At 40.9% G+C, this 57,671-nt stretch carries 48 protein-coding genes and 1 pseudogene; 16 read left to right on the top strand and 33 right to left on the bottom strand.

Annotation, left to right across the window (positions count from 1 at the left end; all coding sequences use genetic code 11):
- Positions 1 to 63: 63 nt before the first annotated feature.
- Positions 64 to 1,854 (bottom strand): assimilatory sulfite reductase (NADPH) flavoprotein subunit, encoded by a 1,791-nt coding sequence (locus H5125_RS10690; RefSeq protein WP_182744235.1) that lies wholly within the window; start codon positions 1,852 to 1,854, stop codon positions 64 to 66.
- Positions 1,855 to 2,320: 466 nt separating this feature from the next.
- Between H5125_RS10690 and H5125_RS10685 the strand changes: the two genes are divergently transcribed.
- From H5125_RS10685 to H5125_RS10655, 7 genes are all read left to right on the top strand, one after another.
- The gene (locus H5125_RS10685; protein WP_182744234.1) at positions 2,321 to 3,850 is read left to right on the top strand and encodes a Re/Si-specific NAD(P)(+) transhydrogenase subunit alpha; all 1,530 of its coding nucleotides are present in this window, start codon (positions 2,321 to 2,323) and stop codon (positions 3,848 to 3,850) included.
- A gap of 11 nt (positions 3,851 to 3,861) precedes the next feature.
- Positions 3,862 to 5,346, top strand: a complete 1,485-nt coding sequence (gene pntB / locus H5125_RS10680) for a Re/Si-specific NAD(P)(+) transhydrogenase subunit beta (protein WP_101086078.1) — start codon at positions 3,862 to 3,864, stop codon at positions 5,344 to 5,346.
- 103 nt (positions 5,347 to 5,449) lie between these two features.
- Positions 5,450 to 6,466 (top strand): sensor domain-containing diguanylate cyclase, encoded by a 1,017-nt coding sequence (locus H5125_RS10675; protein WP_220487331.1) that lies wholly within the window; start codon positions 5,450 to 5,452, stop codon positions 6,464 to 6,466.
- 346 nt (positions 6,467 to 6,812) lie between these two features.
- Positions 6,813 to 8,972 carry a TonB-dependent receptor gene (locus H5125_RS10670; RefSeq protein WP_182744233.1) on the top strand — a complete coding sequence of 720 codons (2,160 nt, stop codon included), beginning with the start codon at positions 6,813 to 6,815 and terminating at the stop codon, positions 8,970 to 8,972.
- 57 nt (positions 8,973 to 9,029) lie between these two features.
- Positions 9,030 to 11,087, top strand: coding sequence for a hydantoinase/oxoprolinase family protein (locus tag H5125_RS10665; protein ID WP_101086316.1), 2,058 nt, complete (start codon positions 9,030 to 9,032; stop codon positions 11,085 to 11,087).
- A gap of 17 nt (positions 11,088 to 11,104) precedes the next feature.
- Complete coding sequence (locus tag H5125_RS10660) at positions 11,105 to 12,817, top strand: hydantoinase B/oxoprolinase family protein (protein ID WP_182744232.1); 1,713 nt, start codon at positions 11,105 to 11,107, stop codon at positions 12,815 to 12,817.
- A gap of 40 nt (positions 12,818 to 12,857) precedes the next feature.
- On the top strand, positions 12,858 to 14,009 hold the full coding sequence (locus H5125_RS10655) for an MFS transporter (protein ID WP_182744231.1): 1,152 nt from the start codon (positions 12,858 to 12,860) through the stop codon (positions 14,007 to 14,009).
- Between the two features lie 30 nt (positions 14,010 to 14,039).
- On the opposite strand, the gene H5125_RS10650 is transcribed toward H5125_RS10655, so the two are convergent.
- On the bottom strand, positions 14,040 to 14,567 hold the full coding sequence (locus H5125_RS10650) for a peptidylprolyl isomerase (protein WP_182744230.1): 528 nt from the start codon (positions 14,565 to 14,567) through the stop codon (positions 14,040 to 14,042).
- Between the two features lie 147 nt (positions 14,568 to 14,714).
- Here H5125_RS10650 and H5125_RS10645 point away from each other — a divergent pair, with 147 nt between their 5' ends.
- Together H5125_RS10645 and H5125_RS10640 are read left to right on the top strand one after the other, a co-directional pair.
- Positions 14,715 to 15,212 carry an Lrp/AsnC family transcriptional regulator gene (locus H5125_RS10645; protein ID WP_182744229.1) on the top strand — a complete coding sequence of 166 codons (498 nt, stop codon included), beginning with the start codon at positions 14,715 to 14,717 and terminating at the stop codon, positions 15,210 to 15,212.
- A 243-nt stretch (positions 15,213 to 15,455) separates the two neighbouring features.
- Positions 15,456 to 16,154: a DUF3581 domain-containing protein gene (locus H5125_RS10640; RefSeq protein ID WP_182744228.1), complete on the top strand. Its 699-nt coding sequence runs from the start codon at positions 15,456 to 15,458 to the stop codon at positions 16,152 to 16,154.
- Between the two features lie 236 nt (positions 16,155 to 16,390).
- Here the strand turns inward: H5125_RS10640 and H5125_RS10635 are convergent, their stop codons facing one another.
- From H5125_RS10635 to hldE, 3 genes are all read right to left on the bottom strand, one after another.
- Positions 16,391 to 16,858, bottom strand: coding sequence for a TetR/AcrR family transcriptional regulator (locus H5125_RS10635; RefSeq protein ID WP_162022321.1), 468 nt, complete (start codon positions 16,856 to 16,858; stop codon positions 16,391 to 16,393).
- A gap of 227 nt (positions 16,859 to 17,085) precedes the next feature.
- Positions 17,086 to 18,072, bottom strand: a complete 987-nt coding sequence (locus H5125_RS10630) for a hypothetical protein (protein ID WP_259395435.1) — start codon at positions 18,070 to 18,072, stop codon at positions 17,086 to 17,088.
- A 3-nt stretch (positions 18,073 to 18,075) separates the two neighbouring features.
- A complete protein-coding gene (hldE, locus tag H5125_RS10625) occupies positions 18,076 to 19,506 on the bottom strand; it encodes a bifunctional D-glycero-beta-D-manno-heptose-7-phosphate kinase/D-glycero-beta-D-manno-heptose 1-phosphate adenylyltransferase HldE (protein WP_101086086.1) in 1,431 nt (476 codons plus the stop codon).
- Positions 19,507 to 19,611: 105 nt separating this feature from the next.
- Here hldE and lpxL point away from each other — a divergent pair, with 105 nt between their 5' ends.
- On the top strand, positions 19,612 to 20,538 hold the full coding sequence (lpxL, locus tag H5125_RS10620) for an LpxL/LpxP family Kdo(2)-lipid IV(A) lauroyl/palmitoleoyl acyltransferase (protein ID WP_182744227.1): 927 nt from the start codon (positions 19,612 to 19,614) through the stop codon (positions 20,536 to 20,538).
- Between the two features lie 161 nt (positions 20,539 to 20,699).
- On the opposite strand, the gene H5125_RS10615 is transcribed toward lpxL, so the two are convergent.
- Positions 20,700 to 21,074: a hypothetical protein gene (locus H5125_RS10615; protein ID WP_101086088.1), complete on the bottom strand. Its 375-nt coding sequence runs from the start codon at positions 21,072 to 21,074 to the stop codon at positions 20,700 to 20,702.
- 146 nt (positions 21,075 to 21,220) lie between these two features.
- On the bottom strand, positions 21,221 to 21,892 hold the full coding sequence (locus H5125_RS10610; RefSeq protein WP_174839626.1) for a nitroreductase family protein: 672 nt from the start codon (positions 21,890 to 21,892) through the stop codon (positions 21,221 to 21,223).
- Positions 21,893 to 22,115: 223 nt separating this feature from the next.
- On the opposite strand from H5125_RS10610, the gene H5125_RS10605 reads away from it, so the two are divergent.
- Positions 22,116 to 22,796: a hypothetical protein gene (locus tag H5125_RS10605; protein WP_101086090.1), complete on the top strand. Its 681-nt coding sequence runs from the start codon at positions 22,116 to 22,118 to the stop codon at positions 22,794 to 22,796.
- A gap of 233 nt (positions 22,797 to 23,029) precedes the next feature.
- On the top strand, positions 23,030 to 23,203 hold the full coding sequence (locus H5125_RS10600; RefSeq protein ID WP_101086091.1) for a helix-turn-helix domain-containing protein: 174 nt from the start codon (positions 23,030 to 23,032) through the stop codon (positions 23,201 to 23,203).
- A 177-nt stretch (positions 23,204 to 23,380) separates the two neighbouring features.
- Here the strand turns inward: H5125_RS10600 and nqrF are convergent, their stop codons facing one another.
- From nqrF to H5125_RS10555, 9 genes are all read right to left on the bottom strand, one after another.
- Complete coding sequence (nqrF, locus tag H5125_RS10595; protein ID WP_101086092.1) at positions 23,381 to 24,598, bottom strand: NADH:ubiquinone reductase (Na(+)-transporting) subunit F; 1,218 nt, start codon at positions 24,596 to 24,598, stop codon at positions 23,381 to 23,383.
- 24 nt (positions 24,599 to 24,622) lie between these two features.
- Positions 24,623 to 25,231 carry an NADH:ubiquinone reductase (Na(+)-transporting) subunit E gene (nqrE, locus tag H5125_RS10590; RefSeq protein ID WP_101086093.1) on the bottom strand — a complete coding sequence of 203 codons (609 nt, stop codon included), beginning with the start codon at positions 25,229 to 25,231 and terminating at the stop codon, positions 24,623 to 24,625.
- A gap of 9 nt (positions 25,232 to 25,240) precedes the next feature.
- Positions 25,241 to 25,861 carry an NADH:ubiquinone reductase (Na(+)-transporting) subunit D gene (locus tag H5125_RS10585; protein WP_101086094.1) on the bottom strand — a complete coding sequence of 207 codons (621 nt, stop codon included), beginning with the start codon at positions 25,859 to 25,861 and terminating at the stop codon, positions 25,241 to 25,243.
- A complete protein-coding gene (locus tag H5125_RS10580; protein ID WP_182744226.1) occupies positions 25,862 to 26,629 on the bottom strand; it encodes a Na(+)-translocating NADH-quinone reductase subunit C in 768 nt (255 codons plus the stop codon).
- Positions 26,619 to 27,833, bottom strand: coding sequence for an NADH:ubiquinone reductase (Na(+)-transporting) subunit B (locus H5125_RS10575; RefSeq protein ID WP_101086096.1), 1,215 nt, complete (start codon positions 27,831 to 27,833; stop codon positions 26,619 to 26,621). The genes H5125_RS10580 and H5125_RS10575 overlap by 11 nt, the downstream gene beginning before the upstream one ends.
- The gene (locus H5125_RS10570) at positions 27,833 to 29,212 is read right to left on the bottom strand and encodes a Na(+)-translocating NADH-quinone reductase subunit A (RefSeq protein WP_101086097.1); all 1,380 of its coding nucleotides are present in this window, start codon (positions 29,210 to 29,212) and stop codon (positions 27,833 to 27,835) included. The genes H5125_RS10575 and H5125_RS10570 overlap by 1 nt, the downstream gene beginning before the upstream one ends.
- Before the next feature lie 378 nt (positions 29,213 to 29,590).
- Positions 29,591 to 31,288 (bottom strand): heme ABC transporter ATP-binding protein/permease CydC, encoded by a 1,698-nt coding sequence (cydC, locus tag H5125_RS10565; protein WP_182744250.1) that lies wholly within the window; start codon positions 31,286 to 31,288, stop codon positions 29,591 to 29,593.
- A 35-nt stretch (positions 31,289 to 31,323) separates the two neighbouring features.
- Entirely contained in the window at positions 31,324 to 33,126 is a 1,803-nt protein-coding gene (gene cydD, locus H5125_RS10560; RefSeq protein ID WP_182744225.1) for a heme ABC transporter permease/ATP-binding protein CydD, read from the bottom strand.
- 333 nt (positions 33,127 to 33,459) lie between these two features.
- Positions 33,460 to 34,518 (bottom strand): DUF3626 domain-containing protein, encoded by a 1,059-nt coding sequence (locus tag H5125_RS10555; protein WP_101086099.1) that lies wholly within the window; start codon positions 34,516 to 34,518, stop codon positions 33,460 to 33,462.
- Positions 34,519 to 34,854: 336 nt separating this feature from the next.
- Between H5125_RS10555 and H5125_RS10550 the strand changes: the two genes are divergently transcribed.
- A complete protein-coding gene (locus H5125_RS10550; protein WP_182744224.1) occupies positions 34,855 to 36,288 on the top strand; it encodes a DEAD/DEAH box helicase in 1,434 nt (477 codons plus the stop codon).
- A 149-nt stretch (positions 36,289 to 36,437) separates the two neighbouring features.
- On the opposite strand, the gene dbpA is transcribed toward H5125_RS10550, so the two are convergent.
- Together dbpA and H5125_RS10540 are read right to left on the bottom strand one after the other, a co-directional pair.
- Positions 36,438 to 37,841 (bottom strand): ATP-dependent RNA helicase DbpA, encoded by a 1,404-nt coding sequence (gene dbpA / locus H5125_RS10545; RefSeq protein WP_182744223.1) that lies wholly within the window; start codon positions 37,839 to 37,841, stop codon positions 36,438 to 36,440.
- A 325-nt stretch (positions 37,842 to 38,166) separates the two neighbouring features.
- Positions 38,167 to 39,033 (bottom strand): pirin family protein, encoded by an 867-nt coding sequence (locus H5125_RS10540; RefSeq protein ID WP_182744222.1) that lies wholly within the window; start codon positions 39,031 to 39,033, stop codon positions 38,167 to 38,169.
- Positions 39,034 to 39,255: 222 nt separating this feature from the next.
- Here H5125_RS10540 and H5125_RS10535 point away from each other — a divergent pair, with 222 nt between their 5' ends.
- Positions 39,256 to 40,155 (top strand): hypothetical protein, encoded by a 900-nt coding sequence (locus tag H5125_RS10535; RefSeq protein WP_182744221.1) that lies wholly within the window; start codon positions 39,256 to 39,258, stop codon positions 40,153 to 40,155.
- Between the two features lie 196 nt (positions 40,156 to 40,351).
- On the opposite strand, the gene H5125_RS10530 is transcribed toward H5125_RS10535, so the two are convergent.
- From H5125_RS10530 to H5125_RS10505, 6 genes are all read right to left on the bottom strand, one after another.
- A complete protein-coding gene (locus tag H5125_RS10530; RefSeq protein WP_182744220.1) occupies positions 40,352 to 41,149 on the bottom strand; it encodes a hypothetical protein in 798 nt (265 codons plus the stop codon).
- 530 nt (positions 41,150 to 41,679) lie between these two features.
- Positions 41,680 to 41,931, bottom strand: a complete 252-nt coding sequence (locus tag H5125_RS10525) for a superinfection immunity protein (RefSeq protein ID WP_101086105.1) — start codon at positions 41,929 to 41,931, stop codon at positions 41,680 to 41,682.
- 820 nt (positions 41,932 to 42,751) lie between these two features.
- Positions 42,752 to 44,302, bottom strand: a complete 1,551-nt coding sequence (locus H5125_RS10520) for a PAS domain-containing methyl-accepting chemotaxis protein (RefSeq protein WP_182744219.1) — start codon at positions 44,300 to 44,302, stop codon at positions 42,752 to 42,754.
- Between the two features lie 457 nt (positions 44,303 to 44,759).
- Entirely contained in the window at positions 44,760 to 45,257 is a 498-nt protein-coding gene (locus H5125_RS10515) for a hypothetical protein (protein WP_182744218.1), read from the bottom strand.
- A 24-nt stretch (positions 45,258 to 45,281) separates the two neighbouring features.
- Complete coding sequence (locus tag H5125_RS10510; protein ID WP_101086109.1) at positions 45,282 to 45,530, bottom strand: hypothetical protein; 249 nt, start codon at positions 45,528 to 45,530, stop codon at positions 45,282 to 45,284.
- A gap of 574 nt (positions 45,531 to 46,104) precedes the next feature.
- Positions 46,105 to 46,653, bottom strand: coding sequence for a hypothetical protein (locus H5125_RS10505; RefSeq protein ID WP_174839625.1), 549 nt, complete (start codon positions 46,651 to 46,653; stop codon positions 46,105 to 46,107).
- Between the two features lie 740 nt (positions 46,654 to 47,393).
- Between H5125_RS10505 and H5125_RS10500 the strand changes: the two genes are divergently transcribed.
- A complete protein-coding gene (locus H5125_RS10500) occupies positions 47,394 to 47,771 on the top strand; it encodes a hypothetical protein (RefSeq protein ID WP_101086110.1) in 378 nt (125 codons plus the stop codon).
- 163 nt (positions 47,772 to 47,934) lie between these two features.
- On the opposite strand, the gene H5125_RS10495 is transcribed toward H5125_RS10500, so the two are convergent.
- A complete protein-coding gene (locus H5125_RS10495) occupies positions 47,935 to 48,585 on the bottom strand; it encodes a class I SAM-dependent methyltransferase (protein ID WP_242445107.1) in 651 nt (216 codons plus the stop codon).
- Between the two features lie 413 nt (positions 48,586 to 48,998).
- On the opposite strand from H5125_RS10495, the gene H5125_RS10490 reads away from it, so the two are divergent.
- Positions 48,999 to 49,250: a hypothetical protein gene (locus H5125_RS10490; RefSeq protein WP_182744217.1), complete on the top strand. Its 252-nt coding sequence runs from the start codon at positions 48,999 to 49,001 to the stop codon at positions 49,248 to 49,250.
- A 93-nt stretch (positions 49,251 to 49,343) separates the two neighbouring features.
- Here the strand turns inward: H5125_RS10490 and H5125_RS10485 are convergent, their stop codons facing one another.
- The 8 genes and pseudogenes from H5125_RS10485 to H5125_RS10450 form a co-directional block, all read right to left on the bottom strand.
- The gene (locus tag H5125_RS10485; RefSeq protein ID WP_182744216.1) at positions 49,344 to 50,108 is read right to left on the bottom strand and encodes a lysozyme inhibitor LprI family protein; all 765 of its coding nucleotides are present in this window, start codon (positions 50,106 to 50,108) and stop codon (positions 49,344 to 49,346) included.
- Between the two features lie 186 nt (positions 50,109 to 50,294).
- Complete coding sequence (locus H5125_RS10480; RefSeq protein WP_182744215.1) at positions 50,295 to 50,711, bottom strand: hypothetical protein; 417 nt, start codon at positions 50,709 to 50,711, stop codon at positions 50,295 to 50,297.
- 199 nt (positions 50,712 to 50,910) lie between these two features.
- Positions 50,911 to 52,260: a M24 family metallopeptidase gene (locus H5125_RS10475; RefSeq protein ID WP_409085817.1), complete on the bottom strand. Its 1,350-nt coding sequence runs from the start codon at positions 52,258 to 52,260 to the stop codon at positions 50,911 to 50,913.
- A 232-nt stretch (positions 52,261 to 52,492) separates the two neighbouring features.
- Entirely contained in the window at positions 52,493 to 52,756 is a 264-nt protein-coding gene (locus H5125_RS10470; protein WP_182744214.1) for a hypothetical protein, read from the bottom strand.
- Between the two features lie 127 nt (positions 52,757 to 52,883).
- Positions 52,884 to 53,165, bottom strand: a pseudogene (locus H5125_RS22460) (DUF2306 domain-containing protein); the annotation flags it as partial.
- Between the two features lie 287 nt (positions 53,166 to 53,452).
- The gene (locus tag H5125_RS22360) at positions 53,453 to 54,205 is read right to left on the bottom strand and encodes a type II CAAX prenyl endopeptidase Rce1 family protein (RefSeq protein ID WP_182744212.1); all 753 of its coding nucleotides are present in this window, start codon (positions 54,203 to 54,205) and stop codon (positions 53,453 to 53,455) included.
- Positions 54,206 to 54,627: 422 nt separating this feature from the next.
- On the bottom strand, positions 54,628 to 55,638 hold the full coding sequence (locus tag H5125_RS10455; RefSeq protein WP_182744211.1) for a substrate-binding domain-containing protein: 1,011 nt from the start codon (positions 55,636 to 55,638) through the stop codon (positions 54,628 to 54,630).
- A 698-nt stretch (positions 55,639 to 56,336) separates the two neighbouring features.
- Complete coding sequence (locus H5125_RS10450; RefSeq protein WP_182744210.1) at positions 56,337 to 57,314, bottom strand: transposase; 978 nt, start codon at positions 57,312 to 57,314, stop codon at positions 56,337 to 56,339.
- Positions 57,315 to 57,671: the final 357 nt, after the last annotated feature.

Here is a 57,671-nt window from a genome sequence, read left to right as displayed (position 1 = left end):
AATTCTGTTCAATTCATTAGTGCGATTGGGTTGCTAGATTTGGCCTAACAACCGAGGTCGAATTTAGTACACGTCTTTTTGGTAGCGTTTTTCACTACGTAGTGTTTCAAAGTAAGCTTCTGCGTCATCAGCGCTTAAGCCACCTTGTTCAACCGCAATATTCACTAATGCTTGGTGTACATCTTTTGCCATGCGTTCTGCATCACCACAAATATACACATGTGCGCCATTTTGTAGCCACTGCCACAACGCTTCGGCTTGCTCTGCAATGCGATGCTGAACATACACTTTATGAGCTTGATCGCGCGAGAAAGCTACATCTAAACGCGATAAATCGCCATTTTTAAGATATTGCTGCCACTCAACTTGGTATAAGAAATCTTGTTCAAAATGCGGGTTACCAAAGAATAACCAGCTGTCACCTGACACTCCGTCAACAACACGTTCCTGCATAAAGGCGCGGAAAGGCGCAACACCTGTACCAGGACCCACCATAATGACCGGTGTGTTTGGATTTTCGGGTAAACGGAAATGGTTATTAGACTCAACATACACATTAACTTGTTGGCCTTCTTCAGCCGAGGCTAAGAAATGCGATGCCCCACCAAAACGTGCTTGGCCTTGACGTTCATCTTCAACTAACGCCACCGTCAAGTGTACTTCAGCTTCCACTTCGGCCTGGCTAGAGGCTATTGAATATAAGCGTGGCGTCAATGGACGTAACATATCAACCAATTGCACCGCGCTAACCTTGGCTGGATATGCTGCGACTAAATCAGCTAACTGATGCTTAAGAATAAACTGTCTGGTTTGTTCTTTGTCTTCACAAATGGCTGCAAGTTCAGCACTTCCACTTAACTCAGCCCATGTTTTCACTAGGCCTGGGTATAACTGAGTTAATTCTTTCTTGTCAGTTAACGCCGCTTTTAATGATAGTGACTGTTTCGACACGGTGACGTTGTCGTCTGCAGCTAAACCGAGCGCGGCGATAACTTCATCAACAAGCACTTCATTATTACTAAACCACACACCTAACGCATCACCGACCTGATAAGTTAATCCTGACTCGCCTAAATCAATTTCAACATGGCGGACATCACGATCAGAACCTCGACCAGTAATTTTTTGGCTTACCAGTACTTCTGCTGTATAGGGGTTTTGCTTGGTATATTCGCTTTCACCCGCAACAGATGCCGTACCAATAGAGACCACACTGGCGCTTGAGGCTTGAATGTACGGCTTAACAGCCTCTACAACACTGTCCTGCCATTGTTGTGAAATATCTTCATAGTCAACATCACATTCTACCAACGGTAATAATGATGTTGCCCCTAATGCACTTAAACGCGCATCAAAGTCTTTACCTGTTTGGCAGAAGAACTCATAACTTGAATCACCTAGTGCTAGCACAGAATAATGTAGCTTATCTAATTTAGGTGCACGCTTTGAGGCTAAAAACTTGTGTAGTTCAATCGCATCATCAGGCGCTTCGCCTTCACCATGAGTACTAACAAGCAATAACAAGATGGTTTCTTGTTTTAGCTGGCGGACATTATATTCGCCCATAGAAGCTAAATTTACTGCGTAACCTTGCGCCTGCGCTTTAGCGGCTAGCTCTTTGGCTACGCCACGGCCATTGCCCGTTTGGCTACCGTATAAAATCGTAACTGTTGGTGCGGCACTTGTCTCTGCTGTCGTCTCGACACCGCTTTGACCTTGGTTAGCACTCGCAGCGAGATAACCACTGACCCATGCAAGTTGAACTGAAGATAATTCTGATGTGAGTTGCTTTAACTTATCGACTTGTCCTTGAGACAATGGTGATGCTAAAGCTGAAAGTTCTTTTAACAACATAAGACGGCCTTATAACAGTGTAATGTGGACTAGCTTACTCCTACGGACAAAAACCAAAAAAGAATAAAAGATGATTTTTTATTCCATTTAGGAATATGCAAAGATGTTTTTTTAAGCTACAAAAGTGTGGCGCAGTTAAAAGTTTTTAAATTACCTTAATTTAAAACCCTTTAATTAGCCTAAAGGCACTTGTACCGAACATGCCTCATGTCGCAAGCTAGGAGCGCCAATTAACTGATGAATAATTATCAGGTTGATTGTTCTCTGAGTAAAACGACATGCAAATATAATGTAACTGTGTCAACGTAATGCCATTGGCTAAATAGTTTACCCGACTTCAATGGTCATATGCTGCTCTTTTTCTATCTTCAAAGTGCAGCATGTGAGGCAGAAATACTCAAACGGAATGGTCTATTGATGGGGAACAACAATAGACGGTCTTTTTATTAACCATCAGGAAACAGTCATGCAGATTGGAATACCGAGAGAAAGTATCGAAGGTGAAACTCGAGTCGCCGCGACTCCAGCCACTGTGGTACAGCTAATAAAACTCGGCTTTAGTGTGGCAATTGAAGCACAGGCAGGTGTGAAGTCGAGCTTTGATAATGCTGCATTTGAAGCCGCTGGGGCGGATGTGGTCGACAATGTGTACGACGCTGACTTTATTTTTAAAGTGAATGCACCGTCCGATGACGAAATTGCCAAAATGAAACCAGGCACAACGTTGGTGAGTTTTATTTGGCCAGCCCAAAACCCTGAGCTTGTTGAAAAGCTATCAAGTCACAATATTACCGTGATGGCGATGGACATGGTGCCACGCATCTCACGCGCCCAATCACTCGATGCCTTATCATCGATGGCCAACATTGGTGGTTATCGCGCAGTGATCGAAGCCGCCCACGAATTTGGTCGTTTCTTTACCGGGCAAATTACTGCAGCAGGTAAAGTGCCACCAGCCAAAGTGTTGGTTATTGGCGCAGGTGTAGCCGGACTTGCTGCTATTGGCACTGCGGGCTCGCTAGGGGCCATAGTGCGCGCATTTGATACTCGCCTTGAAGTGGCTGAGCAAATTGAGTCAATGGGCGGTAGTTTCTTAAAGCTTGAATTTGAAAACAATGAAGGCGGCTCGTCTGACGGCTATGCTAAAACCATGTCAGAAGAGTTTATTGCTGCTGAAATGGCACTGTTTGCCGAACAAGCCAAAGACGTCGACATCATCATTACCACCGCATTAATTCCTGGTCGTCCTGCGCCAAAGCTGATCACCAAAGACATGGTCGATACCATGAAACCGGGCTCAGTGATTGTCGATTTAGCGGCAGCAACTGGCGGTAACTGTGAATACACCGTCACTGGCGAACGTTTTATTACCGATAACGGCGTAAAAGTATTGGGTTATACCGACTTACCCGGTCGTTTACCGGCGCAATCGTCACAACTTTATGGCACCAACTTAGTCAACTTGATGAAGTTAATGTGTAAAGCCAAAGACGGCAATGCAGTGCTCGATTTTGATGATGTGGTCATGCGCAACATGACCGTGACTCGTGGCGGCGAAATTACTTTCCCACCACCGGCAATTTCAGTGTCTGCGGCACCGCAAAAACCAGCAGCGAGTATCGAGCCTAAAGCTGCCAAAGTTGACAAAGTACCGTCAAAACTTAAATACATTTTAGCTGTGTTAGGTCTAGCCGGTTTTGCTGCAGTGGCGTCAGTTGCGCCCGCTGAGTTCTTGTCGCATTTCACCGTGTTCATCCTATCGTGTGTGGTGGGGTATTACGTGGTGTGGAATGTGTCGCACTCATTGCATACGCCGTTAATGTCGGTCACTAATGCTATTTCAGGCATTATTGTGGTCGGGGCGTTATTGCAAATAGGCCAGGGTTCAGCATTAGTCACGGCGCTTGCGTTTGTCGCGGTGCTTATTGCCAGTATTAACATCTTTGGCGGGTTTACCGTCACTCAGCGCATGCTGAAGATGTTCCGTAAAGATTAAGGAGTCATATCGTGTCTCAAGGACTGGTTACAGCATCTTATATCATTGCCGCGGTGTTTTTTATTCTCAGTTTAGCTGGGTTATCAAAACAAGAAACTGCTAAAAATGGTAATTTATTTGGCATTATTGGTATGGCGATTGCGCTTATTGCAACCATACTCAATCCTGCTACAAGCGGCGTAGAATGGATTATTCTCGCCATGGTCATTGGTGGATCGATTGGTATTCGCTTAGCATTAAAAGTCGAAATGACTGAAATGCCAGAGCTCGTCGCGATTTTGCACAGCTTTGTGGGTCTAGCTGCGGTATTAGTGGGCTTTAATAGCTTTATTGATATCCAACCACACGAAGTGTCTGAAATTGTCGTGGTCATGGGGCAAGACCTCAACACCACACTAGAAACCGCAAAAGCTGCATTTGCTGAAGCAAGCAAAGCCCAACAAACTGAGCATCTAACCGGTGCCATGCTTAACATTCACTTAGTGGAAGTATTTTTAGGCATCTTTATTGGTGCAGTCACCTTCACAGGCTCTATTGTGGCGTTTGCTAAGCTACGTGGTTTGGTTTCATCAAAAGCACTTATGCTACCTCATCGTCATAAATTAAATTTATTGGCCGTTGTGGTGTCGTTTATTCTAATGGTGATATTCGTTCAGGCGGGTGGTGCAGTGACACCAATCATCTTGATGACCTTAATCGCGTTTGCATTTGGTTGGCATTTAGTGGCATCAATTGGCGGCGCAGACATGCCAGTTGTGGTTTCAATGCTGAACTCATATTCAGGCTGGGCAGCGGCAGCGGCAGGTTTCATGTTATCTAATGACCTTCTAATTGTTGTTGGTGCGCTTGTGGGCTCATCGGGTGCGATTCTGTCTTACATTATGTGTAAAGCCATGAACCGCTCGTTCATTTCTGTTATTGCCGGTGGTTTTGGTAACGATGCTGCAGTATCAACTGGCGATGACACTGTGGGCGAATACCGCGAAACAACCGCAGAAGATGTCGCTGATATGCTAAAAGCATCTGACTCAGTCATCATCACCCCAGGTTATGGTATGGCGGTGGCTCAAGCGCAATATCCAGTAGCTGAAATCACTAAAAAGCTGCGCGCTTTGGGGATAAAAGTTCGCTTTGGTATTCACCCTGTTGCAGGGCGTTTACCTGGCCACATGAACGTACTATTGGCAGAAGCTAAAGTGCCTTACGATATCGTGTTAGAAATGGACGAAATCAACGAAGACTTTAGCAGTACTGATACCGTGCTCGTCATTGGCGCTAACGATACGGTTAACCCAGCGGCGATGGAAGATCCAACTAGCCCTATTGCTGGCATGCCAGTGTTAGAAGTGTGGAAAGCGCAAAACGTGATTGGCTTTAAACGTTCAATGAACACAGGTTATGCCGGTGTACAAAATCCATTGTTCTTTAAAGACAATACCCAAATGTTGTTTGGCGATGCGAAGGACAGTGTAGAAGCAATCCTTAAAGCCTTATAAATCAACTTGTGGCAAACAAAACACCAGCAATCAATGCTGGTGTTTTTTTGTTTAATAACCCGCTAAACTGGGTCCATTGGACTTAAAGGATTATCAGCTATCCATGGCACAGCAGGACATCATTACTCAATTACAGCTTGAACTAGAGCAGCATAAGCAAAAAATCAAGCGACTAGAATACGAGAATAATCGGCTTACATTGCTCAATAAACGAGTAAACGAGCAACTCAACGCTACGCTTGATGGCACTGGTTTATGTCTATGGGAGCAACATATTCCCAGCGGAAACCTGACTATTTTTAATCAACAGTGGGGCCATCTGCTCGGTTTTACCCGTGAAGAGTTACCGGCCCATATCAGCAGCTGGAAAAATAATCTCCACCCGGAAGATAAAGACTGGGTGATACAAGCCTTTGAAAGTCATGTAGCCGGTAATGCTGAAATTTATCAAGCCGTGCATCGCATGGTGCACAAAGATGGCACTGTTGCATGGGTGTCTGACCGTGGGCGTATTATTGAATATGGTATTAACGGTGAACCGCTTCGTATTATGGGCACTCATATTGATGTCACCCAAGAAAAGCGCTACGAACAAGACTTAGCCAAGCTCGCCCATCGGGATCCACTCACCAATTTACTCAATCGAAGTGCACTGATTACCGCGTTTGAACAAGGAAAAAGTTCTCACAACACACATCATGGCGCGTTATGTTTTATCGATTTAGACGGCTTTAAAATTATTAATGATCATTTAGGCCATCGATATGGCGATAGTTTATTAATCCATATTGCCAACGATATTGCGCAAATATGCGATCAACTGTTTAGCACTGTAGACTCAACACAAAACCCACTTCATCATGTGGCACGTTTTGGTGGTGATGAGTTTGTCATTTTAGTTCATTGCAATGATGTGGAACGATTAACAGCATTGGCTAAAACCTTGCTGTCACACTATCAACATCCTATCGAATTGGAGGGTGAAAGCATTAAAGTAGGCCTCAGTATTGGCATCAGCTTATTTGATGAATTAGACGAGTTCACTAATGTTTGTGAGCAAGCCGATAAAGCCATGTACAGCATTAAAAAACACGGTAAACATAATTTCTTATTTTGGTAAAATTTGCCTTGCCCCCTCAGATAAGACGATATTAATAATCGACAAATCATTCCCGCCGACAGAATTTGACATAATCAAATTGATGTTAATTTACTGTTCGACCTTACTGTTGTCAGCTTGAATTTTAATTAGCGTTATCAAAGTCAAAATCCAACTCAACAGTTTGTATTCACGATAAATTCAATAAAACACCCTGAATGTTCAAAACATATAATTCGTTTTCAATACAAAATTAAGCAATTATTTTTGTTTCAACTACTTAATCATCGTAATTTTTTTGTTAAAAACACGTTAGGTTATAGTTAACGAAAATTAGAAAGCGATAATAATATTACAGGGGAAAAGTATGAGCAGAAGTAAGCTTTTTTTTCAGACGACACTCGCACTCGCCATTGCAAATTCATTGGTTGTCACAAACCATGCTTATGCGCAGGAGGCAGAGAATGCCGAAATGGAAAAGATCGTTGTGACTTCTCGCGGGCGAGTGGAAACACTGCAACAAATCCCAGACTCAGTCACTGTCATAAATGCTTCTGAAGTTGCCCAAGCAAGAATAGAAACAATCAAAGACTTTGCCGCCCTGACACCTAATCTTGATGTATCTAAAAACTTTCGATCTGGTTTAAATTTCATCACCGTTCGTGGCCTAATAACTCCTCAAGTAGGCGAAGCTCCAATTGCCTATGTGGTTGATGGAGTCACCGTACCCAATTTAGAATTTATAAACCAGGGATTGCATAACATTGAACGCATTGAAGTACTAAGAGGCCCTCAAGGGGCACTCTATGGAAAAAATGCTATCGGTGGAGCGGTTAATATCATCACTAAAGCCCCAACCGATGAAACTGAAGGTTCAGTACAGGCATCATATGCCGAAGGGAATGAAGTTAAGCTAAATTCAGCCTTGAGTGGCGCTGTCATTGAAGACAAACTTTATTACCGTATATCTGCAAACTATCGCGACAGTGATGGGCAAATAGATAATGCTCACTTCAACGAAGATGTCGACTTTGTTGACAGCGCATATGGCTTCCAAGGAATGCTTCACTATTTGATGACTGACGATACAGATATCACTTTTCGAGGTAACTACTCCAACAGTAGACAGGGTAGTAATTATATGGCGAGGATTTCCGCCGACGAGTTAGAAAATTTTAGTATTGAAAACGATAGCAATGCAATCGGTGAAGATATTTCAGAAATGTGGTTTTTATCCTCTAAACTGGAAAGTCAATTTGACCTAGGTAAATTGGTGGTAGTGCTTTCTGCAAATGATTCAGATATTGAGTTTTTTGCTGATGGTGATTTTACTCACTCCGACGCAAGCGAGGAAAACTTTTATTTCCCAATAACACAAATCAACCCGATAAAAGAAAGTTCAGAGAATCTCGAAGTGAGATTTGTCTCAGAGAGCAACGATGGATTTAGTTGGGCCTTAGGCAGTTTTGCAGAAACAAAAGACAGGTATGTTTCATATGACCAGGTTATTGATGTCACACCAACAGAACTTGTGACCTACAATGATGTAAAAGCACTAATGGCTTCAGATCCTTCTCTGGTATTAGAAGGTGAAAAAACAGTCCTAGACAGTTACGCCTATGCCTTTTTTGGGCAAGGTAATTATGATATTACCGATGATTTAGAGTTAACATTTGCATTAAGGTATGACTCAGAAACACGCGAAGCATATGATGAACGCGATAAAGCGGCATCAAAAGCCGAACAAACCTATAGCCAACTCCAACCTAAAGCCTCACTTGCTTGGCAATATACGCCCGATGTTTTACTTTACACCACCTATTCAAAAGGCTTCAGAAGTGGTGGTTTTAATGAATACTCACCTACCGTCAATCGTCAATATGATAAAGAAGTGTCCGACACAATTGAAATTGGCTCTAAAACAACTTGGCTTGATGACACCATTTGGTTAAATCTAGCGGCCTTTAGAATTGTTCAGCAAGATGCTCAGTTTACGCGTTTAAACCCGTCTACTTTCACCCTAGAAAACTTAAATATCGATGAAGTGATCATTAATGGATTAGAACTAGAGTTATCTGCCAATGTGACTGAAGACATTAAAGTGTCTTTTGGGGCTGGTTATATTGATAACGAAATAACTGAAAATAAAGGAACTGACATCTTATCAGGGCGTGATTTACAAGAAACTGAAGGTGGTACAATGCCTTACGTCTCTAAGTTTAACTTTAATGGCTCTATTACTCATTACACTGAATTACATAAAGACTGGTTACTAAGCTCACGCTTAGCATTTAACACTGTCGGGCCAAGAAGCTTTGATATCTACAATGATGATACCGGAGAAACAGACTCTCACACCTACCTCAACGCTAATTTCACCGTCAATAATGAGTCGTGGTCAGTTTCATTGTTTGCCAACAATATCTTAGATGAGCAATCTCCAGAAACAGTATTCCTATACAACCCATTAATTCGCATGCAAAACAGCCCTCGACAAGTTGGGGTTCAAGCTAAGTATTCATTCTAGGTTTTAGGGTCGCCCATGTATATGGCGACCCTTTCTGATTTATTTAAAGAGATTATTATGACGATTAGAGTTGCGACTGATGTCGGTGGTACGTTTACTGATCTTGTTTACATTGAACAAGGCACAGTAAAAGCGGTTAAAAGTGATACTACCCCACCTAATTTTGAGCAAGGGGTGATCAATACTGTTGATAAAGCAAATATATCGTTAGCCGATGTCGACTTTTTTGCACACGGTTCAACCGTGGTTATCAACGCGATTACCGAGCGTAAAGGCGTGAAAACAGCGTTAATTACCACTCAAGGATTTCGTGATGTGTTAGAAATAGCCCGGGGTAACACCCCTGATATTTTTAACAATTGCTATCAAAAACCAACGCCTTTTGTTGAGCGCCATTTACGCAGAGAACTCCCCGGACGCTTAGACCATTTAGGCCGAGAAATAACGCCGCTTGATCTCTCATTATTACCAGAGATCTTAACGTACTTTAAATCCCTAGATATTCAGGCTATTGCGGTGTGTTTTTTACATTCTTATTTGAATAATGAGCATGAAAAAGCAGCCGTAATAGCGATCCAAAAATACTGGCCTGAAGTGGATGTTATTGCCTCTTATGAAATTTCATCGGAGTGGAGAGAATATGAGCGAACGAACACCACAGTATTATCAGCATATGTGCTCCCACCCGCTCAGCAATACTTAAATAAACTGAATGAAAAACTCGCCGAAAAGGGATTAAAAAATGCACCTTACATCATGCAGTCAAATGGCGGTATTGCAACCTTAAAGGCCGCCTGTAAAAATCCTATTACACTTGTAGAGTCAGGCCCTGTAGGCGGGATTTTAGGCGCTGTAGCATACGGTAAAGTTATCGGTGACGAAAACCTGCTAGCTTTAGATATTGGAGGTACAACAGCAAAATGCTCACTCATTAACCAAGGTGAGACGCGGATCACCACCGAATATATGCTCGAGAAAACACAGAGCACAGCAGGTTATCCCATAAAAACCCCCGTAATTGATATCGTTGAAATAGGTAATGGTGGGGGCAGTATTGCCTGGATAGATGCTGCAGGTAGTTTACATGTAGGGCCAAAAAGTGCCGGTTCAACGCCTGGACCTGTGGCTTATGGTCGTAATGGTACAGAACCTACGACAACAGATGCCAATCTTTATACGGGACGAATTAATCCCGACAACTTTGCGGGTGGAGAAATCAAACCTGCTCAACAAGCTGTGCATAACGCCTTCAAAAAGCTCGGTGATACGCTTGGTGTCACCGCCATGGAAATTGCACATGGTGTATTGAAAATTGCAAATTCAAACATGGTTAATGCTCTTAAGCTTATTTCGGTAAACAGAGGTTTTGATCCACGCGACTTTTCACTGATGGCATTCGGCGGCGGCGGGGCTTTACACGCCACTGCGCTAGCAAAAGAACTTAATGTTCGAAAGGTCATTATTCCGCCCTTTGCTGGGGTGTTTTCAGCATGGGGAATGCTGATGCTTGATTTACGTCGAGATTATATTCACACCCATAAAATCAGTATTACCCATGATAGCAAAACAGACATTGGTAAAGCTTTTGATGGCGTGATAACCAATGCATTAGCAGACTACAAAGAAGATGGTTTTAGTGAAGATAAAGTGATGTTAGAGCTTTATGTTGATGCTCGTTATCATGGCCAAGAACATACCGTAAAAATACCTGTTCCAGGGTTAACGCTCGAAAATAAAGAATTTATTGATACTTTATCCCAACGTTTCCATCAAGCTCACGAGCAAGAATATACCTTCAATCTTGAAGATTCAGCGATAGAAATTGTCAACATTCATTTGGTTGCATTTGGTCTATTAGATAAAGCTGAAATTACCCCAGTAGCAAAAAGCGAAAGTGCAGATGCCTCTACTGCGATTATTGGCCAACGCGATGTCGATTTCGATGAATTGGGAACCCACAACACCCCTCTTTATAATCGTGAATTATTGACTCACGGTATGAAATTCTCAGGGCCAGCCATTATTGAAGAACCAACGACTACGACAGTCATTCTGCCCGACAACAAAGTAGAAATAGATGCTTTTGGTGGCATACATATCCACTTAACGTATTAAGTTAAAGGACTTTAAACATGACAATAATTCAAGCCAACAAGGAACCTCAGCAGCCTAAATCTGTTGATATTTTTACTATAGAAATCATTAAAAATGCCTTAATCGCGATTGGCGAAGAAATGTTTTTAGCGTTGAAGCGCAGTAGTAAAAGCCCCATTATTTATGAATCATTAGATTATGGAATTGGGGTAACAGATGCCCAAGGGCGATTAATATCACAAGGTAACGGTATTCCGGGTTTTATAGGAACACTCGACGCTGCAGTGCAGCGCATCATTGAAAAGTTTGATGCCAATAATATTTATGCCGATGATGTATTCATCTTAAATGACCCTTACTCAGGCGGAGGCACTCATTTATCCGATGTGTGTATGATCCGTCCTATATTTTATCAGCATACATTGGTTGCATGGACGGCAAATAAAGCTCATTGGACTGAAGTTGGCGGCAAAGACCCTGGAAGCTACAGTGCTGATGCAAGCTCTATTTACCAAGAAGGCCTTCAGTTCCCGGGTATCAAAGTGTATGAAAAAGGCATTGCCAATCAATCGCTGTTAGATTTGATTGAAGCAAATGTGCGTTTACCGGAAATGACCTTGGGTGATTTAAAAGCCTGTGCGGCATCATTAAAAGTAGGTGAGCAGCGCTTTTTATCTTTGATAGAAAAATATGGACAAGAAACAACATTAACAGCAATTGATAAACTATTAGATCACGGCGATACCATGGTGTTTGAAAAGTTTAAAACGTTACCCAAAGGCGACTTTTATGCTGAAGATATTATCGACGAAGATGGTATGGGACACGGCCCCTTTGTCATTAAAGTCAAAGTCACTATCACTGATGAAGAGTTTATTTGTGATTTTACAGGTTCGTCAAAACAAGCTCTTGGGCCAATTAATTGCACTATGGGTGTGCTTGTTTCGGCAGCGAGAGAAGTATTTATGGGCGTTGTAAAGCCCAATGCAGCGGCTACTGACGGTTGCTTTAGACGTCTTAGAGTAGAGTGTCCAGAGGGCACAATATTAACAGCCCAGCGCCCTGCTCCTGTTTCATCCTATTTTGAGTCAATGGTTTGTGCGGCGGATGTGATCCGTAAAGCACTCTCCTCTGCCATTCCAGAAGTATTAACTGCTGGTCAATTTGGCTCTGTGTGCACAATAAGCTTATCGGGAATTAATCCTCTGACAAAAGAACCATTTTTGTTGGTTGAACCATTAGTCGGTGGTTGGGGAGCAAATATCATCAAAGATGGTGAGTCTGGTCAGTTCTGTGTTGGCAATGGCGAAACGAGCAATATACCCATAGAGATCACTGAAGAGCGTTATGGTGTTCGCGTTGAGCGCTATGAATTTAATCCAGATAGTGCTGGTTGTGGTGAATTTCGCGGTGGTAAAGGGGTTATTCTCGAGTATCGCATATTAGGTGATGGAGCTGATATTTCGAGCTTTTTTGGTCGAGGGATCACACCAACATGGGGAACCAATGGTGGCCAGAACGGTTCTTGTAACTATATCGCGATTATTGATAGCAATGGCAATGAAAAAGCTAGATTCAGTCGAAAAAGCCGATATCCTTTAGAGAAAGGTGACTTAATACGCTTAGTCACTGGCAATGGTGGCGGTTGGGGCGACCCGTTAAAACGTTCAGCACAATCTATCACTAAAGATATTGTTAATGGATTTATTTCCGAACAGGAAGCTATAGAAATATACCAATATAATCAGTAACTTTATTGAATGTTAAGACTTCTAAAAACAAAAGGATTATATGTCTACATTACCAATTCATAAAACCAAAGATTTTGCATTTGGTTTAGCAGGCTTATTAACCGCTCCAATTGGTTACTTAGTATTATTATTTTTGCCTGTATATTTAGAAGTTATTGCATTAACAATGAAGCTAACAAATGTGCAAGTAGGGTATTTAGCCGCTACCGATGCGATGGGCATCGTGGTGGCTACCCTCGTATTTTCAACATTTGTTGCAAAGCTTAATTTCAGGAATATCGTCATTGCCGGAGTATTACTGAGTTGCTGTGCAAATTTGGCATCAGCCTATACCGGTGATTTTTTGGTGTTGTGCCTCATTCGAGTTATTGCAGGCATTGGTGAAGGTTTACTCGTGGCCGTTGGCATCACTTCAATCGGTATGACGACTAACCCAAATCGTTGGTTTGGATTTTATACCGCGGTAGTCGTTGCCGTGCAAGCACTCGGGCTGGTAGCTGTTGCACCTATTTATCAATTTGCTGGGCTACAGGGGGTATTTGTCGCCATGGCAATATTTTATTTAACACCATTATTTGTCATCAATAATTTACCCAAAAACAGCCAAAGCTACAAAGATAAGCTTACAAATGATGACGTTATAAACACAATTCCCACGCGATACTTTCTTATCGCACTTGCTGGTTTATTTTGTTTTTACATCGGTATTGGCGGTACGTGGAGCTACATATCCTTTGTAGGTACGGATGCAGGATTATCTTTAGACTATGTTTCTCAAGCACTCGCCCTTGCTATGATAGCGGGCTTATTGGGGGCGCTATTTTTTGCTTGGTTAAATATTAAAGGCAAGAGCACCTTGTTGTTACTACTCTCTATTGTGTTGATGAGTGCTTGTTTGATTGTTGTGTCTTTTGACGTCAGTGAATTTAAATATTTAGCTTTGTTAAGTATATTCAGCTTCTTTTGGAGTATTGTTGGCGCAAGAACTTTTGCGATTATTTCAGATGCCGACCACTCAGGAAAATATATTACTGCAGCCCAAACTTGGGTTGGTGTTGGTTACATTGTTGGTCCGATTGTGGCAAGTAAAATTATGTTAGACTTTAGCTACTTAGGGGTAAATGTAATGGGATCTATCTGTTTTGTTGCGTGTTTTATATTAATGATCCCTCTAGCTTACCAATCAAAATAAGGCTATCCCATAAACGAAATAGCCTTGAAATCAAATCAAGGCTATTGATTTTATAGTGATTTCATTCTTAAGATATTCTTGTGGCTCTGCCTGTTCAAAAATACTTGTTAACGCGTCTATCCCGTCAGTAATTCGGCCAAAAGCAGCGAAACCAAGGCCGTCACTATAACGTTTACCACCATAATCAAGTTCTAATTGATCGCCAATACAGAAAAAGAAGCTACCATCAGCACTACCCGGTTCAAATCTCGCCATCGAGATGGTGCCGTGAGTATGTGAAAGCCCAGAATCTTTTGTTGACTCATGGATTATCGGCGGTAAAAGTAATGGATGTTCGGGCGGTAATCCTGCTTGGATCACTTGAATTTTTGTATTGGCATCTTCAGGCTGCTCAGCATTACTTTCAGTGACAATTCGAAATATCGTCGAGTTATTGAATCGTTTTTGTTGGACATAATTTAAGAAGTTACTGACTGTTACGGGTGCTTTATCAGCGTATAGAGTAACGATGAGGTCGCCAATGTCAGTGTGTATTTTTACTTTTGGGTTATGTATCATCTATACTCTCCAGAAAATTATAATTTAATAATTATCATATATTTATTAAAAATTTTAATCGGAAACATGTTAACTATTTTGAGTTATTTGGTGAATAATGCCTACAAATCAGGTTATTCTTTTGCAAGGCATAAAAGGACAAGATGAATGATAAAAAAACCTGTCAAACTGGATAAAATAAATCGAAATATTCTTATTGAACTACAGAATAACTCTCGAATTAGTAATAACGAATTATCTGAACGGGTAGGTTTGTCACCCAGCGCATGCCTGCAACGAGTAAAAGCGATGGAAGATTGTGGCTATATATTACAGTATGTTATGGCGTTAGATATCAATAAACTCTGCGTTAATGTAAAAGCCTATATCAATATTAAGCTAAAGAGTAACACCTACCAAAACTGCTCTATTTTCGAGCGTTCTGCAAAAAAATACCCTCAAATAGTCGACTGCTTAAGAGTGAATGGTGGAATTGATTATATCGCTTTTGTCATTTGCACTTCTATTGAAGAATTTAATGACTTTTGTGATGAGCTTTTACAAGCAGATTTAGGCATCGAAAATATCACCTCTCATTTCGTACTCGATGAGCCAAAGTGGTTTGGTGGATACCCCTTGAATAATTTGCAATGGAAAGGTGTGTAATTAGAGTCTAGGTCTGTTGTTCTTTACTGATTAATTTTCGTTCAAGTCAAATACGTTTTAATTGAAGCGAAAGATGTACAGCCTAGTCATCGGGTGAGTTTAATTGATGTTTTAAAGTACACTCTGGCTCAATTAACTATTTTATTAATATATTGTTGTCCAAAAGCATGTTTATTGCTGCATAATCAGTAACAAACCGCTGCTGTGCGATAGCAGACAACTGACTAATAAGAATTATTCTTTATGTTTTTATCACCTTATTTTACTAAGCAAGATCAAAGCGTGTTTATTTCGGCTCAACAAGCCAGTGACTTCGCCAAAAAAATCGCTGGAGATTTCAACCCTATACACGATGTGGGCGCTAAACGCTTTTGTGTCCCTGGCGATTTATTATTTGCACTAGTGCTGACCCAATACGGCTTAAGCCAAAACATGCAGTTTAAGTTTGCCGGCATGGTCGGTGATAACGTTGAGCTGCACATCGATAAAAATGTGGCCAATAAATTCAGCATTAGCGACACCAAAGGCAAAGAATATCTGCATATTGAGCGTCAAGGTGAGGTGTGCCAATGTGATATTCAAACAGCGGCATTTATTAAAAGTTATGTTGCTTTTTCAGGATTGAACTTTATCCACGTACTTGTGCCGATGATGAAGCAATACAAGGTCATGATTAACCCTGACCGCCCATTAGTGATTTATGAAAGCATGTCATTTCATTTAGACCATTTTGATTTCAGCACCATCAGTTTGCACCTTATCAAACAAGACTTAGCGATTGATGGTAAGCGTGGCGATGTCACCCTCACCTTTGAACTGCAAAGCGAAGGAAAAGTGATTGGTAGCGGAGTCAAAACATTAGTATTAAGCGGCTTACGTGCTTTTGATGACGAGCAAGCGCAGCAAATGTGCGACAGATATGAAAGTAGAAAGCTGGCGTAAACCAAGATACGTGAGCGATGTTCATCGTTCACGAAATACCATTCCATAACGATACCTGCGTAATTCAACTTATTGAATGCTCAGATACCAATATGGAATAGTCTCTTCGATATCGTATTGATCATAATGTCAATTTTAATACCGATTTGTTACTTACAGGGTAAAACTTAAATAGCCAAAATTTTTAGTGCTTACAACAAATTGGTACATGTAACAAACTCGTGAAATTTGATCAGTTACTTTGGCACGTCTTGTAATAATGCCAAGGCACTATTACCGATAAGTTGCTCAACACATTTACGCCCAGCATCAGCAAAATGACTAACCGCAGCCTCGATGACAATATTAAGCGATTTGAGTATTTTCATGCTTTCGTCACTACTGCCACATAAACTAAAAAACAGTTGTAATACTGCTTTACGTTCAGGTTGTTTCATAACTTCAGCCCATGATTGCTCTAGTGCCGATATTGAAGAAAAATCTAATCCTTCAATAAAAAACTGTCCGATACGCTGATCTAAACGCACTAAAAATTCTGTTTTACGCGGAAAGTGATGACTGATACCCGTTCGGCTGACTCCAGTGGCGGCAGACAGCGTGGTATAAGACATCGCCTCAAAACCAATCGTGAGGATTTGTTTAAAGGCTTCATCTAAAATTTGGTTAACGGTTAACTCAGTTTCAACTCGTGAACGCTTGGCCATAAACTTGGTCTCTCTAATTATTTTGGTGCCAGAGCTTACCAGACCAAACTAGAAAATTCTGCTAAGAATTAGCAAATTTACAACATTTTTAACCGTACAATATCCAGAAAGACAGGATAAAACAGAACATTATCGCGATAACTATTTATTTACCCTTTAAAATCAAAGGTTATAAAAAATCACCATTTAATGAGCAGTAAGAAGTGATAAAAACACGTAACAAAAATTTACATATTATTTTCGGTTAAGAATTGATTCTTCAGCCAACGTTGTGTTTCAGCCTTACCCATTAACCTTTCTAATGTCGGCGACAACACTTGAATTAGCTCCGATTGACGCCAAAACATGTACCCTGGCAAAGATTGAACCGCACTAAAAGTACGCTGCACTAAGCTAGAAAATTCTCCCATGTCACGCGGCGACCACGTCGGCATTAATGGATAAACTGCGGATAAAAAATCCTCATAGTGAGTAAAATGCTGCAATTGTTGGGCATTATAATGATTGAGCACAATTTGAAGTTGAGGCGCGCTCCAATGCGACAAATTACCACTGTCGTTGATAAGGGCCAGGTTTCGGCGATGAAATTGTTGCCACGCTAAATCGAGCTGCTGATAATGCTGCGCAATACGCCATAACAGATACAAATCCGCTAGCCACTCATGCTGATACTCAGTTAAAGATGAGGGTAAAATACTGCCTTGTAATGCAATGTTATATAAATGGCCTATTTCATGCCACAAGGTTAATTGTATTTGGTTGGCTAATGGCAACTGATAAGTTTTTAAACCAATTGCACCACTCTGTTCAGCCATATTATTAGCAGGATTGACAACAATAACCCCTGCTATTGTGCGATGTTCAGCAACCAGCACCATCGCACTTTTACGCCCAACGGCGCGGCGAATATTGGCAACAGAAAAAGCGGTTTGTTGTTGTAATGAAGCAGGGAGTAACGCAATACACCTTACCAGTGAAGATAAAGAACATACTAGCGCTTGTTTGGTTGCTATTGGGATAAAATAAGCTTGGCGAATGTCATCACTCGCCAAACCATTTTCAACCATAACTGTTGTGGTTTTTAGTTGATTTGTGGTCATAGATTGAGGCGTAATAAGCTGGCCGGCATTAACAAAGTGACCAACCAATAACGGCGCGCAAGCAACGCTACAGCTTAATAACTTGAGTAATGACCGTTGCCAGTATCTAAGCATCAACTATTTTTGTGACATAATATTTTGAATAATAGCGGTAGTGGATACACCATCTTCAAATCCAAGCACTTCAACCTTGCCACCTGCAGCCATCACTTCAGCACCACCAGCAATATCTTCCACTTTGTAATCGCCGCCTTTGACTAAAGAATCTGGCAATAATCGCGTAATAATACGTTGTGGGGTGTCTTCAGTGAAAGGGACTACCCAGTCTACCGATGCTAGACCCGCTAAAACTGCCATACGGCGATCAACAGGATTAACCGGACGTCCAGGGCCTTTTAAGCGCGTCACCGAGCTATCATCATTTACAGCAACAATAAGGCGATCACCTAAGGCTTTAGCTTGCTGTAAATAGCTCACATGGCCAGCATGTAAAATATCAAAACAACCGTTGGTCATGACAATGCGCTCACCGCGTAAACGGGCCTGATCCATTGCATAAGCTAATTGATCTTCTGTCATTACCCCAAAACCAGACTCGCCATGGTTAAGGGCTAATGCTTGAATCAGCTCAATGCGGCTAACCGTTGAAGTGCCAAGTTTACCTACAACCACGCCCGCGGCGGTATTGGCTATCGCACAAGCTTGCGCTAACGAAGCACCGGCAGCAATTGAGGTCGCCAAAGCAGAAATCACCGTATCACCTGCTCCCGTAACATCGTGAACTTCACGTGCAACCGTTGGAATGTGCAGTTCGGGTTGGCTTTGCGACACTAACGTCATGCCCTTTTCTGAACGGGTCACTAAAATGGCGTCAAAGTCGTGCAACTTAATCAGTTTCTGTGCTTTTTCGATTAAATCATCTTCGCTGGTTACCGTACCGACAACCGCTTCAAATTCGCTCATGTTTGGCGTGATTAATGAAGCTCCGTGATAACGAGCAAAATCATGCCCTTTCGGATCAACTAATACCTTTACCCCTTTGGCTCGTGCTTTAGCAATAAAGTCCTTAGGTTCATCAATGGCGCCTTTGGCATAATCAGACAATACCAATACATCGACATTGTCTAAAATGGCTTCGCTTTGCGCGAATAATGCTTGGCTAGTCGCTTTATCAAATTGCTCTTCAAAATCTAAGCGGATTAACTGTTGATTACGCGACAATACTCGTAATTTAGTAATTGTCGGCTTGTCTGCTACCGTTAACCATTGCGGTTCTACCCCAAACACTTTTACCCCTTGGGTTAATGCTTGTGCGGTTTCATCTTGGCCGACTATGCCCGCTAACTGGACATGTCCACCTAATGTTGCAATGTTTAATGCCACGTTGGCGGCGCCGCCGGGTCTATCTTCAATTTGATTAATTTTAACAACAGGTACAGGGGCTTCGGGTGAAATGCGTCCCGTAGGGCCTACCCAATAGCGATCTAACATCACATCGCCAATCACTAAAACGCGCGCATTTTCAAAAGCTGGGAGAGAAACCTTCATAGTGTATTCGCTGTCTTGTAAAAATTTAACCGTGATTGTACCTAATTTTCATCTAAATATGAGTTAGAATAACAAATAATTTTTTGTGAACTAGACGAGTTGTCCGTGGTCGAGAAAGCCGAATTTTCTTCTGATTTATATCATCCTAAACATTGGCCTATATGGTTTGGCGTCGGTTTGATGCGTTTAACCTTACTATTACCTCTGTCTTGGCAAATGAAAATTGGCCGTGGCATTGGTCGATTAGTCATGAAAGTTGCGAGCGGAAGAACCCATACCGCTAAGCGTAATATCAATTTATGCTTTCCTGAGATGAGTGATGCAGACAAGCAACAACTGCTTGAGCGTACTTTTGAAGAAACCGGTAAAGCGGTATTTGACACCATTAACGCATGGTGGTGGTCAAACGAGCGCGTGCAACAGCACATGACCATTAAAGGCACTGAGCATGTTAGTCAGAGTTTAGACAATGGCAAAGGGGTGATTTTATTTGCGGTACATTGTTTACCACTTGAAATGGGCGCGCGTATATTTGGCCAGTTTGCCCCGGGAATTGGCGTGTATCGTCCCCATAACAATCCGGTGATGGAATACTTACAAGTCAAAGGTCGCTTACGTTCAAACAAAGGCTTAGTGCCTAAGCGTGATGTGCGCCAGATGATCCGCAGTCTGCGCAGTCCTGATGTCATTTGGTATACCGCCGATCAAGATTTTGGCCGTTCAAGCGCGGTGTTTATTCCCTTTTTTGGCGTGCCAGACGCTGCCACCATTACTGGCGCAACCTCACTGGCAAGATTAGGTAAAGCCAATGTAGTGCCTTTTTTTGTTGAACGTAATAGCGATGACAAAGGCTACACCCTTGAAATAATGCCGCCTTTAGAGAATTTTCCTGGCGACAATGAAACAGACGACGCCATTAGTGGTAACCAGATTGTAGAACAACTGATTAGCCGTAACAAAGCTCAATACATGTGGCTTCATCGTCGTTTTAAAACCCGTCCCACTGAAGACACTCCATCGTTATATGACTGATTTAAGTTAAACGCGTCGGGGTATATAAATGATGACTGTTGCTACCAACTAATAGCTACTGATGAGCAATACATAATTAACCCGCTATAGCAGTATTAAAGCCATAGCGGGTTAGTTATGTATTCAGAAAAATGTAAAAATCGAGACAAAAAAAGAGGCTATTAAGTTTTCTTATGAGTAAATTCAAACTCTTGCGAAATATTGACCGCCTTAAATCCTGATGGGTCCGCCATCAAGGTTTTCGCCATAAAATCGGCTGCCATCCCAAAAGGCTTTTCATTAACTTGGCGATTAAACTCAATACCTTCGCCCGTTTGGCTGATTAAATATTGATAAGCCAAACGGTTACACTCAATCACCCAATCAGCGGTTTCGCCAGCGGCTTCAGTTCTTGGCAAGCAACTTAACCCAATAGCGTTATCATTGTGTGTTATCGATAATTCGACTAAGTGGCCTAATTGAGCATCATCAGCTTCTGCTAGCATGGAGACAATCCCGCCTAGAGAGCAAACCAACAACGAACTTAACAATTTCATATTAACTCCTTTTAATACGTATCTAACGACGATCATTGAGATCAATAATATTCTTACCAACAATCATTTTACAAGCAGTCATTTTACAAGCAGCCGTTTTACAAGCTGTCGTTTTGTAAATACAGCTAGACTAACAGTGAACAGCATTAAATAAAATCACAAATCTCCGCAAGCGACTTTTTCTCAATAGCATGCTGTGGAATGGTCGCTCCATCGGCCGGGTATCCCGCTATAATAAGCATATACGGACGCTCATTATCATTGTCGCGCCCACACACTTTACTTAAAAAACTCATCGGTTTTGGCGTATGCGTTAATGTGCCAAGACCTGCATGATGCAATGCTTGAATTAAAAAACCGGTCGCAATCCCCACAGACTCATGCACATAATAATTACTTTTCTGTTCACCCGATTCTTCAGTACGTTTTTTGCTAAACACTGCAATCAGCCAAGGCGCGTGTTCTAAATACGGTTTATCAGCATTAGTGCCTAAAGGTTTTAATGCATCTAACCATTCTTCACCGGCGCGACCTGCATAAAATGCTTGCTCTAACGCCTCAGCTTGTTGACGAATTTGCGCTTTTATCTGTGGGCTATTTATCGCCACAAAATGCCATGGTTGATGGTTAGCACCATTGGGCGCCGTGCCCGCCGCCAATATGCACTGCTCAATAATGGCTTGGGGTACCGCGCGATCAGAGAATGCCCGTATTGAATGACGTCGCTTAACTTGCTGGTAATTATCTTGTGCCCGCTTGAGCATTTCATCTGGAGAATATTCAATAAAATCTGTTAGTGGCAAATGCGCTTGGCTCATAATCCATCCTAATTGTTGTTCTTATGATTGCTATTCTTATGATTGTTATTCTTATGATGGTTATATTTTTATAAAGTGAACACTCATTTTCAATAACCGGTAGTTTTTGTAGTAGTCCTAAGCTAACAAACAGGATAATAATTGCTATTAAAATATTCTTATTGAAACCATTAAGGCGACAGATTAGAGTCTAGCGAGTCGGTTTAGCTTTCTAAAGGATTATATGATTGCAGCAATAATAGGTGCGACGGGTTTAGTGGGGAATACCTTACTTACTCGCATCATTGAAAGTGAACATTATAGTAAAGTATTGGTTATTGGCCGTTCGGCACCTAATTTGGTCGAACATCAATTTGGGGCTGAGAAAGTGCAATTTATTTGCTGCCAACTGGACGAAGTACATGAGCTGGCATTGGCAGAAAAAGTTGATCATGCGTTTTGCTGTTTAGGCACCACAATCAAACAAGCGGGCAGCGAAGAAGCTTTTAATCAAGTCGATAAATTAGCCGTATTGGCTTTCGCTAAACTTATCCAAGTTCAAGAAAATCCTTCACTTAAATTTATGGTGGTGACCGCATTGGGCGCGGATGCTAAATCAACCGTGTTTTATAATCGAGTCAAAGGCGAAGTAGAGCAAGCCCTTAAGGCACTATCTTTACCGGTACTCAATATTTTTCAACCGAGCTTATTATTAGGACCACGAGATAATGGTCGTTTTATGGAAGATATTGGCCAAAGCCTTTTTGGTGGTTTATCGTTTCTATTTATCGGTCCGCTGCGTAAATATCAGCCCATTAATGCGCACACGGTAGCGGAGTCGATGTACCAAGTGGCTTTGAAGCCTCAAGTCGCTCCCACGCATCAAATTATCACTAATGCCATGATGCATCGCTGTCATTATTAATACCAATCGTATTAGTGATCTGCTCATGCTGTGGGAATTCAAATGACGTTAATCAAGTCGAAGACTTGAAGGCATAGTCATTTTACGTCAAAAGGCTTCAACGCAGAATAATGTGATTGGTTTGATACTAAGCTCGACAAAAACACGCGAATATGACAAGTTAATGCACATGTGATGTTTAATACTAACAAGGCAACACGAGTAACTATAACCATAACGTAAGGAGAACGAGAATGAGTGATGATAACGATTTATCTTTAAATGAAGTCTGTGAAATACTCGACAAAAGCCCTACTACGATTAAGCGTTATGCTCGCGAAAATTTACTGTTCACTGAACAAAACGGTAATGTGCTAAGTTTCAACAAAGCCGAAGTAATGCGTTATCTGGCGTTTTCTGAACGTTAATATCGACTTAACTCCTATTTGCTAAAAAATCCCCAAACCGTCAATGACAGTATGGGGATTTTTTATTGATACGATCAGTTCATATTCTTATTTACAGCTTCTAAGCTACGCTTGGACGAGTAAATATGAATGACCGAACATGGGCTAGCAAACATAAACCCAACGCTCAACACAGCATTAGTCACCAAAATCATCTAGCAAGATGTTTTCAGACTCGACACCTAAGCTTTCTAGCATGGCTATCACTGACGCGTTCATGATTGGAGGACCACACATATAAAACTCACAGTCTTCTGGCGCTTTATGTTGTTTCAAGTAATTCTCATACAGCACGTTATGAATAAAGCCGGTATAACCCGTCCAATTATCTTCAGATAATGGATCAGACAAAGCAACATGCCAAACAAAGTTGTCATTTTCGGCGGCTAGTTGATCAAAATCTTGCTGATAGAACACTTCACGAGTTGAGCGAGCACCATACCAAAAGCTCATTTTACGTTTGGTTTTAACACTTTTTAATTGGTTAAATATGTGCGATCGCATCGGTGCCATACCCGCACCACCACCAACAAACACCATTTCAGCATCGGTTTCTTTGACAAAAAACTCACCAAAGGGACCAGAAATCGTTACCTTATCACCGGCTTTTAAATTAAAAATATATGACGACATTTTGCCTGGTGGTAAACCGGCTTTAGGCGGCGTTGCAATACGTACATTTAGCATAATCGTCCCCTTTTCATCAGGGTAGTTTGCCATTGAATAAGCACGTAATACGTCTTCATCAACGGTAGACACTAAATCGAACAAACCGTATTTAACCCAGTCACCACGATACTCTTCAGGAATATCAAAATCGGCATAACGTACTTCATGCGCAGGCGCTTCAATTTGAATGTAACCACCAGCTTTAAATAATACATCTTCACCGTCGGGGATTTTTAATAACAGCTCTTTAATAAACGTCGCTTGGTTATTATTTGAAACAACCTCACATTGCCATTTTTTAACCCCAAAAATTTCTTCATCAATCTCAAGTTCCATGTCGGTTCTCACCGTCACTTGGCACGCTAAACGACAGCCTTCTTTGGCTTCTTTTTTCGAAATATGATCAAGTTCGGTCGCTAAAATATCACCGCCACCGGCTTTTACTTTTACGCGACATTGGCCACATGTTCCACCACCGCCACACGCTGATGGTATAAAAATATGTTGTCCAGACAGTGCGCCCAATAATTTATCACCCGCAGGGGTTTGCACGCTTTTGCTGGCGTCACCATTAATACTAATAGTGATATCATTGGTGTTCACTAACTTACGTTTGGCAGCTAAAATCACCACCACTAGCAAACTTACCACTATGGTAAACATGCCAATACCTATTGCCATTTCCATTAAATAACCCTTCTCTTCAATGCGTTATAACGTAATGCCCGCAAATGACATAAAGCCCAGAGCCATTAAGCCGGTGGTAATAAAGGTAATCCCAATGCCTTGTAACCCATCAGGAATAGCATGAAACTTCATCCGCTCACGCAATCCCGCTAATAACACAATGGCCATCGCCCACCCCACACCAGAACCCGCAGCAAAAACCACTGACTCAGTAAAGTTATAGTCACGGTTAGCCATAAAGATAACCCCAGCAAAAATGGCACAATTCACCGTTAATAGCGGTAAGAAGATCCCTAATGACTGATATAAGGTCGGAATATAACGGTCTAAAAACATTTCTAAGATTTGCACTAATGCAGCAATGACCCCAATAAAGGTAATCAACTGTAAATAGCTTAAATTCAACTCAGGAAACCCAGCCCAAGCTAATGCGCCTGGCGCTAAGATATTAACGTAGATAATTTGGTTTAATGGCACAGCCAGCATCATGACCACAATCACCGCAATGCCTAAACCAAATGCAGTAGAGACCTTTTTCGACACGGCTAAAAAGGTGCACATACCCAAGAAAAATGACAGCGCCATGTTGTCGATAAACGCCGCTTGGATAAATAAATTAATATAGTGTTCCATGCTGTTTCCTTATCCGCGCTTACGCTGAATGATTTTAATGACCCAAATCATCACGCCAATTAAAAAGAACGCACTGGGTGGTAAAGTGAACATTTCATTTGCAAGATACCAACCGCCATTTTCAACAGTGGTAAATATGTTGTGACCAAACAAACTGCCACGCCCCAGTAGCTCACGAATAAACGCTACGCCCATTAAAATTAAGCCATAACCCAAGGCATTGCCTAAGGCATCAAATACGGCTAAATGAGGCGGATGTTTCATCGCAAAGGCTTCAGCTCGGCCCATAATGATACAGTTAGTGATGATCAAACTAACAAACACAGACAACTGTTTTGACAATTCATACGCCACGTCTTGTAGCACCATATCGACAATAATCACCAACGAGGCAATCACCGTCATTTGCGCAATAATCCGCACACTATTAGGAATAAAATTGCGGATACTTGAGATTATCAAGTTAGAAAATACCAACACAAAGGTCACAGCAAGTGTCATGACGAATGCAGTTTGCATCGAATTACTGACCGCTAAAGCCGAACACACACCTAATACCTGTATTGCCACAGGGTTATTAGCCATAATTGGCGATGTTAGGATCTCACGAGTTGAAATAGCACGACTCATTTACTTACCCTCCGCAGCTAACGTGTGTAGATAGGTTTGGTATCCTTCTACGCCAAACCAAAACTCGACTAAGCGCTGAATACCGACACCGGAACGAGTAGCCCCACTTACGCCATCAATACCGTGAATGTCACCATCTTTGGCGCCGCCCTTAACCACTTTAATGGCAATATTACCTTTGGCATCAAATAGCGTTTTGCCTTGCCACAAGGCTAACCATTGTGGGTCAGTAATAAAGTCAGCAATACCTGGGGTTTCGCCATGTTCATAAAACACGATATTTTCGATAGTGTTTAAGTCTGGTTTTATCGCCATGTAACCGTAAATAATCGACCATAAACCTTTGCCATAGATCGGCATAACAATGCTGGCAAGTTGGCCATTGGTGTCATACACCTCAAAAATACGAATGTCGGTCGCCATGGTTTTAATTTTAGCGATATCTTTTTTCGGTTTGGTCGAGGTTTCAGGATTGATCGATGCCATGCGCTCATCAAAATCAAGTAGATTGGCTTTTTCAGTCACCTTGCCTGTCGCCAAGTTAACCATCTCAGGCTTCACTCGTTGAGCAAATAACTCACTAAAGTCACCTTGGCTGATGTCGATGTCCGCAGCCTTTAACACAAACTGCTGCACTTCTTCGCGCTTTTTAGCCAACTTACGTTCTTTTAAAATCTCCACGGTACCGGTGATCATAAATGAGCACACTAGGCTTAAAATGATGATAAAAATCATTGTTCCAGCGACGCTATCTTTCTTAAAGGCCATGACGTTTTAGTCTCCGTTTAATATTGGCGCGTGCGACTAAGTAGTCGAATAACGGTGCCCATAAATTAGCAAACAAAATAGCCAACATAATGCCCTCTGGCATTTTGGCATTCAGTAAACGAATAATAATGGTCATAAAACCAATCATAAAACCAAAGGCAAATTTAGCCTTGCGGGTATATGACGCCGTTACCGGATCGGTGGCCATAAACATCATCCCCAGTGCAAAACCACCAGTGACTAAATGCCATGTCCACGGCATTGCCGACATAGGATTTCTGCTAGAACCAAAGTAGTTAAACAACAAAACGGTTATGATCATTCCTAGCATCACGCCGGCTACCACACGCCAATCAGCTACGCGGGTTAGGAGTAAAATACCACCACCGATAAGGATGGCTAAGGTACTGGTTTCACCCACTGCACCTGGGGTAAAACCTAAAAAGGCATCCCACCAAGTGCTGTCGCTTAATACGCTGAACCAACTCACATCAATAAAACTTAATTTTTTAGCCACGGTAAGAGTTAACGTCGTTGCACCAGAAAAGCCATCAACCGCCACAAACTGGCTTAATGACACCACTTCTGTTGGGTATGCAAAATAAATAAACGCATAACCCGCCAGTGCAGGGTTTAAAAAGTTGTAACCCATACCACCAAACATCTCTTTGGCCACGACCACACCAAAGCTAAGACCCAAAGCCACAATCCATAACGGCGTAGAGATAGGTAATATGAGTGAGAATAATAACGCGGTGATAAAGAAGCCTTCGTGCAGTTCTTGGTGGCGTACTTTGGCAAACACCACTTCCCACACCAAACTGACCACCAACGCAGTTAAGTAAAATGGCACATAAAAACTGGCACCATAGGCGAACAAACTGATTAAACCTGCGCTTTGCGTAAGTGGGCCAAACAGTAAGTCATAAAAGGCAAGTTGCCATACATCCGGCTGTGTTGCCCCGGCAATAATGGCTATTTGAGCCTGCAGGCCAATGTTGTACATGCCCAATAACATTGCAGGAAATAAGCACATGCCCACAATATGCATGGTGCGCTTAACATCAATCGCATCACGAATATGCACATCACCTTTGGTGCTACGACCATTGGCTATCCACAACGAACGTAAATAGCTGCGCATCGAGTTGCCATGAGCGTAATAGCTGTCTTGTTTGCTAGGCTTTTTCTGTTGCTGACTCATTAACCTTCCCTCTCGATAATATCTAGGCAAGCACGAAGTTCTTTACCAAAGTCATACTTTCCTGGGCACACAAAAGTGCACAACGCTAAATCTTCTTCATCTAGCTCTAATGCGCCGAGCAGTTGTGCCTCATCGGTATCTCGCACCACTAAATCACGTACTAACAAGATGGGTAAAATATCAAGCGGCATAACGCGCGCCAGTTGGCCAAACGCCATCATGGCTCGTGGAGAACCACCAGCAGTAGTGGTGAAATCGAACAGTTTTTTGGTGCGACTAAAACCTGACATCATGATGCCGGTAAGTGAAAATTTACTGCTGTCATGACGCACCCAAGGCAACAACTCTTGACGTTCATTTTCAGTCAATACGCTAATTTGATTATGGAATCGACCTAGGTAATCGTACACATCAGCAGCGGTATGGCCTGACAATAATGACCCAGACACAATGCGCGACTGTCGCTGGTCAATTTCACCATTTACCCATTCGCTTAACTTTGCGCCTAACTGGGTACGTACTAAACGCGGCTTTAATACATTAGGCCCCCCTAGCGCGACGATGCGATCAGTATACAGTTCACCGGTTAAAAACAGTTTGCCGAAGGCAATCACGTCTTGGTAACCCACATGCCACACCTGGCGTTCAATACTGGCTGGTAACAGGTAATGAATGTGAGTGCCGACTAATCCTGCTGGGTGCACGCCGTTAAAGCGTTGCACACTGACTTGCGATAAGTCGTACTCGCTGCTGGCATCAGCCAATAACGAAACGCCATCGTCTTGGCATAAATACACTTTTTCGGTGGTCAAAAACGTTAGGGCAAATAATCCGGCTTGGAAAGCTTGTGGTTGAGTGGCAATAATGACACGCGGATCGGGCGCGAGAGGATTTGTGTCAATAGCAGTAACAAATATCCCTGCAGGACTGACATCTAATTGGGGAACTCGAGAAAAAGGACGCGTACGCAGCGCTGTCCATAAGCCACTGCGGACTAAACCGTCTTTAACGGCTTGATGTGATAACGCATGAATATCCACTGATTGGAGAATAATGGCAGGCTCTTGCGTGGCATCACAATCAATCACTACCGACTGCAGTACCCTACGTTCTCCGCGATTAATCGCGCAAACAACTCCGCTGGCTGGCGCAGTAAATAACACGCCAGGGGTTTTCTTGTCCTCAAACAGCACTTGGCCTTTGGCGACATGATCACCCACTTCAACCGACATTGTAGGCTTTAAGCCAACGTATTCTTCACCAATTAACGCCACTTGGGTCGTTTTAGGTGCGCCATCTATTTGCTGCAGTGGTTCTCCAGCAATCGGGATATCAAGTCCGCGCTTAATAGTTATTACTGGATTGGTAACACCAGCCATCACATTCACCATCTAAAAATATTCGATAGCTTATGTTATATGTTTGCAACTACTAATATAGTAACTAAGATCACACTCCGAGCGAGGACTGTAATTTTGGAACATAACCGAATGCCAGATTTGTGAAGCAGGTCAATTTATGGTCTCGAGATAAAACTATTTATGTAATTTATGTGTCAAAAGGGTTGTTACATTCCGGCAGTATTAGCGGTACATGTTATAACCAATAATCCATAAAAAACCCACGACTAGATTGATTAATATCTACAAATTAGGCTTGATTACTCCGCACCAAAAACAGCCATAACGTATGTTCTATCGCGCTAGGCTAAGAGTTTAATCCGCTAATGGCTTATTTTAATCCGCTAATGGCTTATTTTAATCCGCTATCTGTTGAATTAGTCGACCTTGTTGAAAAAGGTACACGCAATCCATTTGTTCTAACGCAGTCAAACGATGACTAATCATTAACAGGGTTTTATGCTCCGCAAAATCGAGCAACACGTTAAGGATTTCACGCTCGGTACGTTTATCTAATCCTTCCGTAGGTTCATCAAGCAGTAACAAAGGAGCGTCACGCAATAATGCCCTAGCGACTCCGATTCTGCGCTGCTCACCACCCGATAATTGCCGACCGCCCTCGCCTATCCAACAATCTAATGGTTTATCGCCCTGCAACAAGGTTTGTAAACCAACGCGCTGTAATACCTCTATAAAACGAGGATCATGAGCTTTTTGGGTTTCGCTTTGCACAAAGGGCAACGCCAAGGCTAAATTGTCACGTAAGGTACCAGAAAACAGATAAACTCGCTGACTCACCACGGTCATCGCAGCACGAAGATTGGCATCGCTGTAGGCACTTAAGGGCTCGCCATCAAGCGAAATAGACCCTTGTTGCGGCGCCCAATCACGAGTAAGCAGCCCCAACAAGCTGGATTTACCACAACCTGTGGGACCTAAAATAGCCACTTTTTCACCGGCTTTAAGAGTCAAATCTACACCTTGTAACACCGGTGAATGGCTGTGATAACCAAAGTGAACACCACTGAGCTGCAAGGCGCCGTGTTTTGCTTGCAAGTGACTGTTAGCATTAAATTTAACACTCGGTGTTTGTTCGGTTATTTCGGTCACCCGCCGCGCAGCAAGTACTGTGCTAGATAAATGTTGAAATGCACCGGCTATTGGCATCATCATTTCAAGACTGGCCATGGTGGCAAACACCATTAAGGCCATTAACGGCCCCGGAGGCGAGGCATCTCCAACGCTTTGACCTGCTAAATACAACATAAACACCACCGCACAGCCATTGATTAGTATCAATAAGGCTTGGCTCAGCCCAGTAATATTAGCCATGGTGGTTTGCTGACTAAATAAAGCCCGCTGTGCTTGTTCCAGTTGCGCTAAATAACGCTTATTAGCGCCAAATAAACTTAATTCGGCTTGCCCCTGAATAACATCAAGCAACTCAACTCGATACTGCCTTTGCGCTTGCATCAATGCTTGCCCAGGAGACTTACCTAAGTAATAAAATACTAACGGTAAAATAAACCAAGCCGCTAATAATAATGCACATAAACTCAAGGCTAAATGGTTATCAAACCACCCGAGAAACACCAACAATACCCCAATCATCATCAAAGATGCGGCCATTGGCGTGAGTAAGCGTAAGTAGAGATGATCTAACGTATCAATGTCGGCAACTAAACGATTGAGTAAGTCGCCTCTGCGCAGACCTTGTAAGTTAGCAGCACTCAACGGCAGCAACTTATTCCATGCCCAAACACGCAGTTGAGTCAGCAATTTAAAGGTTGCTTCATGCGTTGCTAAGCGCTCGCCGTAACGACTTGCCGTTCTGGCGATGGAGAAAAATCGAACGCCTCCTGCTGGAGTAAAAAAGTTGAACGTTTGGGCCGTCACCACGGCTAAGCCTGCTACCGCACTGGCAGATAAGAACCAGCCAGATAAAGACAACAGACCAATACCGGTGAGTAACGTGGTAAACGTAAGCAATAAACCGACTAACATCATCAGCCACTGGCGGCGGAACAAAGCAACAAACGGCCGTAGCACCTGAATAATATTACGCGGCGCGGCATCAACGGGTTGCGACATCAGCTCACCTCCTGTTGTTGATTCTGTTGTTGATTCTGTTGTTGATTGAGCATTTGTGCTAATAATCCATCAGCCTGCTGTAAATCATTTACATGACCGTGTTGTACCACCATTCCGTTATCCATCACCAATATGTAATTCATGTTGTGTAGATCATCTAATTTATGGGTAACAGTTAATGCTGTTGTCGACTGCATCGCGCGGTGCAACGAGGCCAGCACTGACTGCTCGCTTTGGGCATCTAAGCTGGCAGTGGGTTCATCTAATAAAAACAATTTAGCGGGTTGTGCCAACGCACGTGCTAATGCAAAACGCTGGGCCTGGCCCACTGACACTCCTGCACTTTGGTCGCTTATGACTAAATCGAGGCCTAATGGTTGCTGCTTTACAAACTCACTGATATCAGCTTGTTCTAGCAACGTCATAATTTGTTCATCGTTTAATTGCGGATTGGCCAATGCAACATTTTCTCTCACCGTGCCATGAAACAATTGCGGATCTTGCCCTAACCAAGCCAAATGTTGCCGCCACTGAGCCACATTAAGTTGTGACAACTCCTGACCATTAATCAGTAACGATCCCTGATAAGGCAAAAAACCCAGCAACGCATTAAGCAAGCTGGTTTTACCCGCACCACTTGGGCCCACAATAGCCCAGTGTTCACCTGCGGGTAATGTAAATGATATTGGCCCAGCTAAACGCTGACCATCTAAACTAAACACTTCAACCCCAATCGCTTGAATGTCTATGCTGTCGGCTGTGAACGCCATATCTGGTGATGCTGAATGGATTTTAGCAGGGGTATTAACGTGATAATCAAGTAGCTCAACCAACGCTTCTGCAGCGCCTATCGCTTGAGCTTTGGCGTGATAATGAGTGCCTAAGTCTCGCAGGGGTTGATAAAATTCTGGCGCTAAAATCAACACGAACATGCCAGTAAACAAACTTACCTGTACGCCATAGTGACCAAAATCTAAATGGCCTAAGTAACTAAAGCCAAAGTACACCGCCAACACGGCAATCGATACCGCGGCAAAGAACTCTAATACCGCGGAACTAAGAAAGGCTAAGCGTAATACCGACATCGTCCGGGCACGAAAATCTTCCGAAGCATGTTCAATGTTAACTAACTCGGCTTCACCGCGATTAAACAGCTTTAACGTTTGCAGGCCTTTTAGGCGATCCATAAAATGACCGCTTAAACGTGATAACGCCTGCATATTTTTACGATTAGCATCTGCGGCGCCCATACCCACTAAAATCATAAATAGCGGAATCAATGGTGCCGTGGCCATCAAAATGATCCCAGCGGCCCAATTAAGCGGAAACACACAGGCTAATATAAGCAAAGGAATAAACCCTGCCAGCATCATCTGCGGTAGGTATTTAGCATAATAGTCATGCAAATCTTCAACTTGCTCAAATACTAAGGTTGCCCATGACCCAGCAGGTTTGCCTTTAATAAATACCGGCCCTAATGCGACTAATTTATTGAGCACCGCTTGGCGTATGTCGGTGCGTAAACGTTTGCCCGCCTCAAAGCTTATCCGTTCACGCACCTGCGCTAACAATGCTCGGGTGAATAGCAAACCAATAAGGGCAAAAAATTGAATGTTTAATGTGGCGGGAACAAGGTTATCAATAATGACACCCTGTAAAATCTGAGCAATAAAATAGGCCTGTGCCACCATGGCAATGCCATTTAGCACACCACATAGCACCGATAGTTTGAGGAAAATACCACAAGAAGATTGTTGGCTTTTAAGCCATTTGGCTAATGACTTTTCTAACGACTTGTCCATGAAGCTCCGGCAGAGTTATCGATGACCACTTTAATCACGCAGTATCGCAGTCCTGGCATCGAGTTGACACCTAAAACAGTGTAAATGTTATCTGATTCACATTTTGCTAATAAAGCCTTATTTAAAGATTAAATTTAACCACTATCAGCTTGAAATTTATCAAATTCAATAAAGTGCATCTTTTTACAAATAGAATGGTTAATCACAAACAACATCACAGTGTTAAACACAGTCTTTAACACAAACACGTTGAGCGACAAAACCAAGCTAATTTGCAAAAAGAACCAAAGGGGAAGCAATGCGAGTAAAACAATTTATTGTTGGTAATAACATTTATTGACCAGTACTCTCCCCGTATTTTACCAATACGTGCCAGAGTAACTTTAAGTCTTGTCGTTTTTTAGAATGTGCACCACGCTCACTCCATGAAGCCGGTTGTTTTTGCAATTGATACGCCGCACGGCCAATAATCTCAGCATTAATCAACTCATTTTCAGCAAGGCTTTGCGCCAAAATAGGCATCGCAGCACCACGAAAATCATCGGGTATTTGTGCCACATTAATCTGCCGCCCTTGATGCCAATGCAACTCAATTCCATACTCATGACACAAGGCGACTAATGAATCGCCAATGGCAGTGCCTACATATGACGGATCTGCCACTAATATGGCAATATCTTGATCCAGCGACACATCGCCGTGAATTTGGGCTTCAATATAATGATCTAAATTACCGCTAGGGGCCACATCGAAACGGCTACTGATGTCATCGGTTAAATGCTGACTAAAATGTTCAATCAACTTACTCGGTTTAAGCCCAGAAATACCCAAAGCATATTGACGCTCAAAGCTCTCACTGAGTAATGCCGCTAAAATCGCATCAAAACACTTTATAGTACCCTTTTCTTTGGGCAACCGATAAGAGTCCATGTAACTAAAGGTACATCGAGACAATATTTGAGGATGAGTCACTAAATAACAACTGCCAAAGCGAGGCGCCGGGCCTAATGGGCACAAACCAAAATCTAACGCACCATATTTAGGCCGATGCTTAATCCCAGAATAGCTGTGACCAAATAATTGGTTTTCCCAATGGTCGCGAGAACCGCCTAATTCTGGTGATAAATGACCATTAGAGACATGGGTTTCAAACTGGCTTTTATACACCCCATCACGCAATAAACCATCAACGACAGTGAGGCCTCGATTATCAATTTGATCGGGATGAAAATGCAACGCGACTCGGCTATGTTGAGCGAGCTCGCGCATAGCAAGTTGAAGAGATAAGGTTGAAATATTAGACATTAACAGCACATTTTTGATCACGGCATGAGCATGATCTCGCAGCTCATACGCCATTTTCTCAATATGTATTTGTGCCGTTAATTTCATCAGTTAGAGACACCTTAAGTTAAGTAACCTCAGCTAAGTCGCTGAATATTTAGATAGAAAACGAGTTACCATTTTATTGTATGCAATAAGTCGACTTTTAGCACTGATTCTGGTCTTAAGATTAACACGATTTCATTAAATCGCTGTATTTGGCAATCATAAGCGAGACATTTTCACCATCAAATAGTCCATTATTAATTATGATTTCAGAGTATATATCGTTGCCCACACAGGGATTTGATAGCACTCAAAGAGGTTTTCAGGTAAGCTTCACGGCCGCCGTTACTGGCTACCTTTTATTCAAAGCAACAATGCGTTGCCCAAAGAGATTTTTCTATGAGTTTTTCCTCACTTGGTCTGAATACTGCTATTTTAAAAGCGGTTGAAAAACAAGGTTATGACACCCCCTCTCCAATTCAAGCACAAGCAATTCCAGCTGTTTTAGCCGGTCAAGATGTAATGGCAGCAGCACAAACAGGGACAGGAAAAACAGCTGGTTTTACCTTACCAATTTTAGAATTATTATCTAAAGGTGAACGAGCGCAACGTGGTCAAGTCCGTGCGCTAGTATTAACACCAACACGCGAACTTGCCGCGCAAGTACAAGAAAGCGTCGCTACTTACGGCATCAACTTACCGTTAAAATCAGCCGTAGTCTTTGGTGGCGTGTCCATCGTGCCACAATTAGCTGCGCTCAGAAATGGTGTCGACATTCTGGTCGCAACGCCAGGCCGTTTACTCGACTTATGTCAGCAAAAAGCCATTAGCTTTAACAAATTAGAAATTCTAGTGTTAGACGAAGCAGACCGCATGCTAGACATGGGCTTTATTCGCGACATTAAAAAAGTATTAGCATTATTACCCGCTAAGCGTCAAAACTTGATGTTTTCAGCAACATTCTCGAATGAAATTCGTGAACTTGCTAAAGGCCTGGTTAACAATCCGGTAGAGATTTCAGTTACGCCGCGTAACGCAACAGCAAACACTGTGACCCAATGTGTGTATCCAGTGGATAAAACCCGTAAATCAATGGCGCTAATCGAACTGATTAAAACCAATGATTGGAAACAGGTGTTAGTGTTTTCTCGTACCAAACATGGTGCTAACCGTTTAGCGAAAAGCCTAGAAGCTGCTGGCATAAAAGCCGCAGCCATTCATGGCAATAAAAGCCAAACAGCACGCACTAAAGCATTGGCAGACTTTAAAGCCGGTGCAGTACAAGTTATGGTCGCAACAGATATTGCCGCGCGTGGCATCGACATCGATCAACTGCCATTTGTGGTTAACTTTGACTTACCTAACGTACCTGAAGATTATGTACATCGTATTGGCCGTACCGGCCGTGCAGGTTCAACAGGTCAAGCTGTATCATTAGTGGGTCTTGAAGAAGTTAAATTACTGCATGATATCGAGCGTTTAATCAATCGTGTTATTGAGCGTAAGCAACTTGCTGGTTTTGAAGCACCATTCACTATCCCTGAAGCGAGTAGCAGATCTGGCGGTAATAGCGCTAAAAAGCCAAACCCGAATCGCAGTAAACATGCTCAACAGCATGCAAATGATGGCGCTCAAGGTGATAAACCAGCGCGTAAACCTGACTCTCGCCAACCATCACGCAGTCACGATAAGCCTGCAGATCCTAAAGCGGAAGCTAGAGCGAATGGTAATAAACCACCACAGCGTAATCGTCCACCACGTCGCAGTGGTACTGCACCAGTAGTGTCAGCCAATAGCAATAATCCTTATGCCAACGCTAAAGTTAAAAGCTAACTTGCGATAGAGCATAAAAAAGCCGGTGAACATTGTTCAGCGGCTTTTTTATTATTCAGGCATAACCCAATCGACTAACTATCAATCAACTGCGAATAAATCAACTGCAAATCAATCAACTGCAACCCTACAGGCTGCAAAAGGCTCAGTTACATGAACCACGCACGATAGCTACGGCCTTTTAACTTACCTTTACTGATGATATTCATCGCTTGTTTAGACACATTGCTTTTTACGGCAAAGTAAGCGCGAAAATCAGTCACTTTAATTTTGCCAATATCGTTAAAATCTAAACCATTGCCACCCGTTAATGCACCAACAATGTCACCAGGACGGATTTTTTGCTTTTTACCCGCCTCAATCTGAATCGTGATCATTTCAGCAGCTAGTGGTTGCTTGTTGAGCGCACTCATTGGCGGTAAAGGCTCACTGACGACATCTTTGCTCATGGCTTCTTCAATCATCGCCATTTTGTAACCGTCTTCTTCACCAAAGAAAGTATATGCGGCTCCAGAACTGCCAGCACGGCCAGTACGGCCGATACGGTGAATATGCACTTCAGTATCGTAAGCAATATGATAGTTAAATACTGCGTCTAACTCATCAATATCCAAACCACGTGCAGCTACGTCGGTAGCAACTAAAATACGCGCACTACGGTTAGCAAACTGCAATAACATTTGATCGCGATCGCGCTGCTCTAAATCGCCATGTAATGCTAGTACGCTAAAGCCAAACTCATGTAATGAGTCAGCCACTTGTTGGGTTTCACGCTTGGTATTACAAAACACGACTGCGCTTCCAGGCTGCTTATCTAATAACAATAAACGCAATGCCTCAAGACGGCCCTGGTTATCTTCAATACGATAAAAGTGCTGATCGATAGTGAGGTTATCGTGTTTAGCTTCAACTTTAACCATTACCGGTTTATACAGAATTTGATCGGCAATCGCTTGGATTTGATCTGGGAACGTGGCACTAAACAGCAATGTTTGACGTTCACGAGGGGCCGCGGCAATGATTTGGTCAATGTGCTGTTGGAAGCCCATTTCTAACATGCGATCGGCTTCATCTAAAATCAGCATGTTCATGTTACTTAAATCTAAACGGTTGCGATCTAAATGATCAACAATACGACCCGGTGTACCGACAATAATGTGTGCTCCGTGTTCCAATGAGCCAACTTGTGGCCCCATAGGTACGCCGCCACATAGCGTTAGTACTTTAACGTTATGGATACCACGGGCCAAGGTACGAATGTCTTTCGCTACTTGGTCGGCTAACTCACGCGTTGGACAAAGCACCATGGTTTGGATGCGAAAACGTTTTACATCCAGTTTATTAAGCAATCCTAAACCAAAGGCAGCTGTTTTACCTGAACCAGTCATCGCTTGGCCGATAACATCTTCACCGGCCAAAATAGGCGGTAAGCTCTCAGCTTGGATCTGAGTCATCGATTCAAAACCCATAGTTTGGAGGTTTTCAAGCAATTCAGGTTTTAATTTAAGTGATGCAAAAGCCGTGTTAACGACTTGTTCTGTAGACTGACTCAAGGCAAATATCCTCTGATATCGAAAGGTAAAAAGCAGGCAAAAGCTGCAAAAAAATATACCAATACCATTACATAAATGAGCCAATAACGCGCAAAATTATCATTAAACAGCGGAACAAAATTAGCATATACAATGATGTTATATGAAAAATGCTTACCGCTATTTGCGAACGATTTATCTTGCCAGAAGGAACAGATAATAAATAAGATTGGTGTGAGCAAAGGTCTTAAAACAAACCTAAGCCAGATGTCAGCTATTGTAGCAATTTTATTCGCAGTTCGCTGACAAATATTTATCGATAATTCAGCTTATTTTGAGGGTAATGCTAGGTAATTTGGCCAAAGTGGCCTTGCTGATAATCACGAACAGCTTGCTCTATCTCAGCCTGGGTATTCATCACAAACGGCCCCATGTGGACAATTTTTTCGTTAATCGGCTTGCCCGCTAATATTAACAACCCAGCACCTGTGGCCTCGGTTTGAAAATGACAGACTTCAAGCGCATTTAAAACTAAAAACTGCCCTGCTCCTGCAGTTTCTCGCAAACCTTGTGCATCAATATAGTTAAGCTCGCCTTGATACACATAAGCGCACACCGTTTGGTGCTCTGCAAGATTCAGCGTGCAGTGACCATATTCAGTTAACGTTAAATCAGCAATTGCCCCATGGCCAGCTAACCCCTGAAGAGTTGAAGTAATCTTATGTGGCTCATGATTAAAACCCCAACTCCCCGCCAAGGCAACAAGCGTTGCGCCGTGTTCGTTATTTATACGGGGATTAGTCTGTTTGCTGCTGTCTTGATAAATCGGCGGACGCATTTTGTGTTTTGCTGGCATATTGATCCAAATTTGAAACCCATGCAGCCCTTCTTTGGCATCTGCTAATGGCATTTCAGAATGCAGCACGCCACTGCCAGTACTCATCCACTGCACATCTCCGGCACGAATAGGTTTAACATTGCCCATTTGATCGCGATGTTCAAAGCCGCCTTTACGAATATAAGTAAAGGTTTCTACACCTCTATGTGGATGCGGCGGAAAACCACCAATAAAATCTTGTTCATCATCAGACTTAATCTCATCGATCATTAAATATGGATCAAAACGAAGCTTAACAAAGTCGGCAATACGATTAATGTTTACACCATCACCGTCCATTGCGGGCAAAGCGCTAAAACGCTGTAATACTTTCATGAAAACCTCGGTGATGAAAAATAACTATTTAATCATAGCAGGCTGTTAACTGAATAAATATTGCATAATAGTGTGATTTTCTTTCGATAAAATAGACCAATTAACAGGGATGGTGTCTTTTGCTCAAGCAAGATAAATTTATCCACATCAATTTATGAACTTTACCTTCTGTTAACAATCAAAAAAAGGACTGATAATACTGCGATAAAGTGATTGATATAAATGGAAGTAATAACGCTTGGCTGGGAGCCACATCACTCTCGATCTTCAACACACTCCTCTAAAAAAGCATATTGGCTTAAGCCTGTACTCACGGCATTCATCATCCATGTTTTATTGATTTATGTGTTGATTGCGTTTTGGTACCAAGACACGACGCAACGAGTGTCAGCTTTAGTGGTTAAGCCTTCGCCCACCGCAATAAAAAGCTATCTCATGACTTCAACGCAATACCAACCAATGACCCAAACAAGTTTACCACCCAAGCTTTATGACCTAGAAAAAGCCCAACACTTGAATCGCCATACGCCAATTATCGATGTTGATGTTGATGTTGATGTTAGCCAATCGACGTCTATAAACGCGAAAGAGACACCAATCTTCTTAGATGAAGACAACACCCTCGATAAAGTGATGCCATCAAACAATAAGCCCAACAACATACAACCACCTGTAATAACCAAAAAAAATAATGTACTTCCGAGCCAAATAAAACCAAAAATGACCACTGACATCAACAAGTCCGCGCCATCATTAGCATCAATACAACAAGCCACTAGTCATTTTATACAGCAAAATAATATTGCAGCATTAGACACACTCATAGGATCGCAAACTGCATTACAAAGCAAACCCACTGGCACTATGAGTGAAATGGACCCTAACCTTGATTTTATAGAGTTAGCAGCAGAAATTGATATCAGCCAACCGCATACCTTTAACCATAGGCTAGACCCTAACAGAATAGTAAAACAGGGCGATTATTGTTACCGGGTGGTTGAATTGGCAACTCAAGTGAATCCTCATGGATGGGGACTAGGATTTGCAACATTTTGTGGCGAAGACCAAGTCAAAAAACAATTAACAGAAGCGATTCGCAAAAAAGTCAACGCCGTAAAATGAGTTACTGGATTGGCATGGTCATATCAACATCTGGCATCACTATCCTAGTCAATGATAAATAAGCCGTTAATACCGCAAATACAATACCCAAAGCCCTTTCCTTATGATGATTCCTGACTAGGACCTAAGATGCCACACATGGCCAATCTATCTTTATCAATAAAATATAAATGAATAAACAGCTATGAGCACTAAGCTATTGCATGAGTGCATTCATGACAGGCATAAAATGAAGCCCACCAGCCACAAACATGACTCGTTCATTATTATCGATCGCGGCTTTCACCTTGTTAATGGCGCTATTATCCCTAAACTCATTTACACGATCTTTAATCGCTTTAAGCGTCGTAAATTCAGAGGTGCTGAGTTGTTGGTCAAAAATAGTTGCCGATGAAAACTCAACCCACGATACAGATTTCCCCACCATGGTTGATAACATAATGTCTAACTCAGCAATTGAATCTGGCTTAACATTTAGGTGATATTCTGTTGCAGGAAAACCAGATTGTCCGAGCAGATTAGACATCTTACTTTTCGCGTCGGCAAGACTAACATTACTGAGCAACTGTGGTGCTTGTCTTAATAAATAAAATACCTTTAGGCTTTCATCATCAAACTTCTCTAACACAAATTTAGCTTCACTTAGGCTATCGCCTTCCCAAGTTGTTACTTTGACATGATGCTGCTTAGCTAAAAACTGTAAAAACCCCATTTCACCACAGCACTTAATCGCTTCAGCTTTAGACATTTTATCAGGCCAATAACCACCTTCTAACAACACTAAAGTGGGATTAAGCTCGTTAAAAAGGCGTTCTATATCGACAAGTTGAAGATCATTAACATCGTTTGTATGTGTAGTGCCAATAATCATATAGCCACGGTCTAATGAACGTAACAATGACAAATTAGATGTAGGCTTATATCTGTCATTCGCTTGAACATTCAAACACACACCTAACACCAATAATGTCACAACCGTTATCATTTTTTTCATCGTATTACTTCCCTGTATATCCAGATATAACTCACGTTATCCTTTAATAATTAACATGAAAAAAAGGATTTCCAACACAGTTAATAACCAGCTTAACTATCGATAAAAATCGCCAGTATTATGCTAACTATTATCAAGTTTTTTAGTTTTTACCCCTTACTCAAAGCAATTAAATGCTACAAGCTATTGCACGCACACGCTTTTTCACCGCTCTTTTGAATCCACTCTTCGTATTGTCCTTCAGGACATTGATTTTTATGGTTTTGCATTGAGCGCCATTACGTGAGTATTCGCCACCAATAACTTTCTCGATGAACTAATCGTTAACCTGAGCACTAAAATCTTTTTAAGAACAACCAAGTAAGAGTGCGATGATGACAATTGATAAGTATTTCATGTAATATCCTTTTGCATTTTATACCGAAAACTGACGCCAAAAACCGGCACTTAAAAGCATCACAAAGTGAGCGAAAAATAAGTGCATATAATGATTTTTATGGTTTATGGTGAGTGTATATTATTGATAGAAGTTAACTTTCAGCGTTAACTTTATTAGCGTATTTACCAATAACTTTACCCGTGGTAGCCCACACTATAACGCCGCCCCACGCAATAAAAGAAAACCCTGCAGGGATACACGCTAACAGAATATATTTAAAGTGTTTTCGATTAAAAAATAATGCCAAAATAGCAGGAAGAAACCAAAGAGTCAGCCCCCCAATAACTAACACCACTAAAAAAGTATAATTCTCATTTGCGACTATTTCATTTATAAATTCCATTTATTACGTTCTCCCTAATTGATAAGTGCAACGGATTATACTAAAACATAAAGCCTAAATAACAAGCTAAAAGTCATCGTATTATAAAAAATGCCTTATTTACACAAATCATCATTTTTAGTTGAAACATTATTGACACTATTATTGCCGTTTTTGTGCTGGCCGCTAGTCTAGTAGACACTTCTCATGCCGATGTCACTTGTATTAATTAAACTATGGCTTACGTCCACTACGCCTGTTTAGTACTCATTGCTTATTCGGACACCGACCATTACAAACCACTTAACCAGCTGATTTAAATATAATATCTAGCTTTAATCTTTATTAACCATCAAAGAAAAAACCATACACCCAAAGCGATACTCGGCAAAAGAATACGATAACGGCATACAAAGAAGGCTGTAGCACACAAGCTAACACAGTTGATAAACAGCACTTATTTAAGCCATTGATATGCACATTCGCGATGTACAGTGTATTGATGTTGTTGATTGATTGGTTAGTGGGTGGGTTGTTTAGTTGGTTAGTTGGCAGGGTAACCGCATGAGTGTGCGTTTTTTGAACACTATAAATAATTTCGATACTGAATCACTTCCAATCATTCATGAAGTGATAACGTACTGAACAAATATAGTTCTAAAAACATACTTAATCTGTATAAAAAACGTTCACAACCTCACCCTGGGTTAGTTGGTTAGTTAGTTGGTAAGTTGGTAAGTTGGTTAATTTGTTTTGGCAGCAAGATGCTCAGCAGAGTCAACAAAGTAAAATTACCTCAATTATACCGAAGTCATCACCTCACAATTTGTGATATTACAATCTAATTAAATTGATTTACCAACTCTGTTTGACGTATACCCTGACCACTAATTTCTTGGCTATGTATTGCTGCATTATGACAATTTTGTTCAAATTGATTAATGCCATCTTGTAGTATCATCGCGTTGTTATAAATTTGATTAACAACAGCAGCTTGCTCTTCTGCCGCCACTGAAATCTGCTCGCCATTACTTTCGATAATACTCATCACTTCACTAACCGAGACCAGGCTTTTCTCGAGTATTTGACTAGAATCAATACTCTTATCTATTAACAAATGGCTTTGTTCCATCTGTGCAACGGCTTCTGCAGTTGTGCGACTAAGTGAATTTATAATAGCGTGTATTTCATGAGCAGAAGTTGCCGAGCGACTTGCCAAGTTACGCACTTCATCCGCGACCACCGCAAACCCTCTCCCAGCCTCTCCAGCCCTCGCAGCTTCAATGGCGGCATTGAGCGAAAGCAAGTTTGTTTGCTGTGCAATACTCTCGATCACCTCGACAACTTGGTTTACATTTTGACATTGCTTATTCAGCGAAGAAATAGCAATACGAGATTCTTCCAATAAGTTATTAATTTCCGTAGTCGCGATTTGACTGCAGGCTAATGCCACCTTAGTTGACTCTATTTGTTCAACTAAGTGATGAATTTCTGTGGTTGAATTTGTCGTATTTTTAGCTATATCAGTAACAGACGAGCTCATTTGGCCGATGGCGGTGACAACTTGTTCAAGATTTTGTGATTGCGTAACCAGCTGATTTTGATTGGCTTGATTTTGTTGTTGATGCTCTTCTAAACCTTGCTGTAATTCCTCACCACTGTCTTTTATACGTCCAACCACCGCCAGCGTTTCAGCTTTTTGCATCCGTAGACTTAATTCGATGTGAGAAAGCTCATCGGTATAACCTGTATAAACAAATTGATTTAGTGGATTATTATGTATTGTTTCACTTAATATCAATATGTTACTAAAACGCTGTTTAAGAACATAAAGCGGCCGACAAAAACAGATAATGGCAACAATAAATGCGACGACGGTGAAAAAACCACTTGAGTAAGGCAAGGACATCAACAACCCAACAGATAGCAACCAAGCCAAAAAAAGTTTGGTAATAATACTGGCGCCAAGCTTAGGCTTAGCAGCTTTACCAGCATTAATGGCATCGTAACAGGCTTGAGCACGTTCAGTCAGCTCTGCTTCAGGCTGAGTTCTTACCGACTGATACTCGCAAATAATACCGTTACGTTTAATCGGGGTCACATAAGCGTTAACCCAATAATACTGACCATTCTTGCAGCGATTCTTCACCAATCCCATCCAGCTTTTCCCTTGCTTTACGGTGTCCCATAGGTCACTAAATGCAGCTTTAGGCATATCTGGGTGGCGTACTATATTGTGGGGTTTATTAATTAGCTCATCTTCTTTATAACCACTAACCGTCATAAAGTCATCGTTAACATGAGTAATAACACTGTCTAAATCGGTTGTTGAAAGGATCATATAATCCGACGGATAAGTGACTTCTTCATCGATGATATCTTTTGTGGTCATGTTGATATATTAAACGTCATTGAGTTAAATAATTAAGCTGATTATTAAACAATCAGCATTATTTGTATGTGATGACTCACGACTTTAATCAGTAAATAATTAACATCTTTGAAATATTTGCGATGGGTCACACTGACAGTTATCCAGACTCACAACAGTTCAAAGTATTGACTCGATCATATAATGGGCAAGAAAATGGCTATCATCATGATTGATTGGTTTTTATTCTTGAGGTTTTGAATTGCGATGTTGTTTCGCATAATTAAAGCTTAGAGAAGCAATAGGATAAAGAGATTTAATACTTTTCCTATACCGAGCAAAGACAATCGTGGCTATGGTGACACCAACTGTGACCCCAAAAGGATGCTTTCGAGTCTGCTTTTTGACAGAATGGAGTAATAAATTAAGCGTTAACTCGCACTGCCTAACAGAGTCTTTCCCCTGCATACGTGTTAACTTAATCGAATGATTTAGATGCTTTAGAGATGACATCGATACCCTCCTTTAATTGGGAGACAGTGTCTTTGAAGCCAAAAAAACGAATAAGCCGTTTTTGCCAATACAGCAAGCCAACTAAAACCAACATCATTGTGAGTAGAAATACCCCTAAGCCAATAAATATGCTGTGAGTGAGGCTGTAGATCACGATCCCGGAACAAACACATAAACTGAAGATAAAGAGAACTAACAATGGAATAAATAAAAGCTGGCAAACAAGAAACTGTTTTGCTGCGGCAACATTTCGTAATATTTCCATAAAGAAAAGTTGGACTGTAGACTCTGACCACTGTCCAACCTCTTGAGCTAATTTCGATGCCTTATTAAAAATATCTTTAATTTCTTCAACGTTTACGTCATCGGAGTTTACGTTCATTTCATCAGAGTTAACGTGAGGATCGGTCTGCGTGCCATTGGAGATTTTATCTTTACTGTACACTTTCTCAGTGTTTTCCATAATAAAACCCCTCCGGCCGCTTTGCTATTTTATAAGTTTCGAAATCGCCCATCCCGCTAAAAAAGCACACCCGACACTTAATAAAGGGTGTTCCTTAATAAGATTTTCAGTTTGAGCTGTTGCCGATTTAACTTTTTCAGTGCCTTCACCCAATGATTCTTTCGCTTTATCTTTCAAGGAATGAACAGCCTCTGAAGTCGCTTCTTCAGCTAAGTGATAAGCATCTTCAATTTTCTGTTGTGGATCTTGATTTTTTGCCTTTGTTGTAGCCATTTCTAATCTCCTTAAATACAAAATTTATAGAGTGATATCACGTTGAAATAAATAGGGGCAATAAAAACTGTCCAATTAACACACTATTACGATAAATAGATTGGGTCAATTTATATAACATTAATAAAAAAACATGCCTAAATATTAGCGACTCTATTTTAATAAAGCGAAAGGCATGCCACATTTAAACCGAAGCAACAAAAAAATAAACAACTGATAAATATAACATTTATATTTGATGATAAAAAATGAAATATTGTAATATAATTATTTTGTAGTTTTTACAAATTATTACCTTTTACCATGTAAAAGTTACTCATGGAAATAAAAATAACCATCAATAGTTGTTTCAGAATAATATGGGGGATTGTATCCAACTAGTAATAACAAAATATAGCCAAACTAGAAATTAGATAGCTATTGCTCGACTAATTTCTGGCTAGGTGATTTGGGTGATGCTTATATCAATCTAACACTTAAAAAAATAACTGCGAGCCTAGTAAACAAAAGCCTACCGAATAAGTCAGCTAAAATTTACAGCAGACGAAGCAATAAGCTTGAGGCCATGCATTTTTTACTCTACTAGTGATACCTCATTCTTATCTATCTGTAACGCAGATAATTTATCAAGTAGTGCTTCAATGTTTTTTCTTCCAGCACCTTCATTGGCTAATCTAAGCCTTTTTACCGCAACAAAGGCATCCTTAAATGTTGCTGTGTGCGGTGCAATGATGGTTTCGTCAAACACAATGGATTGGGTTGCCGAATCGGTCAGTAAATATTGAACATGAGTAGTAACTTCAAAATCTAACCCAAAAATAGGTTGATCCACTTTAAGCATATTCACAACCAGTTTATATCGACCATCATCAGACAATAACCCCTGTGCTTGCAGGCTTCCTCTGACAGCACCAGAAAAGGCTTCACTGCTAATTTCTGATGTCCACAGTGGATTTGTTTTTTGACCACCAGAGACATTTGATAGCTCTATGTTGTCATTTAATACATCAAAGTAGGATTTTTGTTCACCCTGAAACGTCATATTTTTCATTTTTGCACCAGATGCGCATCCAGATAAATATATGGCCGCTACAAAAATTAAAGCCAATTTGAACAACTTCATCTATCACTCCGTTGAGTTAATAAGTTTATCTATGACAGCGTATTTGTGAAAAGAGTCAGAGTTTCGGTAAATACCTGGAACACATTTAACTGCGCAATAGTAACACGTGTTTAATTATTAATATTTTTAATAACTTACCAGCATACATTGGTTAAATCAATCCTCCTTACAACAGGAAAATAGATGAATTAATCCGTATATAAAAATATTGCCAAGTTCTCATTATTAGCGGTATCAATCATCCGCTTAATAATGAGTTGATTTGGTCGACTCTTTTAATTAACTCATTACTTGCAGTTACCAAGACAAGAGCGGGAATGTTTTTTCGTACCATTAGATAACCTATCTAACTCGCTAATGTTGTTGTGACATTACGACTCTTTTTTTAAGGAGTATTGTATGAGTCTTGCTGGTGAATCAACTCACTTTAATGCATCGATGTTCCTCGTCAGGCAAGTAAATTAAACCCATTTTTTGACGGGTTATTTGTTACCATTGCAGCTTTCATCCTAGGCTGTGAGGCATAGTAATAAATTGAAGACTTAAGCTATTGTCATTTAGAGTGGTCATCACAGCTTAATAAACGATCACGATATTATCCTCGTCGGAAGTGTCCCTATGTGGCTATATTTACAACTGAGTAATCAATATTAATTAGCACGATTGATGTGTGCTAGATAACGTTAAATTATTCAATAAACTGTATAATTGTGGTTAATTATTAATTGGTGGAAGATGACGTGCTAACAAAAATTCTAGTGACAATATTGGTAATCCTTGGCGCTATTGTCTACTTGCGCCGTGGACGAGGGCATAAAGTTAATCGCATCGCAGATATGGCTGATGCACAAAAATCACCTCTTCTTAGTCGAGTAATTATTTACACTATGATTGCGGTGTCGATGTTAGCCTCTGCAGGCTATTGGGGCTGGAGTTGGTATGACGATAATACCGTCGTTGAAGTTACAATTACATCACCTATTGAAGCGATGACAAACAGTTACAAGGTGCGTAAAAAAGATATTGAAGCTCAGCGGATTACCACAGTCGATGGGATTCAAATTCGGTTATCTAATCAAGAGAGATTAACGATTAAAACGACTAATTCACCTCAATGACACGAAATAAAAACGACTAAATTCTAGACCAAAATAGCACTGCCCAGTTCCCGCCTATTATCTTAATCTAGATCATTATGCTCATCATCTCGACTAGGATAACAAAACTAAGTACTGAAATTAAAGTGACCAGTTTAAACCACTTTATATCCCCACTCTCTTGTTAAGTCTTTTTAGTCGCCACACCACAGCTAATATACGATGCAAACTTTGGCACTCCCTTTATATAATCACTTTCAAACCAATCGATACTAAAGCCGCTGCTTTGTATATTGTCAATCATAGGTCTATTCAAATTACAGCCACCAAAAGCGTTACCCCATAAGCGATTTAAACGATGTTGCCATTTTTTAATTGAATCGTCAGGTGCTTCTCCATGCTCACAGAAAAATATTTTACCATCAGGCTTCAACACTCTATGTATTTGCTGCATAGCGGCACGCCAATCAGCAATAGTGCAAAGAGTATAAGTTAACACAACTGAGTCAACACATTGATCATCTAAAGGAATTTGTTCACTAGGGAGACTTAGCCATTCAACCTGAATAGGCGATTTCGCTAAATTTTTCCGCGCTTTTTTACGCATCCCAGGAGAAGGTTCAAGGCCCCATATCATATTAACGTTCATAGGATTATACAAAACCATATTAACAGCAGAGCCCATACCAATCTCTAAAACATTGCCATAAGCTAAAGGCACAACTTTCTGCCTAAGCTCCATGATGACACTTGAAGAACAAGCACAATTTATAATGTGTGGAAGAATGTTGTTTTCATAAAAACTCAAAGGTAAATCCTCTGTAATAATTAACATTTGCATTCCGAAAGCTCAATATAAACCATGGCTAACATCTGCAAGCATTGGGTGTTAATTTACGATTATGATTACAGCCTAATCTAACCGCCATCGTCTATTTGCTGTTTTATATGACTCTATATGTATCTATATTAGCAGTTTCGTCAATTTAACCTTAATCACGATCTTCTTATGGTTGGCACTCCAAGCACTTTTGAGTGCCAATAGGCTGATTAATATTAAACAGCCAGTCATAAAGATAAGCATTAAAAGAGTCTTAAGCTCTTTCTTGGTCAGTAACATTAACGGATAACAGCGTACACCAATAGCAAGAGGGCCGGATGATAAAAGGCATCGCTAACTTTAGCCTAACCCGGCACTTTTCATTACAATAGGCTAAAGCACTTTACAGACTTTAGAGTAAACGATACATGGCCCAACCCAACAAGAAAGGTCCTTCGCGCACCGTCGATGTTTTCTGCGCTAAGTGTAAAGCACCATTGTTTAAGTATCGTAAGGGAGGTAAAGGCGCCTTAATCAAATGCTTTAAGGAGCGTATTGTCGAAGACAACACCAAGGTTCCTTGCACATGCCCTGAATGCGGCCAAGTATTTGCTCGAGATACCTTAGTGAGAGGCGCACCAGCCTTTAAAATGGTGGGAGGCAAAGTTACCTTTAAATAATGACATCCTATAACGAGAAATGCAGGCCAAATAACTAAGGAAGCTAATAACTTGTTTAATAGGTACTTAGCAGCCCTCGTTTACGTTAATTATCTACACTTTATTGGCTAACGGTGCAAGTTGCTGTAAACAACGAGACTGTTCCATCCAACGATCTTCTAAAGGTATTTTGTTAATACACTTAATAGATGAATTAACGCGGCGCAAACGTTCTTCAGTCAAATTGACCTCACAACGATTAGCATAAGTCGATGGCCATGAGCCACCCGCTCCGGTCAGCGAACCAATTAATTCACATTCGTCAGATCTATAAGTACTCCAGGACAGTTGCTGTGCGGTTAAAGCCGAGATAACACGAGAGTCAGGCTGTTTTTCACCATCATAATTAGGGGCATCAGACAACAGAGCGATGAGCTCATCATGCTTTATTTTCAATTGAGCAGATGCCTTGTTCAAACTGTTAACTAATGTCAAACCAGTATGCATAGCGCTGCCTTCTGGCCAACACTCAGGACGATCGGTACAGTTTTCAAGCACTTTATCTTTTTTAGCCTCTGTTTCAGGCCAAGCATTTAACGCCAACGCTCTAGATTGGTATTTATCTAAAATACAAACATCAGTCTCACATGCATTTCGTTGTGTTAACCAAGCACGCTGACCATTAATTAAATCATTAACATATTTAGCTTGGCTTTTAATATTGCTATAAAGCGTTGCTAACGCCTCATCTGCCTTTGAAATATCAGGGTTAGCACATATGTTCTTTTCTATCGAGCTTCTGGCCAGCGAGCAATCAAAACTGGCACCTTGCACTGAAAATACGGATATCAATCCTAAGATATAAATGATTTTTCTCAACTGAGTTCCTTGTTAATGTTTGACCAAAATTAAATCATGCTAGTTCGAAATAGCGTAGATTAAGTTCATTTGCTCAATTTTTGTTTTTATTAAAAAAATAAAACCTGACATCACTATCTTTGAAAGCTGACTTCATTTTCAAAAAATTACCCATAGTAAAGACGTGAAGTCGTGAAGTCGTGAAGTTTACAGCAGACTTTCAACACCCAAAAAGTCTAACGCCAACAACAGGCTAACGCCAATAATCATAAAAATAACCAGACTTATCAAGCTGACAAAAAGTACTCGCCAGTTAGAATGAAAATCTAAATCATCGTTATTGGAGATGACTTCTTTTGTAAATTGAAACTTTTCAACTAAAAGTCTCGTAGAAATAATCGTGATTATAGGAATGATCATATTTGGAAAGTTTTCTGGCAAAAAAGGCAAAATTGAGATGAAAAAAGTAATAACCAAAGCACCATAGCGATTCGTTTTTTTAACGGCTTCATCATCATTCAAGACGACAAAGTTCTGTTTTATGAAAAAAACTGAAGCTATTGGCCCTCCTAAAAATGCGCCTAGACTAGCTTGAACGGGTGAGTAGACTTTGCTTCCTGACATATACAACTTCCTTGTTTGCTTTACGCTGTTTTAAGCGATGAATCATAACGTACTAAAATGTGGAACGAAATAGAACCTAAAGAATGAGTAACTTGGTTCGTTGAATACACCTAACAGGAGGCTTTGCCCCCAACACTCGCGTACCATTGTTGTATATAAGAGTATCTATTTTTCCCAAACAAGTTTTAATCTATAAAGCTCAGCGAGACTGAGATTTAATCAGTAAAAAAGCTGTTTGTCTGCCATTTAAATACCACACTCCCGATCCGTCAAAAATGGCATCTTCTTCTAGCATAATTCTGATTTCTTTTTTCCACGGCTCAATATAAACGGCATTGTTAAGCTCAATTGAATAGGCCGTATTGAGGTGTAATGGGTAGTCACCATCACCAGGAACCCCGTCTTGCGAATCCCACATTCCCAGTGTCGTACCTGCGGCATGGCCATGATAACCCAGCGGGTGAGTATAAATTGTGGGCGTTAATCCTTGTGAAATTGCACGTTCACGAGAGCGTTTTAATACTTGGTTACCAGTATGACCTTCAGCAAATTGTCCGGTAAATACATCTTGTAGTTTATTGCCAGATAACAGCGCCTGTTGTAAATATTGTGGTGCTTCGCTTTCGCCTGGCTTGAGTACATAAGCATGCTGCTGCGTATCCGTATTTAAACGTAAATAGGTTATGCCAAAATCAACATGCAGTAGATCGCCCGGTAAAATAATTTGCTTATCATTGTCATGGGTAACACTCGACTCGCGCGCTAAGGCAACATCATCACTACGCTGAATTGATACACTTGGATGAAACCAAGTTTGTAACTTGAGCTCAACGATACGCTCTCGTAGCCACCAAACCACATCATCAGTCGTTGTTTCCCCAGGGATAATGACTTGGTTAGAAAATGCTTCAGCAATGATTGCATGAGCCAATTTTACGATATCTTTATAAACGGCAATTTCTTCAGGTATTCGTTGCTCCAACCATCCTACGGCGACGGGTTCAGCTGAAACTATTTTTGTTTTATATTTTTCGGGTAAATGCGCTAACAAATTTTCTTTATCTGTTGCGACTAGTCCATCGGCGTGAGCCCAATGTTCCGATTGATTAACACCTATGGTATTGGGTTGATAGCTTTCAATTAACTCATTAAGAGCCAACCATTGATTGGGTTGTTTTGATTTATCCCACGCTTTTTCGAAAACATTACCAACGTTATAAGGCGCGATTGCATAAGCATCAACACTGCCGTCACCTTTACGAGCAAATACCAGTATTGTTGTGCGGCGAGCAGATATCCATGTAGCAGGTAATAGCGTTTTAATAACAGGGTCTTCATTGTATTCACGACTAATGATTACCCACATATCGAGCTTATGTTCATTCATCAACTTGGGTAATAATAGCTCTACCCGCTTAGCCAGTATGCGGTCAATAAACTCAGCTCTGTCGCGCATAGGCAATATCTCAACTGCAACTGTGGCAGATGAACTTGCCGAAAAAGTTGCAACTATAACAATTGTTAAGTAAATCCAATGAATCAAGCGCAAAATAAACTCCTTTTATCTGCCATAAGGCGTAAAACAGATGTACGATTTTGATATTAATTTCACATCGTCCCACAACTGAAAAAATACGATGCCGTTATCACTCTTTAATATTTCGAATACCAACAAACCAAAACGAAAATACCACGGCTAATGAATAATATGTGACCATTAACGAAAACAAAATATCGGTCGTAATGATCGCCGTTATCGCACAAGGAATAACAACAGCTAATTATAATGAGCCCAACGACAGCACGTTATAACGCCAAAGCGCATACCAAACTAAGCTGCCATATGTCGCGGTAATAACATAAGCAACGCAAATGCCCCAAAAACTGATAAATATTACATTAAAAATCGCATCAATTAAGTTTTGAACAGTAAATTGATTAACCACGGCAATTAAAGCCCAAATAAGTGTTGCAGGCAGTACTGCAAGCGGAGCAATTAGCACGCCTCGCCAAAAGGCAATTTTAATAGCACTATTTTGCATCATAAGTTTCTCATGTCCGACTTGCAATAAGTGCCCCAAGGGGCGCGAGTGGTTAACCAAGCTGATTAACCAAATTAATCAAGCTATTTCTCGCTTATTGGTTGGGTTTAGGAGCTGTTTACACTTTGCTCTATGTACTTAATGTATTATCAATAGGACGTTGAACGGCATAATTAACACGTTTGGTTTTTAGTAAATATAATTGTGCTACTAATACATTTGGAACCCAGGCAACCCAAGAAATTGCAATATAAGACGTTATAAAGTCTACATTAAATAACCACGAAAATGATGGTAGATACAATCTAAGGGTAATGGCTGAACAAGTTAAAGAGTAGTTTATTATCATCCAATAGCGATGTGCATTTACGTTACCTTTCTTGATTTGCACAAATGCCATACTTACAGTAAAGAGCCATAAAAAAAATTAGATGCGCGTGTATGGCATGTAAGCTTACTTTTCTAGGTTATACTTAGAGGATGTGTTTTGGCATAGTGATTAATCACTACAGAATTTGGTAATGCCGCAAAAGATTAATTTATTCACTATCACTTGCTATCACTGACTTGCTACGATCTAAAAACAGCTTCGCTACACAAACCAATTCTGTCCGATATCAAATAGTATGCCAGTGTCCATCAACACTCTTGGGTGTCCATAGTGATTTTAGATTTTGGCCAAGTTTATAAATGCAGTAATTAATAGACCGAATAATAGAAAGCGGAAAAGCCAAATGCTAACTCAATCAATAAATGAAACGTTAATGCTGGCCATAAACTGCGCGTCTTAATGGTTAAATAAGACAATAATGGCGAGGCAAAAATCATACCTATAGCTTCGTAAATCGGTTTTTTTATGTGGAATAATACTTCAAAGATGCAGACAATAAGGGTCATTATCACAGCCGCCGCCGTCGGGTTGATTTTGTAATGCTGAGTTAAACAATATTGGCCACCACCCAATAAAAATCCTCGGTGAAGCACCTCCCAGCCAATGATAGTCGATACGGTAAAAATTAAAAAACGTTGAAACTTCCCTGCCTCTCTTAGCCCCTCTAAAGAACTGCCATGACGATAATGAGATAAATAATCTGCGGCAAAAAATTGTAGATAAACGAATAAACAAAGCAAAAGACCCAAAAACACAGCCATAAGTAGCAGGTTTTCACGATTAATTGTTGGTTTAGAGAAGTACAATTGTTTTAACGGTATGGCCAGCAATAAAACAAGAACAAATGGAAAGATTAATCGACTTATAATCCAATAACCTTTAACCCCTCCAGAAGCTAAAAAGTTATTGCTGACATACACACCAACAACCTGTGTCAGTAATATCACTATTAATAATATACAAAAAGGAGCTGCCATTTTAATGGTAAGGCTCTGATCTTGGTGTGGCATACTCATTCTTCCATTCAGGCTTTTTATAAGATTGGAGTGTAATTGAACCACCTTTCATATGTGAGATCGATTATTATCAGCAACACACATTATTTACAACTAATCTTGCTATCAAAATTCTGGTCTAACAAATAGCGTGCTTAATAAGCAGAAAATCAGTATAAAAATATGTGAATAACCCTATTCTCGGCGATGCTCAACGCTCTCACCTGTCGAATTATCAATCCCGCAAAGAAAAGCATTACGTACTAAACGCGAGCAACAGTGGCAACTTTCTATATACAGGGAAAAGGCGTGTCATTTAAGCTAACAATGGTTTGTCTTGGCCTGATCTGGCCATCTTTAATTACCCTTTTCAAAGGGTAATTAAAGCGTTTTTCATTGTTAATTGCTAATTGTTTAGCCGACAACTTTGGGTGGCCATGTTTAATTCGTAGCCATGTTTAATTCGTATCAGGCGACATTAAATATGATTACAATCCCGCACTCTTGTTACAGGTATCAACATTCTCTGGTGTGCAAACTGTGATAGGAGTGTAAATTGTTTTCTCATATTTTTGTTCTGTTACAATCTTATAAAGTGTCAAAATAGCTTGTCTTCCCATTTCATATGGGTTTTGACCAATATTGATATGAGCAAGTTGATCTTCCAACATAGTTAATTGTTCAGAAGATGTATCAGTAATAATAATGATGACCTTGTTGTTATTAATTTTTGCCTGGTACGGGGCAATCATTTTACGGTAAAGTGCTTGATCATTTTGTGCCCAACCACCAACAGTAATAAAGGAATCTGCTTTTACAGGTTTACCTTTCATTACAGACTCCATTTGATTAACAGATTGATCCAGCTGATCAAAATTAAAAAAAGGTTCTCTAACTTCAGTCCAGCCCGAGTCGTTATTAAGCAATTCGCCAGGAGGTGTATCGTATTTTTTCCCCGATAATGCGGAACGAACACCCATAAGTCTTAAATTCAGATTAGGAGAATCTGGTCGCCCAGATTGCATTATTAGCGTTCCCCCATTGGGCCGAAGTTTTTTTAACTCTTCACCTAATGATTTACCCAATTCAAAATTATCAGTGCCTATATAGGCTAGACGTATATTATTAGGGTCTTCGTTGATTGAAGCATCAAAATCAGAGTCATAGGTAATAATCGGTATGCCTGCTTCTTTAGCTCTCTTCAGGCTATTGTTAACGAGATATTTAGACTGTGTAACGGCTACCGCGATACCATCGACACCTTCATCAATCAATTGATTTATTACCTGATCTTGCATCCTAACATTACTTATATCTGGTCCTCGATATATGCATTTCACGCCTTTTATTTGAGCGGCGGCATCTATACAACCAGCTTTACTTTGCTCAAAAAAAACACTATTAAATTTAGGTACCACAGCAAGTTTCAATTCTTTTCCATAGACAGAAAATATGGGTATTAGACTAAAGACAATAAACAGTACAAGTGATCTCGCCATACCCCCTCCAGAAATAAATCAAAGCGCTACTTTACTTACAATAAAATATAGCAAATGAATTCATTTAAAGATACGAGCTGAAACGGTATTACCGAACATATAAGTGTAGGCTAATCGATATTGTTGTGTTTTGAACTCCCCCATGCGTCAGAATAGCAACACCATACCAGTAACCAATTGGTTCTAATTTTTGAATGCCTGTCTTAATAATGAAGCGATGACTTCCCTCCCATCATAAAAAAATTCCACCCATCATTTAAATAAGTAACATATCTCGTTTTCATTGCTTTGGAGAGAGTTCTTTTTCCTTCTAAAAAAATGCCACCCATTATTTGAATCATCATAAAACAATGCCACCCATCATTTACAAAACAATGCCACCCATCATTTAAATAAGTAACATATCTCGTTTTCATTGCTTTGGAGTACAAAACCGAGTACAAAACAATGCCACCCATCATTTAAATAAGTAACATACAAAACAATGCCACCCATCATTTAAATAAGTAACATATCTCGTTTTCATTGCTTTGGAGAGAGTTCAGCTCGATGCAATCAACTCACCAACTTCAATCCATATGTCTAAATCATAGCGTTATATGAGTGGTTTATTCGTCATCAGCAGAATTCAGCACAGCTGAAAAACTTGATGTTAATCAAGTTCAAAGTGAATTGTAATTTGGGGTGGAAGTTAAGACTTAAGCGCACAGCCAACGCTGGCAATTTGCAGCACCTTGTCGTCGTTTTCGGTCTAAATGCTCACAATATTCAGTTAATGCGGGTAATGCACCAACAGCGCCTTTAAATAACGCACCAAACTCTGTGGTGATTTTTAACCAATTTTCTTCGGGGATGTTTAATCGATTAAGTATATCTTGACTACTTTCACTGATAGCACCACGCTTATCTTCTCGAATAATCCGGCCTGTATCTTCGACGAGTACAATGTAGTCTTTCACGCTGAACATTAGCCCATTAGGCATGTCTAAACGTTCATTACCCACAAAAGGTAATAACTCTGTAGGTTGCTCGCCTTTTATTGCTGAGTTTATTCGGCGCTGAATACTGGTGTAATCTGAGGTTTCTGGGGTCGCAGCCATCTTGGCTCGAATTGGGTTCAAATCGACATACGCCATACAGGCTAATACGGCCGCTTCATCTAATAAGGCTTGAGATTTAAAACGACCTTCCCAGAAGCGACCTGTACACTTATCTTCTTTGTTGGCCATTCGAGCTATCGGCTCACTGAGAGACCGCATAAACCAACTGATATCAACTAATCGTTTACGGTACTCTGTAATGCATTCATCGACTATTTGGCGCTCAAACTGATTAAGATCTTCCTCTTTAACATACTTATGAGTTAACAATGTGCCTTTAAAGCCTTTATGCCACTGCATCAGTACTTCTTTATCTGACCAGTGCCTCGCTTTGTCTGCATCGACTTTTATCACCACATGCAAGTGGTTACTCATGACGGCATAAGCACAAATATCAATGGCGAAAATGGTCGCCAACTCAAGAATACGTGAATCCACCCACTCTCGTCGATGTTCAAAGTTCTCGCCTGTCGAGTTATCTATTCCGCAAAGAAAAGCCTTACGCACAACTCGTGAGCAACAATGATAGTAAGACGTATCGTCTAAGCTAACGATAGTTTGTCTTGGTCTGGCCATCTTAGGTTACCTGTTAGAGATAAAGGTAAATAAAGCCTAGTTGAGTCTTTATTATTTATCCAATTGGAATGGGTGGCCATGTTAAAAAGGCCTGTTGGAATGGGTGGCCATGTTAAAGAATCGGTTTACACCCTAAATGAGCCTGAAACTAACTGTGCAAAAAGCACCTCTGACTTGAATAGTGCCATCTTAGGGTTAACCGATAAATGTCTAGTGCCCCTGATATTTCAACGGGTAATCTCCCCATTTTTAGCTGAGGTCAAAAGTAGAGACTTAGGCCACTAGTGCCAGTTTTTGCTTTGGTGGGATACCACCAATTGCTGTATTGGGTCTTTCATTGTTATAAAACCATAGCCA

The organism is Shewanella sp. SR44-4 (genome assembly GCF_014163715.1).
In the GTDB taxonomy this organism is placed as follows: domain Bacteria; phylum Pseudomonadota; class Gammaproteobacteria; order Enterobacterales; family Shewanellaceae; genus Shewanella.
This window is presented reverse-complemented; position numbering and strand designations above follow the sequence as displayed.

What these genes read in the sequence shown, in the direction of transcription:
- H5125_RS10505 (WP_174839625.1), bottom strand. Translation starts at nt 46,653, where the DNA reads ATGAAGTTGTTCAAATTGGCTTTAATTTTTGTAGCGGCCATATATTTA.
- H5125_RS10580 (WP_182744226.1), bottom strand. Translation starts at nt 26,629, where the DNA reads ATGGCCTTTAAGAAAGATAGCGTCGCTGGAACAATGATTTTTATCATC.
- H5125_RS10535 (WP_182744221.1), top strand. Translation starts at nt 39,256, where the DNA reads ATGGAAGTAATAACGCTTGGCTGGGAGCCACATCACTCTCGATCTTCA.
- H5125_RS10520 (WP_182744219.1), bottom strand. Translation starts at nt 44,302, where the DNA reads ATGACCACAAAAGATATCATCGATGAAGAAGTCACTTATCCGTCGGAT.
- H5125_RS10605 (WP_101086090.1), top strand. Translation starts at nt 22,116, where the DNA reads ATGATTGCAGCAATAATAGGTGCGACGGGTTTAGTGGGGAATACCTTA.
- H5125_RS10685 (WP_182744234.1), top strand. Translation starts at nt 2,321, where the DNA reads ATGCAGATTGGAATACCGAGAGAAAGTATCGAAGGTGAAACTCGAGTC.
- cydD (WP_182744225.1), bottom strand. Translation starts at nt 33,126, where the DNA reads ATGGACAAGTCGTTAGAAAAGTCATTAGCCAAATGGCTTAAAAGCCAA.
- H5125_RS10610 (WP_174839626.1), bottom strand. Translation starts at nt 21,892, where the DNA reads ATGAGCCAAGCGCATTTGCCACTAACAGATTTTATTGAATATTCTCCA.
- H5125_RS10525 (WP_101086105.1), bottom strand. Translation starts at nt 41,931, where the DNA reads ATGGAATTTATAAATGAAATAGTCGCAAATGAGAATTATACTTTTTTA.
- H5125_RS10655 (WP_182744231.1), top strand. Translation starts at nt 12,858, where the DNA reads ATGTCTACATTACCAATTCATAAAACCAAAGATTTTGCATTTGGTTTA.
- nqrF (WP_101086092.1), bottom strand. Translation starts at nt 24,598, where the DNA reads ATGGAAATGGCAATAGGTATTGGCATGTTTACCATAGTGGTAAGTTTG.
- H5125_RS10650 (WP_182744230.1), bottom strand. Translation starts at nt 14,567, where the DNA reads ATGATACATAACCCAAAAGTAAAAATACACACTGACATTGGCGACCTC.
- H5125_RS10540 (WP_182744222.1), bottom strand. Translation starts at nt 39,033, where the DNA reads ATGAAAGTATTACAGCGTTTTAGCGCTTTGCCCGCAATGGACGGTGAT.
- H5125_RS10455 (WP_182744211.1), bottom strand. Translation starts at nt 55,638, where the DNA reads ATGGCGAGATCACTTGTACTGTTTATTGTCTTTAGTCTAATACCCATA.
- H5125_RS10490 (WP_182744217.1), top strand. Translation starts at nt 48,999, where the DNA reads ATGGCCCAACCCAACAAGAAAGGTCCTTCGCGCACCGTCGATGTTTTC.
- H5125_RS10570 (WP_101086097.1), bottom strand. Translation starts at nt 29,212, where the DNA reads ATGGCTGGTGTTACCAATCCAGTAATAACTATTAAGCGCGGACTTGAT.
- H5125_RS10495 (WP_242445107.1), bottom strand. Translation starts at nt 48,585, where the DNA reads ATGTTAATTATTACAGAGGATTTACCTTTGAGTTTTTATGAAAACAAC.
- H5125_RS10585 (WP_101086094.1), bottom strand. Translation starts at nt 25,861, where the DNA reads ATGAGTCGTGCTATTTCAACTCGTGAGATCCTAACATCGCCAATTATG.
- H5125_RS10550 (WP_182744224.1), top strand. Translation starts at nt 34,855, where the DNA reads ATGAGTTTTTCCTCACTTGGTCTGAATACTGCTATTTTAAAAGCGGTT.
- H5125_RS10660 (WP_182744232.1), top strand. Translation starts at nt 11,105, where the DNA reads ATGACAATAATTCAAGCCAACAAGGAACCTCAGCAGCCTAAATCTGTT.
- H5125_RS10635 (WP_162022321.1), bottom strand. Translation starts at nt 16,858, where the DNA reads ATGGCCAAGCGTTCACGAGTTGAAACTGAGTTAACCGTTAACCAAATT.
- H5125_RS10665 (WP_101086316.1), top strand. Translation starts at nt 9,030, where the DNA reads ATGACGATTAGAGTTGCGACTGATGTCGGTGGTACGTTTACTGATCTT.
- H5125_RS10450 (WP_182744210.1), bottom strand. Translation starts at nt 57,314, where the DNA reads ATGGCCAGACCAAGACAAACTATCGTTAGCTTAGACGATACGTCTTAC.
- H5125_RS10515 (WP_182744218.1), bottom strand. Translation starts at nt 45,257, where the DNA reads ATGGAAAACACTGAGAAAGTGTACAGTAAAGATAAAATCTCCAATGGC.
- H5125_RS10690 (WP_182744235.1), bottom strand. Translation starts at nt 1,854, where the DNA reads ATGTTGTTAAAAGAACTTTCAGCTTTAGCATCACCATTGTCTCAAGGA.
- H5125_RS10575 (WP_101086096.1), bottom strand. Translation starts at nt 27,833, where the DNA reads ATGAGTCAGCAACAGAAAAAGCCTAGCAAACAAGACAGCTATTACGCT.
- H5125_RS10555 (WP_101086099.1), bottom strand. Translation starts at nt 34,518, where the DNA reads ATGAAATTAACGGCACAAATACATATTGAGAAAATGGCGTATGAGCTG.
- H5125_RS10530 (WP_182744220.1), bottom strand. Translation starts at nt 41,149, where the DNA reads ATGAAAAAAATGATAACGGTTGTGACATTATTGGTGTTAGGTGTGTGT.
- nqrE (WP_101086093.1), bottom strand. Translation starts at nt 25,231, where the DNA reads ATGGAACACTATATTAATTTATTTATCCAAGCGGCGTTTATCGACAAC.
- H5125_RS10645 (WP_182744229.1), top strand. Translation starts at nt 14,715, where the DNA reads ATGATAAAAAAACCTGTCAAACTGGATAAAATAAATCGAAATATTCTT.
- H5125_RS10670 (WP_182744233.1), top strand. Translation starts at nt 6,813, where the DNA reads ATGAGCAGAAGTAAGCTTTTTTTTCAGACGACACTCGCACTCGCCATT.
- H5125_RS10510 (WP_101086109.1), bottom strand. Translation starts at nt 45,530, where the DNA reads ATGGCTACAACAAAGGCAAAAAATCAAGATCCACAACAGAAAATTGAA.
- hldE (WP_101086086.1), bottom strand. Translation starts at nt 19,506, where the DNA reads ATGAAGGTTTCTCTCCCAGCTTTTGAAAATGCGCGCGTTTTAGTGATT.
- H5125_RS10640 (WP_182744228.1), top strand. Translation starts at nt 15,456, where the DNA reads ATGTTTTTATCACCTTATTTTACTAAGCAAGATCAAAGCGTGTTTATT.
- H5125_RS10630 (WP_259395435.1), bottom strand. Translation starts at nt 18,072, where the DNA reads ATGCTTAGATACTGGCAACGGTCATTACTCAAGTTATTAAGCTGTAGC.
- H5125_RS10600 (WP_101086091.1), top strand. Translation starts at nt 23,030, where the DNA reads ATGAGTGATGATAACGATTTATCTTTAAATGAAGTCTGTGAAATACTC.
- H5125_RS10470 (WP_182744214.1), bottom strand. Translation starts at nt 52,756, where the DNA reads ATGATGCAAAATAGTGCTATTAAAATTGCCTTTTGGCGAGGCGTGCTA.
- H5125_RS10480 (WP_182744215.1), bottom strand. Translation starts at nt 50,711, where the DNA reads ATGTCAGGAAGCAAAGTCTACTCACCCGTTCAAGCTAGTCTAGGCGCA.
- H5125_RS10615 (WP_101086088.1), bottom strand. Translation starts at nt 21,074, where the DNA reads ATGAAATTGTTAAGTTCGTTGTTGGTTTGCTCTCTAGGCGGGATTGTC.
- H5125_RS10675 (WP_220487331.1), top strand. Translation starts at nt 5,450, where the DNA reads ATGGCACAGCAGGACATCATTACTCAATTACAGCTTGAACTAGAGCAG.